Source organism: Streptococcus equinus ATCC 9812 (genome assembly GCF_000187265.1).
In the GTDB taxonomy this organism is placed as follows: domain Bacteria; phylum Bacillota; class Bacilli; order Lactobacillales; family Streptococcaceae; genus Streptococcus; species Streptococcus equinus.
Window position 1 is genome coordinate 1,261,369 of the sequence record NZ_GL698429.1, and the last position, 57,671, is coordinate 1,319,039.

General features: G+C 37.6%; 49 protein-coding genes, 1 tRNA gene and 2 pseudogenes (2 of these 52 only partly in view). 10 read left to right on the top strand and 42 right to left on the bottom strand.

Translation table 11 applies throughout. The features are described 5' to 3' along the window. The 4 genes from HMPREF0819_RS06020 to HMPREF0819_RS06035 form a co-directional block, all read right to left on the bottom strand. Positions 1–83: the beginning of an AAA family ATPase gene (locus tag HMPREF0819_RS06020; protein ID WP_004233427.1), read on the bottom strand. 1,036 nt of this gene lie to the left of the window's left edge; only the first 83 of its 1,119 coding nucleotides appear in the window; the start codon lies at positions 81–83; the stop codon falls past the left edge of the window. A gap of 77 nt (positions 84–160) precedes the next feature. Next, a complete protein-coding gene (locus HMPREF0819_RS06025) occupies positions 161–1,216 on the bottom strand; it encodes a hypothetical protein (RefSeq protein WP_004233429.1) in 1,056 nt (351 codons plus the stop codon). 8 nt (positions 1,217–1,224) lie between these two features. Beyond that, the gene (locus tag HMPREF0819_RS06030; RefSeq protein ID WP_044023432.1) at positions 1,225–2,910 is read right to left on the bottom strand and encodes a phage tail family protein; all 1,686 of its coding nucleotides are present in this window, start codon (positions 2,908–2,910) and stop codon (positions 1,225–1,227) included. 11 nt (positions 2,911–2,921) lie between these two features. Next, the gene (locus HMPREF0819_RS06035; RefSeq protein WP_004233434.1) at positions 2,922–3,815 is read right to left on the bottom strand and encodes a helix-turn-helix transcriptional regulator; all 894 of its coding nucleotides are present in this window, start codon (positions 3,813–3,815) and stop codon (positions 2,922–2,924) included. 279 nt (positions 3,816–4,094) lie between these two features. On the opposite strand from HMPREF0819_RS06035, the gene HMPREF0819_RS06040 reads away from it, so the two are divergent. The 4 genes from HMPREF0819_RS06040 to dusB all read left to right on the top strand — a co-directional run bounded on the left by HMPREF0819_RS06040 (position 4,095) and on the right by dusB (position 8,155). Next, entirely contained in the window at positions 4,095–4,913 is an 819-nt protein-coding gene (locus HMPREF0819_RS06040) for a hypothetical protein (RefSeq protein WP_004233436.1), read from the top strand. 18 nt (positions 4,914–4,931) lie between these two features. After that, positions 4,932–6,206 (top strand): toxic anion resistance protein, encoded by a 1,275-nt coding sequence (locus HMPREF0819_RS06045; RefSeq protein WP_004233438.1) that lies wholly within the window; start codon positions 4,932–4,934, stop codon positions 6,204–6,206. Positions 6,207–6,318: 112 nt separating this feature from the next. After that, positions 6,319–7,185, top strand: coding sequence for an Hsp33 family molecular chaperone HslO (hslO, locus tag HMPREF0819_RS06050; protein ID WP_004233440.1), 867 nt, complete (start codon positions 6,319–6,321; stop codon positions 7,183–7,185). Continuing rightward, on the top strand, positions 7,178–8,155 hold the full coding sequence (gene dusB, locus HMPREF0819_RS06055; RefSeq protein ID WP_004233442.1) for a tRNA dihydrouridine synthase DusB: 978 nt from the start codon (positions 7,178–7,180) through the stop codon (positions 8,153–8,155). Before hslO ends, dusB begins: the two co-directional genes overlap by 8 nt. An 83-nt stretch (positions 8,156–8,238) precedes the next feature. Here dusB and HMPREF0819_RS06060 read toward each other — a convergent pair whose 3' ends face one another. Together HMPREF0819_RS06060 and HMPREF0819_RS06065 are read right to left on the bottom strand one after the other, a co-directional pair. After that, positions 8,239–10,680 carry an ATP-dependent Clp protease ATP-binding subunit gene (locus HMPREF0819_RS06060; RefSeq protein ID WP_004233444.1) on the bottom strand — a complete coding sequence of 814 codons (2,442 nt, stop codon included), beginning with the start codon at positions 10,678–10,680 and terminating at the stop codon, positions 8,239–8,241. Next, complete coding sequence (locus HMPREF0819_RS06065; RefSeq protein WP_004233448.1) at positions 10,677–11,138, bottom strand: CtsR family transcriptional regulator; 462 nt, start codon at positions 11,136–11,138, stop codon at positions 10,677–10,679. The genes HMPREF0819_RS06060 and HMPREF0819_RS06065 overlap by 4 nt, the downstream gene beginning before the upstream one ends. Before the next feature lie 259 nt (positions 11,139–11,397). Between HMPREF0819_RS06065 and HMPREF0819_RS06070 the strand changes: the two genes are divergently transcribed. Continuing rightward, entirely contained in the window at positions 11,398–11,862 is a 465-nt protein-coding gene (locus tag HMPREF0819_RS06070; RefSeq protein WP_004233451.1) for a COG2426 family protein, read from the top strand. Positions 11,863–12,201: 339 nt separating this feature from the next. Here HMPREF0819_RS06070 and tsf read toward each other — a convergent pair whose 3' ends face one another. The 5 genes from tsf to HMPREF0819_RS06095 form a co-directional block, all read right to left on the bottom strand. Then, positions 12,202–13,239, bottom strand: coding sequence for a translation elongation factor Ts (gene tsf, locus HMPREF0819_RS06075; RefSeq protein WP_004233454.1), 1,038 nt, complete (start codon positions 13,237–13,239; stop codon positions 12,202–12,204). A 106-nt stretch (positions 13,240–13,345) separates the two neighbouring features. After that, positions 13,346–14,113, bottom strand: coding sequence for a 30S ribosomal protein S2 (rpsB, locus tag HMPREF0819_RS06080; RefSeq protein ID WP_044023382.1), 768 nt, complete (start codon positions 14,111–14,113; stop codon positions 13,346–13,348). A gap of 266 nt (positions 14,114–14,379) precedes the next feature. Next, positions 14,380–14,450 (bottom strand) — tRNA-Cys (locus HMPREF0819_RS06085). Positions 14,451–15,901: 1,451 nt separating this feature from the next. Further along, the gene (locus HMPREF0819_RS06090) at positions 15,902–16,747 is read right to left on the bottom strand and encodes a helix-turn-helix domain-containing protein (protein WP_004233460.1); all 846 of its coding nucleotides are present in this window, start codon (positions 16,745–16,747) and stop codon (positions 15,902–15,904) included. A gap of 260 nt (positions 16,748–17,007) precedes the next feature. After that, positions 17,008–18,903, bottom strand: coding sequence for a M13 family metallopeptidase (locus tag HMPREF0819_RS06095; protein WP_004233462.1), 1,896 nt, complete (start codon positions 18,901–18,903; stop codon positions 17,008–17,010). A gap of 135 nt (positions 18,904–19,038) precedes the next feature. On the opposite strand from HMPREF0819_RS06095, the gene HMPREF0819_RS06100 reads away from it, so the two are divergent. Then, positions 19,039–20,019, top strand: a complete 981-nt coding sequence (locus HMPREF0819_RS06100; protein ID WP_004233464.1) for a Gfo/Idh/MocA family protein — start codon at positions 19,039–19,041, stop codon at positions 20,017–20,019. Positions 20,020–20,682: 663 nt separating this feature from the next. Here HMPREF0819_RS06100 and treC read toward each other — a convergent pair. Together treC and treP are read right to left on the bottom strand one after the other, a co-directional pair. Further along, positions 20,683–22,314: an alpha,alpha-phosphotrehalase gene (treC, locus tag HMPREF0819_RS06105; RefSeq protein ID WP_044023383.1), complete on the bottom strand. Its 1,632-nt coding sequence runs from the start codon at positions 22,312–22,314 to the stop codon at positions 20,683–20,685. 14 nt (positions 22,315–22,328) lie between these two features. Further along, positions 22,329–24,302: a PTS system trehalose-specific EIIBC component gene (treP, locus tag HMPREF0819_RS06110; protein WP_004233471.1), complete on the bottom strand. Its 1,974-nt coding sequence runs from the start codon at positions 24,300–24,302 to the stop codon at positions 22,329–22,331. Positions 24,303–24,496: 194 nt separating this feature from the next. On the opposite strand from treP, the pseudogene treR reads away from it, so the two are divergent. After that, positions 24,497–25,209: pseudogene (gene treR, locus HMPREF0819_RS06115) on the top strand (trehalose operon repressor). A gap of 298 nt (positions 25,210–25,507) precedes the next feature. On the opposite strand, the gene HMPREF0819_RS06120 reads toward treR, so the two are convergent. The 5 genes and pseudogenes from HMPREF0819_RS06120 to lepB all read right to left on the bottom strand — a co-directional run bounded on the left by HMPREF0819_RS06120 (position 25,508) and on the right by lepB (position 29,065). Next, complete coding sequence (locus tag HMPREF0819_RS06120; protein ID WP_115264985.1) at positions 25,508–26,308, bottom strand: class C sortase; 801 nt, start codon at positions 26,306–26,308, stop codon at positions 25,508–25,510. A 146-nt stretch (positions 26,309–26,454) separates the two neighbouring features. Continuing rightward, positions 26,455–26,919: a prealbumin-like fold domain-containing protein gene (locus HMPREF0819_RS06125; RefSeq protein WP_052295703.1), complete on the bottom strand. Its 465-nt coding sequence runs from the start codon at positions 26,917–26,919 to the stop codon at positions 26,455–26,457. A gap of 48 nt (positions 26,920–26,967) precedes the next feature. Further along, complete coding sequence (locus HMPREF0819_RS06130) at positions 26,968–27,510, bottom strand: hypothetical protein (protein WP_004233483.1); 543 nt, start codon at positions 27,508–27,510, stop codon at positions 26,968–26,970. A 99-nt stretch (positions 27,511–27,609) separates the two neighbouring features. Beyond that, positions 27,610–28,116, bottom strand: a complete 507-nt coding sequence (locus HMPREF0819_RS09415) for a hypothetical protein (protein ID WP_004233485.1) — start codon at positions 28,114–28,116, stop codon at positions 27,610–27,612. Positions 28,117–28,550: 434 nt separating this feature from the next. Beyond that, positions 28,551–29,065: pseudogene (gene lepB, locus HMPREF0819_RS06140) on the bottom strand (signal peptidase I). Positions 29,066–29,789: 724 nt separating this feature from the next. On the opposite strand from lepB, the gene HMPREF0819_RS06150 reads away from it, so the two are divergent. Further along, positions 29,790–30,401 carry a TetR/AcrR family transcriptional regulator gene (locus tag HMPREF0819_RS06150; RefSeq protein WP_004233492.1) on the top strand — a complete coding sequence of 204 codons (612 nt, stop codon included), beginning with the start codon at positions 29,790–29,792 and terminating at the stop codon, positions 30,399–30,401. A 625-nt stretch (positions 30,402–31,026) separates the two neighbouring features. Here HMPREF0819_RS06150 and nrdG read toward each other — a convergent pair. The 19 genes from nrdG to argR form a co-directional block, all read right to left on the bottom strand. Further along, complete coding sequence (nrdG, locus tag HMPREF0819_RS06155; RefSeq protein WP_004233494.1) at positions 31,027–31,641, bottom strand: anaerobic ribonucleoside-triphosphate reductase activating protein; 615 nt, start codon at positions 31,639–31,641, stop codon at positions 31,027–31,029. Between the two features lie 16 nt (positions 31,642–31,657). Beyond that, a complete protein-coding gene (locus HMPREF0819_RS06160; RefSeq protein ID WP_004233497.1) occupies positions 31,658–32,161 on the bottom strand; it encodes a GNAT family N-acetyltransferase in 504 nt (167 codons plus the stop codon). Between the two features lie 11 nt (positions 32,162–32,172). After that, positions 32,173–32,319, bottom strand: coding sequence for a hypothetical protein (locus HMPREF0819_RS09080; RefSeq protein ID WP_004233499.1), 147 nt, complete (start codon positions 32,317–32,319; stop codon positions 32,173–32,175). 99 nt (positions 32,320–32,418) lie between these two features. Further along, positions 32,419–34,635, bottom strand: coding sequence for an anaerobic ribonucleoside-triphosphate reductase (nrdD, locus tag HMPREF0819_RS06165; RefSeq protein ID WP_004233500.1), 2,217 nt, complete (start codon positions 34,633–34,635; stop codon positions 32,419–32,421). A gap of 100 nt (positions 34,636–34,735) precedes the next feature. Further along, on the bottom strand, positions 34,736–36,313 hold the full coding sequence (locus tag HMPREF0819_RS06170; protein ID WP_004233501.1) for a glycosyltransferase family protein: 1,578 nt from the start codon (positions 36,311–36,313) through the stop codon (positions 34,736–34,738). A gap of 42 nt (positions 36,314–36,355) precedes the next feature. Beyond that, a complete protein-coding gene (locus tag HMPREF0819_RS09465; protein ID WP_255308687.1) occupies positions 36,356–36,484 on the bottom strand; it encodes a hypothetical protein in 129 nt (42 codons plus the stop codon). 98 nt (positions 36,485–36,582) lie between these two features. Continuing rightward, entirely contained in the window at positions 36,583–36,900 is a 318-nt protein-coding gene (locus tag HMPREF0819_RS06175) for a DUF1292 domain-containing protein (protein ID WP_004233505.1), read from the bottom strand. Positions 36,901–36,932: 32 nt separating this feature from the next. Beyond that, positions 36,933–37,352, bottom strand: coding sequence for a Holliday junction resolvase RuvX (gene ruvX / locus HMPREF0819_RS06180; RefSeq protein WP_004233508.1), 420 nt, complete (start codon positions 37,350–37,352; stop codon positions 36,933–36,935). Next, a complete protein-coding gene (locus tag HMPREF0819_RS06185) occupies positions 37,349–37,618 on the bottom strand; it encodes an IreB family regulatory phosphoprotein (RefSeq protein WP_004233510.1) in 270 nt (89 codons plus the stop codon). The genes ruvX and HMPREF0819_RS06185 overlap by 4 nt, the downstream gene beginning before the upstream one ends. Positions 37,619–37,846: 228 nt before the next feature. After that, positions 37,847–38,245 carry a transcriptional regulator Spx gene (gene spx, locus HMPREF0819_RS06190; RefSeq protein ID WP_004233512.1) on the bottom strand — a complete coding sequence of 133 codons (399 nt, stop codon included), beginning with the start codon at positions 38,243–38,245 and terminating at the stop codon, positions 37,847–37,849. A gap of 196 nt (positions 38,246–38,441) precedes the next feature. Further along, a complete protein-coding gene (recA, locus tag HMPREF0819_RS06195; RefSeq protein ID WP_004233517.1) occupies positions 38,442–39,596 on the bottom strand; it encodes a recombinase RecA in 1,155 nt (384 codons plus the stop codon). A 49-nt stretch (positions 39,597–39,645) separates the two neighbouring features. Next, complete coding sequence (locus tag HMPREF0819_RS06200) at positions 39,646–40,905, bottom strand: competence/damage-inducible protein A (RefSeq protein WP_004233518.1); 1,260 nt, start codon at positions 40,903–40,905, stop codon at positions 39,646–39,648. A gap of 113 nt (positions 40,906–41,018) precedes the next feature. After that, positions 41,019–42,221 (bottom strand): MFS transporter, encoded by a 1,203-nt coding sequence (locus HMPREF0819_RS06205; protein ID WP_004233532.1) that lies wholly within the window; start codon positions 42,219–42,221, stop codon positions 41,019–41,021. A gap of 122 nt (positions 42,222–42,343) precedes the next feature. Beyond that, positions 42,344–42,901: a DNA-3-methyladenine glycosylase I gene (locus HMPREF0819_RS06210; RefSeq protein WP_044023434.1), complete on the bottom strand. Its 558-nt coding sequence runs from the start codon at positions 42,899–42,901 to the stop codon at positions 42,344–42,346. 29 nt (positions 42,902–42,930) lie between these two features. After that, a complete protein-coding gene (gene ruvA, locus HMPREF0819_RS06215; protein WP_004233535.1) occupies positions 42,931–43,524 on the bottom strand; it encodes a Holliday junction branch migration protein RuvA in 594 nt (197 codons plus the stop codon). Further along, positions 43,525–45,468, bottom strand: coding sequence for a DNA mismatch repair endonuclease MutL (gene mutL / locus HMPREF0819_RS06220; protein WP_004233536.1), 1,944 nt, complete (start codon positions 45,466–45,468; stop codon positions 43,525–43,527). A gap of 113 nt (positions 45,469–45,581) precedes the next feature. After that, on the bottom strand, positions 45,582–48,152 hold the full coding sequence (gene mutS / locus HMPREF0819_RS06225; protein WP_004233538.1) for a DNA mismatch repair protein MutS: 2,571 nt from the start codon (positions 48,150–48,152) through the stop codon (positions 45,582–45,584). After that, on the bottom strand, positions 48,139–48,492 hold the full coding sequence (locus HMPREF0819_RS06230) for a YlbF family regulator (protein WP_004233540.1): 354 nt from the start codon (positions 48,490–48,492) through the stop codon (positions 48,139–48,141). Before HMPREF0819_RS06230 ends, mutS begins: the two co-directional genes overlap by 14 nt. Continuing rightward, positions 48,489–48,926 (bottom strand): arginine repressor, encoded by a 438-nt coding sequence (argR, locus tag HMPREF0819_RS06235; RefSeq protein WP_004233543.1) that lies wholly within the window; start codon positions 48,924–48,926, stop codon positions 48,489–48,491. Before argR ends, HMPREF0819_RS06230 begins: the two co-directional genes overlap by 4 nt. A 189-nt stretch (positions 48,927–49,115) precedes the next feature. On the opposite strand from argR, the gene argS reads away from it, so the two are divergent. Both argS and HMPREF0819_RS06245 read left to right on the top strand, forming a co-directional pair. After that, entirely contained in the window at positions 49,116–50,807 is a 1,692-nt protein-coding gene (argS, locus tag HMPREF0819_RS06240) for an arginine--tRNA ligase (protein WP_004233546.1), read from the top strand. 114 nt (positions 50,808–50,921) lie between these two features. Next, positions 50,922–51,215, top strand: coding sequence for a bacteriocin immunity protein (locus tag HMPREF0819_RS06245; RefSeq protein WP_004233548.1), 294 nt, complete (start codon positions 50,922–50,924; stop codon positions 51,213–51,215). Positions 51,216–51,243: 28 nt separating this feature from the next. Here HMPREF0819_RS06245 and HMPREF0819_RS06250 read toward each other — a convergent pair whose 3' ends face one another. The 5 genes from HMPREF0819_RS06250 to hisS all read right to left on the bottom strand — a co-directional run. Beyond that, the gene (locus HMPREF0819_RS06250; RefSeq protein WP_004233550.1) at positions 51,244–52,659 is read right to left on the bottom strand and encodes a prolyl oligopeptidase family serine peptidase; all 1,416 of its coding nucleotides are present in this window, start codon (positions 52,657–52,659) and stop codon (positions 51,244–51,246) included. 102 nt (positions 52,660–52,761) lie between these two features. After that, positions 52,762–53,628: a YitT family protein gene (locus tag HMPREF0819_RS06255; protein ID WP_004233552.1), complete on the bottom strand. Its 867-nt coding sequence runs from the start codon at positions 53,626–53,628 to the stop codon at positions 52,762–52,764. A gap of 40 nt (positions 53,629–53,668) precedes the next feature. Then, positions 53,669–54,607 carry a YitT family protein gene (locus tag HMPREF0819_RS06260; RefSeq protein WP_004233554.1) on the bottom strand — a complete coding sequence of 313 codons (939 nt, stop codon included), beginning with the start codon at positions 54,605–54,607 and terminating at the stop codon, positions 53,669–53,671. Next, positions 54,600–56,348: an aspartate--tRNA ligase gene (gene aspS / locus HMPREF0819_RS06265; RefSeq protein ID WP_004233556.1), complete on the bottom strand. Its 1,749-nt coding sequence runs from the start codon at positions 56,346–56,348 to the stop codon at positions 54,600–54,602. Before aspS ends, HMPREF0819_RS06260 begins: the two co-directional genes overlap by 8 nt. 155 nt (positions 56,349–56,503) lie before the next feature. Next, on the bottom strand, positions 56,504–57,671 hold the 3' portion of the coding sequence (gene hisS / locus HMPREF0819_RS06270) for a histidine--tRNA ligase (RefSeq protein WP_004233557.1). It continues 110 nt past the right edge of the window; 1,168 of the gene's 1,278 nt are visible here — the last part of the coding sequence; its start codon lies beyond the right edge, outside the window; the stop codon is at positions 56,504–56,506.

Sequence of the window (57,671 nt, forward strand, 5' to 3'; positions counted from 1 at the left end):
TCAAAAGCTTTGTCTTTTTGTAATTGAAGGTCTAATTTTTGACACTCATCAAGTAACTTTTGACGGTATTCACTTGATATCATTAAAACACCCCGCTAACTAGTAAAATTAACAATACAACCACAGCTACAAAATTCACACCTAGTCCGATTGATAGATACTAAATCTTTTTACCAGCTTCTTCTTGAAGACGCTTAGTTTCTGCAAGACTTTCAGTTTGCACTTGCGAAATTTGGTTGTATTCCTCTTGGAGTGCTGAAAATTGTCCAGCCATAGACTCTTGAGAAGTATGTAACTCACGAAGTGCTTTTTCTTGACTCGCTTTAAAGTCTTGATATTCATCATACAAGTTAGTGAGTTGCTGCGTTATAGTAGTCTGTCTTTCTTGAAGATGTAATATCTCATCAGCCATTAATTCTTGAGATGCATAGACTTCATCAAATGCATCTTCTTGACTCGCTTTAAAATCTTGATATTCATCATAGAACATATCAATATCTTTCAAATGTTGAAGTTCATCCAAGTCGTCCTTATGTTTTTTAAGAACTTCAATAACCATTTTTTGAGATTCTATAAGTTTTTGATTTTCTTCAAGACCTCGAACGGCTTTTTTATTTGCTTCTTTAGCCATTTCCATATTCACCAAAATACGTTGCAAGTAGTCCTGATCAAGTGAGTCAAATGCAGCAGCAACAAACCCAAAGAATTTATAAATTTCTATAAGTTGATTATTATTTTCTTTCAGAGAAGCTTGAATCTTTTTAGTAATCTTATTTACATCTTCGGCCTTAACTATTGCATCATGTATAAAAAATAAGCCCTCTTCTGTTTCAGCTAACATAGGAAGTTCTGATTTCTTTGATACACGCTTAGCTAACTCATCAATGTCTTTTTTAGACTTTTTAAAACGTTCGGTCCAACTAGTAAACTTACTATAATTATTCAAATTAAAGCTATTTGTCTTGTTTCTGATAACAGTTTGAGGAGTATAATCTTTTTCTTTAGCAGTTTGAGAGATATAATCTGTTGATGGTTCTGCGATAACAACATACTTTCCTTGCTCTTTTTTCCATTCCACTATGCCAGCTTTTTCCATTTGTTTAACTGTTTCACAAACTTCATTATAGTATTTGTTTGTTTCTTTTGTGATATCTGTAGGTGAAAAGCCTCTGTATCTGTAATAGTTAAGAATATATTCTTGAATTTCTTTTGACATCTTATCTCCTATTTCAATAAATCTTCTAAATCTGCTTGCATTTCCGCAATGTTATAGTCACTCTCAGGAACGGGCGTAAAGATTTCCTCTAATGCTTCTCGTGTTATTTTATTTGCTTCTCTATGTCGGTTATCAATCTTCTTCATAATCTTCTTACTCTCGACCTCTAGTCTTTTTTTACCAAGAGCAATTTGGATTTCTTGTTTACGAAGGATTTGGTTGTTTTTGTCTATAGCCTGAGATCTCAAATCACTTTTTTGTTTTTTAGCGATAAGTTTATTAATCATGTTTAATGCTATTGCACCAATTAAACCTGAAATAACTGCTCCAAAAAACATACCTAAAACATTAGCAAGACTACCTAGTAAAGGAATTTGAATTGTAAAAATCGGAATCGTCATCAACCCCTTTTCAATAGTCTCACTAAGCACCAATGCTCCAATTCCACTCATACCAGCAATGACAATTTTACCCGCTTCCATCAATCGTATTTCCAGTGATTTACTTTTATTCTCTGGACTCCTTAAATAATCAATAGCTCCTTTTAGTGATTGCCAACTCTGTTTTAGCATGGTCCACACCTTTGTTAGTGTACTAAAAACTGGTCCCACAATTGTACTTACAATGGTCATAACCGACGTTTTTCCTGCATTAATGACTTTAGCTTTCAACTCTCCAACAAACTTATGTATTGTTTCTTTTAAGGAATCTAGCAAAGTTTTTAATTTACGTTGTCCAGACTTAAACCATTTCACAAGGTGAACAATGACTTCCTTAACAAAATCAGCTAGTAATTGCATAACTACTTCACGAATTAAGGACTTTCCAGTAAGAAAAGCTTCTTCTTTTTGACTTTGACGTCCTTCTTGTTCTAAGCGTTCCTCTCCCTCTTTTTCTTTTTGCTTGATAAAATCATCCGACTCTTGTTTGGCCTTTTCATAGTGTTTTGTCTTATCCTTTTGAGCCATCTCCTCATCTAATTTATTACTTTTTCTGTTATTTCGTTCGGCCGTCGTGTAACCTTGTAAATTATGAGAATCATTGATAATATCCGCTAGTTGCTCATTATTATATGCCATTTGAAGACTTGAATTTCTGTAAAGCTTTTCTGAAGGATTCACATGTTCTCGTTGAGCGGCTAAAGGATTGTTCTTATTACCTATTTTGGTCTTAGTTGGGATTTTTCTTCCTGTATAGATATCTCTAACAGTCTCTATTCCATTCTTATATTGTTCTCCTGCCCTTTTTAATGTTTTATCCATTCCAGGATTAACATATTTAGCCCTAAATTCTTTATGAGGTTTATTCTTAAATCTATCATAATTCTTTTCTAGTTGTTCCCTACTATGATAGTTATGTTTTGCAATCTTCCCTTTTTCAAAATTTTCTACAGTCTGGATATGTGCACTATTACGTAAATCTAAGGTATTACCATGATTTTCTTTAATAAATTCCTCACCCACAGTAACAGCAAGTTGATTTTGAACCTGCTCCATTATGACATTTTGAACAACTTTTCCTAATTCTTCGGGGTTGTCAATTTTTTCTCTTTCGTCATTCAAAAGCTCCAAATCAGCAACCAAATCTCCAACTTCTTGATTCAACACTTCTTCCATCGCATCAAAGTCAAAATTTTCATAATCAAGACTATCTGCAACAAGTTCTTGTTTCAATTCTTTTTCATTGTCTTGCATAAGGTCCATATCTACTCCTCTTTTTCTAATATTCTTACCCTATCTCCTTGACTTCTTAGCCACATTTCAAGGCCTTTACCAAAGGCTTCTGCTCTGGCTATTACACCTTTCTCTGTTTCTTTTTCGATGCGGACTGTTGGGAGCCTGTCCAGTAAGGCTTCTAAAACACCTGTAAATTCGAAACGAATCGTTTGTAACTCTCCACTATACATGAATGGCGTCCTCTTTTTAAAACCTGCTTCATCATAACCCCTAGGGTCTATTGTAAAGGTTTCATTAGTGATTTTTATCGTTTCAATTCGGTCAACTCTAAATATAATTGGATACTCAATCGTTACATCCATTGGAAATGCCAATAGGTAAAAATAAAATTCCGAAAAGACAATTCCAACAGGCTTTACCTTATGTTGTTTAATCTTCTTATCTACTCGCTGATAATCAATCTCTATTATCTGTTGATTGGTAATTGTTTGTCTAAGTTTCCAAATATCATCAATAAGCGCTTTGCCATGTTGAAGTTCTAAATAATGAAATCTTTCATTACTAATTGCATCCTTAACACCTCTACGTTCTTCTCCTTGGCAGAGTATAAGTAATTTATCAACAATTTTGTTAAACTCTTCCTTATTAAAGGCACGACTTTCAATTAGAATTTTACAAATGGCAAAAATCTCTTGCTCTGTAAGATTTTTGGCACTTTTATCCAACCTGTAACAATTTTCCTTACGATCATAGATAATATCACCTAACCCTTTTTCCCGGTAATAATCCCTAAGTTTATTGATATCTCGTTGAAATGTCTTGGAATCAATACAAAATGTTTCCAAAAGATCAGCTTTTTCTAACGATTTGCCCTGATTGATACGATTATGAAGTTCTAATAACCTAAACGCTGACGCTGTCATAACCAACCCTTCTAAATTCACTCTCAATAATTTTTACTGTCACATTATACCATATATGCAGGGACAGTTTTTGGGGTTGTACTTTATCTTTTATCTATTTTTGTAAAAAAATTATTTTATACGCTATATATTACCAACTCCTAGCCCCAAAAATCCTAGCCAAACTCTTCCCTGAACTTTAACCCATAAAATCTTTGCCACAATTACAGTCTTCGCTTGTCATTCTTGACCGTTTTGCGGTAAAATAAAATCAATCTTAGATAGAAATGGATTGAATATATGTCTCGACCTAGAAATAATGGAGGGGGCCTCATTACCGCTATTATCGGGGTTATCCTTCTCATTGCTTTGCTTGAAAGCTTGTTAGAAATCATTATCCCACTTGCTATCGTTGGTGGTGTTGGATACGGTATTTATTATTTTGCGACCAAGCAATCACGTCTTGAAAAGGTTAATACTAAGCAACGTTTGCAAGATTTAAAAGATAACATTCGTATTGCTGACCGCCAAGTCAAACTTTTGGACAGTTATCTCGATGAAAAAAATTACACCCAATACGTTGTCAATGCGCGCCAGCTATTGCCACAAATACGTCACATCAAGTCTGAACTTAGTGATCTCAAAGCCAAAATGGATTTAAATATCTACAAGCGTGTTCTCAAAAAAGCTGAAACCGTTGAAAAAGATATCAAATGTCACCTAGACCGACTAGATGTCTCACCAGTAAATCCTGACATTTCTGAGGAAGAAGCTGATTTACTAAAACTCGCTCCAGAGTTGGCTCATCTTTACAATAACATTCAGCAAGACCATTTGACTATCTTGAAGAAGATTGAAAATGCTGATAACAAAGAGGAACTCACTGCTCTTCACGAGGCTGATATGGACCGCTTCCGCGATATTTTGGATGGCTATCTAAAAATCAAAAAAGCCCCGAAAAATTATTACAATGCTGATGAGCGTTTAGCAAAAGCGAAAGCCATAATGGAAAAATTTGATTTGGCTCTCGATGAAACGCTTCGAAAACTGAATGAAAGTGACTTGAAAGATTTCGATATCAGTCTTCGCATGATGGCTGACGACGATACAAACTTATAAGTTTAATGGGAGGGTATTATGGCTGATACTTTTAACTTTGACATTGATAAAATCGCAGACAATGCAATCACAAAAACAGACAAAACAACCGAAATCATCGTAGCAACTGACACTTCAGCAACTGGTCAAGTCTCTTTTTACGACAAATTGACCCCTGAACAACAATCAGCAATCACAGCCAAAGCTCCTACTTTAGTTGATAATTTTGTTGCTGACCAAAATGCTCTGCTTGATTTTGGAACATCTGCTGTTGAAGAAGTTAACACAACCGTCAACCGCATTTTGGCTGAGCAAAAGAAACTTGAAATTCCACAAGTTGATGACCTGCTCAAAAACACTAACCGCGAGTTAAACGGCTTTATCGCCAAATACAAAGACGCTAAGCCTGCTGAGCTCGAAAAGAAACCAAATTTCCTACAAAAGCTCTTTAAGCAAAGCAAAAATAGCCTGCAAGAATTCTATTTCGATTCACAAAATATCGAGCAAAAAATGGATGGTATGGCTGCCGCCGTTGTCAAACAAGAAGAAACCTTGGCTCGCAACATCGTCTCAGCAGAAATGCTAATTGAAGATAATAACAAATCTATTGAAAACTTGGTTGGCGTTATCGCCTTTATCGAAGCTTCTCAGACAGAAAGTGCCAACCGTGCGCAAGCTCTTCAAAATGAACTAGCAACACTTGATAGGGCAACGCCTGATTACCAAGTAAAATCTGACGAGCTAGCTCGCATGACCGAAGTCATCAATACGCTTGAACAACAGCATACTGAATACCTCAGTCGCCTTTACGTTGCTTGGACAACCACACCGCAAATGCGCAACATGGTCAAAGTCTCATCAGATATGCGCCAAAAACTTGGTATGCTCCGTCGCAACACCATTCCGACAATGAAATTGTCAATTGCACAGCTCGGTATTTTGCAACAATCCGTCAAATCGGGCGTGACTGCTGATGCCATTGTCAATGCTAATAACGCTGCGCTTCAAATGCTTGCTGAAACGAGCAAAGAAGCCATCCCTATGCTTGAACGCACTGCACAAAGCCCAACCGTTTCTATCCAATCTGTCACAGCTCTTGCTGAGAGCCTCGTCGAACAAAACAACGGCATTATCGCAGCTATCGACAACGGTCGAAAACAACGTGCTCAACTCGAAGCAGCCGTTGTAAAATCCGCAGAAACCATTAACGACTCTGTTAAAATTCGTGACCAAAAAATCGTCGAAGCTCTTCTTAACGAAGGCAAAGAAAGCCAAGAAGAAGTCGAGAAAACAACTGTCACAGAAGAAAAATAAACTAAAAAGCGAGGTTTCCCTCGCTTTTTCGCTTCTCATTTTTCACTGCATGATTACGCTTTACAGCTCACAATACTAGCCCATCAATTTTGCTTTGTGTTATAATATTCTTATGGATAAACTTATAAAATCAATTTCAAAATCTGGTTCTTTCCGTGCTTATGTGCTTGATAGCACTGAGACTGTTAGAACTGCTCAAGAAAAACACCAAACACTTTCTAGCTCTACAGTTGCTCTTGGTCGAACACTTATTGCCAACCAAATTTTAGCTGCTAACCAAAAAGGAGATAGCAAAGTAACTGTCAAAGTTATTGGTGATAGCTCACTTGGTCACATCATTTCTGTGGCTGATACAAAAGGACACGTTAAAGGTTACATTCAAAATACTGGCGTTGACGTTAAGAAAACAGCTACTGGCGAAGTTATTGTCGGTCCATTTATGGGAGCTGGTCAATTCGTTGTCATTACAGACTATGGCATCGGAAATCCTTACACTTCTTCAACTCCACTTGTCTCAGGTGAAATCGGTGAAGATTTAGCCTTTTATTTGACTGAATCTGAGCAAACACCTTCTGCCGTTGGACTTAACGTCCTTCTTGACGACGAAGACAAAGTCGAAGTTGCAGGAGGATTCATGTTGCAAGTTCTTCCAGGTGCTTCTGAAGAAGAAATCAATCGCTACGAAAAGCGTATCCAAGAAATGCCTGCTATTTCAAAACTTTTGGAATCTGACGACCACATCAAAGCTCTTTTAAATGCTATCTACGGCGAAGACGAATACAAAGTTCTCTCTGAAGAAGAAATCGGCTTTGACTGTGACTGTTCACGTGAACGTTTTGAGAATGCCCTTATCACACTTGGTAAAGACGAACTCACAGCCATGAAAGACGAAGACCACGGCGCTGAAATCACTTGCCAATTCTGTGGTAAAACTTACAACTTCACTGAAGAAGATTTGGAGGGGTTAATCAATGACTAAACTCAGCTCATCATTTATGATTGGTGATGTTGAAATCCCTCACCGTACGGTTCTAGCACCCATGGCAGGGGTGACAAACTCTGCTTTTCGTACTATTGCCAAAGAATTTGGAGCTGGCTTAGTCGTAATGGAGATGATTTCTGAAAAAGGTCTCCTTTACAATAACGAAAAAACTCTTCACATGCTTCATATTGATGAAACAGAACATCCAATGTCAATCCAACTTTTTGGTGGCGACGCAGATGGTCTAAAACGCGCAGCTGAATACATCCAAGAAAATACAAAAGCTGACATCGTTGACATCAATATGGGCTGTCCTGTCAATAAAGTTGTCAAAAACGAAGCAGGAGCAAAATGGCTCAAAGACCCTGATAAAATTTATCACATCATCGATGAAGTCACTTCTGTTCTTGATATTCCACTTACCGTAAAAATGCGTACAGGCTGGTCAGATAACTCTCTAGCCGTTGAAAATGCCCTTGCTGCTGAATCAGCTGGTGTCTCTGCCCTTGCTATGCATGGACGCACACGTGAACAAATGTACACAGGTAAATGTGACCTTGAAACACTTGCTCGCGTTTCAAAAGCCATCACTAAAATTCCATTTATCGGAAATGGTGACGTGCGCAGCGTTCACGATGCGAAATACATGATTGAAGAAGTCGGTGTTGATGCTGTTATGGTTGGACGCGCAGCCATGAACAATCCTTACATCTTCACTCAAATCAATCACTACTTTGAAACTGGTGAAGAATTGCCAGATCTTCCATTTGTCAAAAAATTGGACATCGCAGAAGATCACCTCAAACGCTTGATTGACCTCAAAGGTGAAAAAATCGCTGTCCGTGAATTCCGCGGCTTAGCCCCACACTACCTCCGTGGTACTGCTGGCGCTGCCAAAATCCGTGGAGCCGTCTCACGCGCAGAAACCATCGACGAAGTCAAAGAAATCTTTAATAGCTTGCGATGAGATAAAAAAATCCCTGATAACAAAAGTTATCGGGGAATTTTTGTACCTAAAAACCTACTGGTTGTTACCAGCAGGTTTCAATTTTATGCAATATCAAATTTGAGTTGACCTTTTGAAACACCAATTTTAAGAGTATTTCCGCTTGCCAAATTACCTGATAGGATAAGTTCAGATAGTTTATCTTCGACTTTATCTTGAATAGTACGGCGAAGTGGACGAGCACCCATTTCTGGGTCATATCCAGCTTCAGCAAGGTATTTAAGCGCTGATGGTTGGAATTTAAGTGTGATATCTTTTTCAGCCAAAGTTGCAATCAATGGTTTAACCATAATTTTAACGACATCGCGCATATTTTCTTGTGTTAAATGGTGGAAGACAACTTTTTCATCAATACGGTTGATAAACTCAGGACGATAAGCTTTCTTAAGTTCTTCCATGATACGTTTTTGCATAGCATCATAGTCATGAGCCATATCACGCGCACCAAATCCAACAGTTTTATCATCACGAAGAGCTGTCGCACCAAGGTTTGACGTCATGATAATAATAGTGTTTGAGAAGTCAACTTTACGACCACGACTGTCTGTCAACACACCATCATCCAAGACTTGAAGAAGCACATTGAAAATATCTGGGTGAGCTTTTTCAACCTCATCAAATAGAAGGACTGAATAAGGTTTGTTACGAACTTTTTCTGTAAGTTCTCCACCTTCTTCATAGCCAACATATCCTGGAGGCGCTCCGTTAAGACGACTCGCCGCAAATTTTTCCATGTACTCAGACATATCGAAACGAATAAGCGCAGATTCATCATCAAAAAGAAGTTCTGCCAAAGCTTTAGCAAGCTCTGTCTTACCAACCCCAGTTGGTCCTAAGAACATGAAAGAACCAATTGGACGTTTACCTGTGCGAATACCTGCCTGATTACGGCGAATCGCACGGCTGATAGCAGAAATCGCAGCATCTTGACCGATAACACGTTTGTGAAGTTCTTTTTCAAGCGTCAAATATTTCTTGCTATCGGCTTGTGTCATTTTCTCAACAGGAATACCTGACAGACGGCTAAGAGTTGCCATAATGTCATCTTCAGTGACAACTGCCGGCTTACGTGTCACAACCTTGCGAGATTTTTTAAGCAATTTCGTTGCTTTTTTGAAATCACCTTCTAAGATAGCTTTATCAATATCAGACAACGCTTCAGGAGCTTTTTTCTTAACAAGACCTTGAACTGTTGCACTCGTTTCATCAAGCAAATCAATAGCTGAGTCTGGAAGATTTTTGCTTGTCAAATAGCGGTGTGCAGCTTTAACAGCAGTCAGCACAGCTTCATCAGAAATGATAACATTGTGGAATGTTTCATAAGATTTCTTAAGTCCAAGAAGAATCTGATAAGCATCTTCAACACTTGGCTCTTCAATCGTAATTTTCGCAAAACGACGAGAAAGCGCAGCATCTTTTTCAATGTGTTTTTGGTATTCTTCTTGTGTTGTCGCACCAACCATGTGAAGTGTACCGCGCGCAAGAGCTGGTTTTAAGATATTAGCAGCATCCAAAGTACTATCAATACCTGAACCAGAACCCATGATAGTGTGGACTTCATCGATAAACAAAATAATATGACCATCAGCTTCAATGTCTGAGATGATTTGGTTCATGCGTTCTTCGAAATCACCACGGAAACGAGTCCCCGCAACAACACTCATCATATCGAGCTCTAAGACACGCATATCTTGGAGTTCATAAGGAATTTCACCATTGACAATACGTTGTGCCAAACCATAAGCAAGAGCCGTTTTTCCGACACCAGCTTCACCAACTAAGACAGGATTATTTTTAGTCTTACGGCTAAGTACTTGAACCATGCGAGAGACTTCTTTTTCACGTCCGATAACTGGCTCAAGTTTTCCTTGACGAGCTAATTCAGTTAAATCACGAGTGAAGTCTGATAATTCTCCCGCAGTTGACTGAGGCTTCATCATTTCTGAGAAAGCTCCGCCCATTGTAGCTTTTTTAGGCTTACGAAGATCATGGATAGCTTTGATTTTTTCTTTGGTAAATCCAGCATTACGTGACAATGATTTACGTAAATCAAGCAAGCGAACTGAGTCACCATCTTCTTTATTTTTGAATCCAGCAACTTCTAACAAACGTGTCGCAAACAAATCAAGATTCAAGAGCATGGCATAAAGCACGTGCTCAGTTCCGATTTCTGTACCGTCAGTTACTTTGCAAATAGACTCAGCAAACGCCAACACGTCTTTTAAAGCCTTTGATTGTTCTAAAAATTGAACATTTTTCACATCTGACAATGGTGCTTTACCAAGAGCCAAAACAGCTGCTGCTTCGTACTCTTCATAGGCAATCTTATTTTGATATTCAGCAAACGTCAAGCCAGCCACTGAATCATGAACAGCAACCATGGCTAAAAGCACATGCCAACTTTCTAAATATGGGCTTTCAAATCGCGCAGCCTGAAACTGGGCAATGCTGAAAACCTCCTGCATTTTCATTGAATATTCACTCATAAATGGAATCCTTTTCTATCTAATCGTTGTAAAATCTTTCGCAACATGCGCGCTCGAATCTCAGGCGCATCTTTTCCAAGAACTTCATCAGAAGCTGTTGCTAAAATCAGATTTCCCTCACGTTCACTGATAATTTTTTCATCAAAAAGCAATTGAATCAAATCTGTAAAAACTTGCTCACTGATGCACTCGCCAATACTTCCCATCAAATTATCAAACATTTGGTGTTGATCTGAAAAGCTCACTCGCGCAATGCGGATATAGCCTCCGCCACCTCGCTTGCTTTCGACTATATAGCCACGACTTTCTGTAAAACGTGTTTTTATCACATAATTAATTTGGCTAGGAACAACTTGAAAGGCATCTGCCAAGTTTGACCGTTTAATCTCAGCAATACCAGATTGAGCTAGTAGTTGCTTGATATACTCTTCAATACTATCAGATGTATTTTTTGCCATTAGCTTCCTCCTTTTCAAGATTAAAGACCATTTTTAGATGGACTCTCTTTGACTATAACTGACTAATATTATAACAAAAATATCATGTTTTATAAACGAAAATACACTAAATGACCGAATCTACTAGGCTTTCCCCAAAATTGCCACCATAACAAGAAAATTTTTGAAAATAATATTTTCTATTCCTACAAATTTTAGTTGTTTTTGCCCAAAAGATAAGATACAATTGTCTTTGTAACAAATGAAAGGTTTCAAGTAAATGAACTATATTATTACATTTTTGATTGCCATGGTGCCACTTGTTGAACTTCGTGGTGCTGTTCCATACGCCATTGCGACAGGAATTCCAATGTGGCAAGCACTGATTATTGGTGTTATTGCAAATATGATTCCCGTACCAATTATTTTCTTCTTTGCACGCCGTGTCTTGGAGTGGGGTGCTGATAAACCAGTCATTGGCGGTTTCTTTACTTGGTGCTTGAAAAAAGGACATAAAGGCGGTAAAAAACTCGAAGAAGCAGCCGGAGACAAAGGTGTTTTCATCGCCCTTCTTCTCTTTGTTGGTATTCCAATTCCTGGTACAGGAGCTTGGACAGGTACCCTTGCCGCTTCAATCCTCGACTGGGACTTCAGACGTAGTGTTACAGCTGTCATGCTTGGCGTCATCCTAGCAGGCTTAATCATGGGAACACTAACAGTTCTTGGTCTTGGTGCTTTATCTTAAGAATTTGAAAAAGAGTTTGGAAAAACTTCCAAACTCTTATAACGTCAATAAACTTACTTTAATTTAAAATAATACATAAGTAATATTTTCCTATGTTCAAATTCATAATTTTAACGAGCTTTGCTCGCAACAAAAAGATACTGACCGACGTGGTAAAAGTGGCTGAAACAAAAATAATTTCAGCCATCCGGAAGTTTTGAGACCTTAGGCTCAAAACTTAGGCATGGAATTCCGTAGGGAGTCGCTGCCGACGGCACCGCCTAAGGAAAGTATCAAAAAATTTTTAAAACAAAAAAAGAAGACCAACAAGTGATCTTCTTTTTATTTAGCAAACAATTCTTATTTGTTAAGAGCTGCTGCCATTGTAGCTGCAACTTCTGATTCGAAATCGTTAGCTGCTTTTTCGATACCTTCACCAACTTCAAAACGAGTAAAAGTAACAACTTTAGCGTTTACTGAATCAAGGTATTGTTCAACAGTTTTGCTGTCGTCCATGATGTAAACTTGTGCAAGAAGTGTGTATTGTTGGTCAACTTTAGTGTTGTCAAGCATGAAGCGAGACATTTTACCAGGGATGATTTTATCCCAGATTTTTTCTGGTTTACCTTCAGCTTTAAGTTCAGCTTTGATTTCTTCTTCAGCTTGAGCAATGATTTCGTCAGTCAATTGTGATTTAGAACCATATTTCAAGTGAGCAAGAGCTGGTTTGTTAACCATTGCACGTGATTCGTTATCAAGGTCGATTTTGTGGTTCATTTGAGCCAATTCATCGTGGATGAATTGTGGGTCAAGTTCTTCATATGAAAGAACTGTTGGTTTCATAGCTGCAACGTGCATTGAAACTTGTTTAGCAAGAGCTTCGTCGCCACCTTCAAGAACTGTGATAACACCGATACGTCCACCGTTGTGTTGGTAAGCACCGAAGTGTTGTTCATCAGTTTTTTCGATAAGTGCGAAACGACGGAATGAAATTTTTTCACCGATTGTTGCAGTTGCATTAACAAAAGCTGCTTCCAAAGTGTCGCCTGAAGCCAATGTTACTTTAAGAGCTTCTTCGTTGTTAGCTGGTTTTTGTTCAGCGATAGCTTTAGCTGTTTCTTTAACCAATTCAACGAATTGTGCGTTTTGAGCAACGAAGTCAGTTTCAGCGTTAACTTCAACAACTGCTGCAACGTTACCGTCAACGTAAGTACCAGTCAAACCTTCAGCAGCAACGCGGTCAGCTTTTTTAGCTGCTTTAGCCATACCTTTTTCACGAAGCAATTCAATTGCTTTTTCCATGTCACCGTCAGTTTCAACAAGTGCTTTTTTGGCGTCCATAACACCAGCACCTGATTTTTCACGCAATTCTTTTACTTGAGCTGCAGTAATTGCCATTTTTATGTCCTCCAGGTTTTTTGTTTACTAAATAATAAAAACGAGACAGAGCGGTTTGCTTTCTGCCCCGTTTAAAGCATATCTAAGACTGTTAAGCCTCGAAATATTATTCGTTGTCGCCTTCTACAACTTCAACGATTTCTTCGATTGAATCAGCTTTTGCTTCTGCTCCGAAGTCAGCATCTGCATCTTCACCTTGGCGTCCTTCGATAACAGCGTCAGCCAATTTAGAAGTGATCAATTTAACGGCGCGGATAGCGTCATCGTTAGCTGGGATAATAACATCGATATCATCTGGATCAGCGTTAGTATCAACCATAGCTACTACAGGGATACCAAGTTTTTTAGCTTCTTTAACAGCGATTTGTTCTTTGTGTGGGTCAACAATGTACATAACGTCTGGAATACGAGGCATATCTTCGATACCACCCAAGAATTTTTCGAGACGAGCACGTTGTTTGTTAAGAAGAGCAACTTCTTTCTTAGGAAGAACTTCAAAAGTTCCATCTTCTTCCATACGTTTGATTTCTTTCAAACGAGCGATACGTTTTTGGATAGTATCCCAGTTTGTAAGAGTTCCACCCAACCAACGGTGGTTGATGTAGTATTGACCTGCGCGTTCTGCTTCTTCTTTAACAGCGTCAGCAGCTTGTTTTTTAGTACCAACAAACAAGATTACAGCGTCGTTTGCAGCTGCATCACGAACGAATTCGTAAGCTGCGTCAGCCATTTTTACAGTTTGTTGAAGGTCGATAACGTGGATACCGTTACGTTCTGTGAAGATGTATTTAGCCATCTTAGGGTTCCAGCGACGAGTTTGGTGACCGAAGTGAACACCAGCTTCAAGAAGTTGTTTCATTGAAATTACTGCCATGAGTAGTTTCTCCTTTATAAAATGTTTTTTTCCTCTTCCAGACTTCATCTTGCAAGCCCACCCATAAAGAGCAACAGGTTCACAATACATCCAGAATGAGTATTTTGTTGTACAATACAACTACCATAGTTTATCACAAAATCAAGGCTTTGACAAGCCATATGCTGCTTGAAACAGTTTTTATTTTCGCCATTTGACAGCTCTTTTTATCAATCATTTTGAAAACGAAAAAAAGCCCGACAATGTCGAGCTTTTTTATGTCATGAAGGCGGTAGACGGATTTGAACCGACGATCAAGCTTTTGCAGAGCCGTGCCTTACCACTTGGCTATACCGCCATAACAGATAATATTTTACCTTAAATTCAAAAGCTCGTCAAGCCTTATTCGTGAAATTCTGCAAGACAATTCTGAAATCCTGTAAATAGTCCTTTTTTACACAAAAAAAGTCACCCAACTAGAGTGACTCTCTCTCATCATCAAAATTGGCAGCACTCATCAAAACATTTAACTCACTAATTGCAACGACAAAAGGGAACGTAAAATTTGTCTTATATGGAGATAAAAGTTTTGGCGCCTTTGCTAATAGCTTCAAAACAGCATCATATCGGCTTTACTGTGGATTGCTCCACGGACAGGTTGGAAAGCCATAAAAATGCAAGACTTATTTTTTTGCTAATGCCAATTAACTGGCTCTTTTAGCCGCAACGCTTCATTATTCAACACATCTTAAGCACCACTATCGCACGCCATCTGTTAAAAATGGTAAGGGGTTAAACAGATTTTTCTAAACAAGTTACCTTAAAAAAGGATGTAGTAGTTAAGATGGATTTGATGCCAAGAAATGTCTGACTTCCTGGAAAATACTATTAGCACCGCTATTTAATATAAAATGACAGATGGATGGTGGAAAGAAAAAAGAAATTTCAACAGTACACAAGTAACACTATGAAAGCATTCTTCGTACTCTAATCCGCAGGAGATTATACTGACGTTAAAACACTCTTATCCTTCACCTTGTGAAAGTAATAATACCTTATATCAATAACGTTGGTAAGGCTGCCAGAACTAGTATTAATCATGATAACCAACACTTCTGTAGCTATCACCAGAAAACATAAAGCACCACTTTCAAAATCAGACAGCTCAAATTAGTCTAATTTTCCCTAGAATCAACTCATGAATGGTAATGGAGAAGAAGCTAATGTAATCCTAGGACACACCAAAATGAGCAAAACAAATTTTGAATTCGCTAAAAAAATCCAGCCCTAAAGATAAAATCTCTAAAGTGATGATAATAAAACACGTTTCGGTATTCTTTTTCGAAAAATAATAACCAATAAGTAAACTATTCAAATAGGTTACACCAATATCTTACCACTCATGCGTAGAATTTTCTGAAAATTGTATATTTGCTTAATAAAAAAAGTTTATTTGCGGATTTGCAAATAAACCGATTTCGCACTTTTCGCTGTTAAAATGAAGACATACTTACTAAGGAGGATACTACTAATGCTTAAACTAACCCTTAAACAATTACTAAAAACTGTCGTTCTGATACTTCCATTTTTTGTATATTACCCATAAACATAACACTTGTTAAAACCAATCAAATCAACCAGAGTAGTGAAATTCATCTGCCCTAACTAATTTCATTACCATTAACAACTATGACTAATATATAAAATTTGGAGGATACTTATTATGTTCACATTGAAAAAAACTGCTAAAGAATTGACTAAACTTGCCCTAATCGCCCCAATTTTTGCTGTTGGATTACTACTATTTGCCTAACTACTTATTTTTAAAAATGCAATTAAAGTTGAATTACCAATTTCTTCAACACAACTTAAAAAGTGTTCTAAATCAGAAAAATCATCTGAGCCATTTTCAAGATGAGAAATAATCTTTTTCAAAAATTTCAAGCTAGTTATTGCGAACATGTCTTGATAAGTTAAAATCTTCTCTAAGCATTCAATAAAATAATTTGCTTGATAAATTTTTCGATAACTGACTAACAATATAATCAGATTCAAAAAAACGATTTCTGCATTTTTCTTATGGCTAGGAATAGATAAATATAACTTATCTTGATCAACAAACACCTTCCCCAAAAAGATTAAATCAGACTCAGATAAGATAGGCATTGTATTACCGAAAACAAATAGTTCATACTCTGTCCATTCTTCAATTTCATAAAGATATGAAGTTAAAAAACTTTTTTCTTCATCAGTAATCACATATGAAGGATCCAATGTGTAGATATACGTTTTAATGATTAATGCAGCTAAACGATTGTAAACATCAGAAACCTCATATTCTTTATCTGACTCTAGCAAATTACGAAGGCCTTCAATATCTTGCATATTGTATAACTTTGTAGCTTCATTCACCAAATGATATAATTTCGGCTCTTGATAGTTATTAATCGCGTGTCCGAATTCTGAGAAGGTCATGTGGATGCCTGAGATGGCGATTAGAAGTTTATCGGCAGCGAGCATTGATTGTCCGTTTTCGAAACGTGAAAGTTGTGACACAGAGAGGTTTTCTCGTGCGACATCTTTTAGTTTCAACCCACGCGCAATTCGTAGTTCGCGATAAAGTTCACCCAGTTGCATTGATTTTTCAAGTTTCATACAGTCTCCTTTTTTGACAAAATCCCAATAATCTTGGATTTATAGAAACTACGTTTTCTAAATTCTCCCAACAAGAAAGGTCATATCTGTTATCCTAAACAGCTTAGAAAATCATAGTTCTATATTTCTATTTTAAAAAACTAGTTATATTATCTAGGTATACTAACTAATGTTTGTTGTATCATATTTTTAAAAAAGAAATAGAAAAAAACAAGAACTTGCCTAATACAAGTTCTTGTTTGGCTTATTATCTTAAGTGATTACCAAATAATGACACGGTCTTCTGGTGCACGCCACATTGGGTCACCAGCTTTGATATCAAATTCTTCATGAAATTCATCAAAGTTTGTCAGTGTCACATTTGTACGAAGTTTACCTGGTGCGTGAACATCAATACTTGCTAGCATTTGCATGTACTCATCGCGAGCTTTCATACGCCAAATAGTTGCGAAATTGATGAAGAAGTCTCGAGCTGAAAAATCATCATCTTGCTTAGCAGCTTCAAGCGCACAAGCAACACCACCAAGGTCTGCGACATTTTCTGAAACGGTTAATTTACCATTTACTTTTGCCCCATACGAATCAAGGCCATCAAATTGGTCAACGATTTTATCAGTGCGTTTCGTAAATGCTTCGTAATCCGCATCAGTCCACCAGTTATTCAAGCTACCATTTTCATCAAATGATGCTCCATTAGTATCAAAGGCATGTGAAATTTCGTGAGCAATGACTGCTCCGATACCACCATAGTTAGCTGATGAACTTTGTTCCAAGCTATAAAATGGTGCTTGTAAAATAGCTGCTGGGAAAACAATTTGGTTTTGTTGTGGGTCGTAATAAGCATTGACCATGTGAGCTGGCATGTGCCATTCGCTACGGTCAACCGGCTGATTCCACTTGCTCCAGCTGTGTGCGATAGAAATTTTAGCAAGGTTTTGTGCATTTTCAACAAGTGATAAAGACTCATCGATAATCTTCTTCGCATAAGTTTCTGGCAATTTTTCCGGATAACCAATATGAGGAGTGATGACATTTAATTTCACAATAGCTTTATCACGAGTTTCTTGCGCCAACCAATCTGCAGAGGCTAAACGTTTCTTGTAAACGTCAATCATTGTTGCCACTTTGTGCTCAACATCAGCTTTTGCTTCTGGTGAGAATTTTTGACCAGCGTACCAAAGTCCAAGAGCTTGGCTGTAAGCACCAGATGCTAGATAGTAAGCAGCTTTCTTCTTGTCCATAGCTTGTGGTGTTCCAGAAAGAGCACGACTGTAAGTCCCTGCAAGAACACGAATCTCGTCTGTCAAATAGCTATTGTAACTTGTTGCTGCAGAAAGGATAAGGTCTGCTTTAAGCAATTCCCAATTCTTTTCAGAATAATATTCAGCAGCGAATTCTGTCCAAAAACGTTCTTCAGGAACGATAACTTTATCAGGAATTTCTCCCAAGATTTCTGTGAAAATTTCATCCAAAGGAAGTTCTGGTGCTAATTTTGTAAAATCAGCCCAATCATATGGGTGATAAAGTTTGACATACTCTGAAGATTCTTCGCGTGAAAGGACGTACTTAGCAAGTTTGGCATCGAGTTCGATTGTTTTATCCAATAAATCTTTGATTTCTTCTGCTGAAAAATCAAACTTCGCTAGCAATTCTTCTTGCATCTTGCGCCAAGTCGCTATTAATTCTGTACCTTTTTCGTGATCATCAGCGTAGTAAGTTGTATCTGGCAAGATTGTGCTAGGGGCTTCTGCCCACAACACATTAAGCTGAGCATTCATGAAATCTGGCGCTACACCAAATGGAAAAGCATTTGGTTTTCCAGTCATTTCAAATTCTGCAATACGCTTAGCAAAATCTGAAAATGACGCTAAAGCTTTATATTCTTTAATCAGCGGTAAAACAGGTGCCACACTGACAGCTTCGCGTTTTTCATAATCAGATGTCATGCGGTGAAATTTAACAAAGTTTTGTAGGATGCTATCTTCTGGAACATTTTTCCCAGCTAACCAATCATCGGTTGTATCCAACATCAAATCTTCGATTTCATCAGCCAAATCTGAAAAACCACCTGTACGTGGTTTATCATCAGGAATGACGGCTGTTTTTTCCCATTCGCCATTGACAGCATCATAAAAATCGTCTTGATATCGAGTCATAAAAAATCTCCTTTAATCTATTAGAACCATTTTATCAAAAAAACGTGAGAATAGCTGATATAAAGCGCATTTGTTAGAGATTAAATAACGGACTTTCTGACACTTTTTTGCTATACTTAGGGCAAGGAGGCGACTATGACTAAAAAACATTATAATTGGGCAACCCTAGGAACTGGTGTCATTGCTAATGAATTAGCGCAAGCACTTCAACAACAAGGGCGAAAACTCTATTCTGTTGCTAACCGTACTTATGATAAGGGGCTAGCTTTCGCTGAAAAATATGGCATTGACAAAGTTTATCAAACTATTGATGAGGTATTTGACGACCCTAACGTAGATATTATTTACATCTCAACGCCACACAATACACACATTAACTTTTTGCGCAAAGCCCTAGCAAACGGCAAACACGTTTTATGTGAAAAGTCAATTACGCTTAACGCTGACGAATTGGACGAAGCTATCAAGCTAGCTGAAGAAAATCACGTCATTTTAGCAGAAGCCATGACCATTTTCCATATGCCAATTTACCGCAAGCTTTCAGAAATCATTGCGACTGGAAAACTCGGTGAATTGAAGCTCATTCAAATGAATTTTGGTAGCTACAAAGAATACGATATGACAAACCGTTTCTTTAATCGTCAGTTAGCTGGCGGTGCACTTCTTGATATTGGTGTCTATGCTCTTTCTTTTGTCCGTTGGTTTATGACATCAACGCCGACTCAAATTGCTTCCCAAGTAAAACTAGCTCCGACAGGAGTCGATGAACAAGCTGGGATTTTGCTAACGAATAGCCAAGGCGAAATGGCAACTCTGACGTTAAGCCTTCACGCCAAACAACCAAAACGTGGAACAATCGCCTACGATAAAGGCTATATCGAACTTTACGAATACCCTCGTGGGCAAAAAGCGGTGATTACCTATACCGAGGACGGACATCAAGAAGTCATCGAAGCTGGAAGTACCGCACTCGCTCTTTCCTACGAAGTCGCTGACATGGAAAATGCCGTTTCTGGTCAAGAAAATGCCATGCACCTTGACTACACCAAAGACGTCATGGACATTATGACAAAACTCCGCAAAGACTGGAACCTCACTTACCCAGAAGAAGAATAAAACCCTTGACATCACAAGGTTTTTATTCGAAAATTCACCTTAAAAATGTTATATTTAAAGAAAAACGTTGAAATAGGTGGGATTTCTAATTGGTAAAAAAAGAAGTTTTAGGGGCTACCACATTATCTATCTTGGTGATAGTATTTATCTTGGCAAATAACTATTTACCGAGTGTGGCTAACATTTTAAATTTTGTGGTCTTTTGGCTTTGCGTGCTTGTTTTACTTTACAGCATTGTCTTTCTTATCCGCGCAACATTAAAATCACGAAGAAAAAAATGAGCAGGGAAATCTCCCTGCTCATATATTTTTACCCGCCAGATTCGTCTCAAAGTGCTATAGGGTAAATGGAAATACACCATATCATGTGATTGTGCTCTATACTTGTTTAATACTATTTATCATCCTTATGGTATCATCTTTTTGGGAAAATCGTTGTCTAACGGAGTGTCTAAACTGCTTCTTTGCACATCATGTCTTGCTATTCTTGGCATGATTATCACTAGGTAATCGGTATGAATGTGATCAATTTGCTCAAACAAACGACTTAACACGTATCAGAACGTTTGGTATTCCCATTAATCCACACAGCTGTCTTGGAAAAATCGGCTACGGTTTAGCCATTGTATTGATAATTACCATTCTGGTCATTATCCTACTTGCTTTATAAATTTTCTTGATAAATAGTAAGTGTTTGATAAGGTTTTAAAATGATTTTTTCAGAAAGGTTTGTTTCTAAATAATTGCTTAACAAAACTTGTCCTGACTGATAAGCTTCTGGCAAATCAAGCTCAACTTCTTTAGCAAAAAAGTTATTCAACACCAACAACTGTTTTCCGCCAAAATGACGTTCAAACGCATAAATATAAGGATTATCTTGATAAGCTGACTGATAACTTCCTTCCGCAATAATTGGCAAGTCTTTTCTCAGACGAATCAATTGTTGATAGAAAGTGAAGATTGGTCCGCTTTTTTCATTTTCAACATTAATGTCACGATACGTTTTACCAACTTTCAACCATGGTGTGCCTGTTGAAAATCCCGCATTCTCTGAAGCATCCCATTGCATTGGCGTACGGCTATTGTCACGTGATTTTGCTTGAATAATGGCAAATGCTTCCGCTTCTGTCTTGCCTGATGTCAGTAATTCTTGGTAAGCATTTAAACATTCAACATCAACATAATCAGCCATGCTGTCATAATCTGGATCGAGCATACCAATTTCTTCGCCCATGTAAATATATGGTGTACCACGAGACAAATGAATGGCTGCGGCTAACATGGTCGCTCCCTCATTACGGAAGTTTTTAACATCTATGAAACGATTAATCGCACGAGGTTGGTCATGATTATTCCAGAAAAGTGCTGACCAGCCACCACCCTCACTCATTTTTTCACCCCAAGTATGGAAAAGGTTTTTTAATTCTTCAAAATCAAATGATTTTAACGTCCATTTTTGACCATTTTCGTAGTCAACCTTAAGATGATGAAAATTGAAAACCATATCCAATTCATGACTGTCAGGGTTGCTATACTGGATACAATTTGGAATGTCTGTAAAGCTCATTTCACCAACCGTCATGCTATTGTCATCTTGACCAAATGTCGTTTGATTTAACATTTTCAAATAATCGTGCGCAATCGGACGGTCTGTGTATTCAGGTTTACCATCAAAAGCAGTATTATCTTTCAGCTCTTCATCTTTACCGATTAAATTAATCACATCAAAGCGAAATCCCTTGACACCTTTTTCACGCCAGAAATTAACCACCTTGAACAATTCCTCACGCACATGCGGATTGCGCCAATTCAAGTCAGCTTGTGTAATGTCAAACAAATGCAAATAATATTTGCCAGTATCACCAAATGGTGCCCAAGCATTGCCACCGAATTTTGAAACCCAATTCGTCGGCGTATCACGTAAAATGAAGAAATCTTGATAATATTTGTCCCCAGCTAAAGCTTTTTGAAACCATTCATGCTCTATTGAACAATGATTCAAAACCATATCAAGCATTAATTCAATGCCATGTTCCTTAGCTTTTTGACTTAATTCTTCAAAATCAGCCATTGTCCCAAATAAGGGATTGACCGCTGTGTAATCTGAAATATCGTACCCATTATCACGTTGAGGACTTGGATAGAAAGGGTTGAGCCAGATGACATCAACACCTAATTCTTCCAAATAGGGTAATTTTTCAATAATCCCACGCAAATCCCCTACGCCATTGCCTGTCGTATCTTTATAAGATTTTGGGTAAATCTGATAAACGACTTTTCTCTTATCAAATGCCAATTTTTGCTCCTTTATCACAATTTACTTGCTGTAAAAATCGCTTCCCCACGCGCAACATCACACGGCAATTCTCGCGTAACATCCGTCTGGAAATCATTTTGATTGGTCACAATAACAGGTGTCGCCACAGGATAGCCAGCCGCTTGAATAGCTGCCATGTCAAAACTAATCAAAGCATCACCAACCGACACTCTATCACCTTGCTTAACATGAGCTGTAAAGCCGTCTCCGTCAAGATTTACCGTGTCCATACCAATATGCATCAGCAATTCAAGACCTTCATCTGAAACCAAACCAATCGCATGTTTTGTTGGGAAAAGAACTGACACCACACCGTCAACTGGCGCAACCAATTCTCCTTCTGTCGGTTCAATCACAACACCTTGTCCCATAACACCTTGGGCAAAAACAGGGTCTGGTGCTTCACTCAAATTTTTAGCACGTCCTGCAAGCGGACTTTGGATAGAAATCACTGTTCCTGCAGACACTTCCGCATCCTTTTTAGCCTCAACAACTGCCTGAACTTGTGAATTTTCTTCTGACTTCACTTCATCTTCAGCTTTTGTCAAGAAACCAACACGACGGAAAATAAATGTCAAAACAAATGGAATAACAATTGCAATCACCATATCAATGGCAAATAAGCCCATATATTTTGCTTGAATCGAAAGAATACCTGGCAAACCACCGATACCAATCGCATTAGCCGTGATATTGAAACTTGTACAGAATAGCCCTGCAATACCTGAACCGATCATCCCTGCAACAAATGGGTAAACATACTTCAAGTTAACCCCGAAAAGTGCTGGCTCTGTAACACCAAGATAAGCTGAAATCGCTGCTGGCAATGAAATTTGAGCTTCACGTTCATCATGACGATTCATCACATAAAACGCCAAAACAGCAGAACCTTGAGCAATATTTGACAAAGCAATCATTGGCCAAAGCCCAGTACCACCAGCATCCGCAATCAATTGTGTATCAATCGCATTAGTCATGTGGTGTAAACCAGTAATAACAAGTGGCGCATAAAGTGCACCGAAGATAGCACCAAAGAGCCATTTCACAGGACCAGTCAATCCAGCAAGTACCACTGCTGAAATACCTTTACCAATTGTCCAACCAATTGGACCAAGCACCGTATGTGCCAAAATCAATGCTGGAATCAATGATAGAAACGGCACAAAAATCATTGAAATCACTTCTGGAATATGCTTACGCCAGAACCGTTCCAGATAAGCCAAAGACAACCCTGCCAAAAGCGCTGGGATAACTTGAGCTTGGTAACCAATTTTTTGAACTGTAAAGAAACCAAAATCCCAAGTCCAGTTTACCGCAATTTCAGCAGCTGATGTGCTGACAACATTATAAGCATTTAACAGTTGGTTTGGAGAAATCAAACAAATCCCCAGAACAATCCCCAGAATCTGGCTAGTTCCCATTTTACGTGTCACAGACCAAACGATTCCCACTGGTAAATAGTGGAAAATCGCTTCACCTGGCAACCACAAGAATGAGTTCACACCAGACCAGAATTGAGAAACCTCAACAATCGTCTTACCATTCAATGCTGACCATTCTACACCTTCAAGGATATTACGAAAACCTAAAATCAAACCACCAACGATAATCGCTGGAATGATAGGTGTAAAAATTTCCGCAAACATTGCAAGCGCACGTTGTAACCAATTTTGATTTTTCTGCGCAGCTGATTTAGCCGCTTCTTTTGATACCCCTTCGATACCAGAAACCGCTGTAAAATCATTATAAAAAATAGGGACATTATTTCCGATAATCGCTTGGAATTGCCCTGCATTTGTAAATGTTCCCTTAACCGCAGGGATGGCTTCCAAACGCTTAACATCCGCCTTACTCTCATCATTTAAAACAAAACGCATCCGCGTCGCACAATGCGTTACCGCCGCAATATTTTCTTTCCCGCCGATAGCTTCAAGCATTTCACGGGCATCTCTTTCAAATTTTCCCATATGTCTTCGGTAAAACCGACTCCTTCGTTAGTCTATAAATAGTTGCTAGCTTTATTTATAAGGTTATTGTAATCGTTTTCTATTTTTTCTGCAAGTTATTTGGCATAAAAAGTACATTTTTTCTTAATTTTTTTAAGTTGTATGGTAATTTAAAAACAACTTTAGAAAACTAAAGGAATTTTTCAACACAACTCATGAAAAAATACGAACAAATCTTTAAAGAACTTGAACACGATATCACCTCTGGCATTTACCAAGCAGGTGACTATCTCCCCACCGAAAACGAGCTAACCCAGACCTACCATATGAGCCGTGACACTATCCGCAAAGCGCTTAGTCTCCTTGCTGAAGCAGGGCTTATCCAAAAAATTCACGGTTCTGGATCTCAAGTCATCAAGCACAAGCAGATTGATTTTCCCGTTTCACAGCTCACAAGCTATAAAAGCTGGTCGACGCTCACCATATCAATTCCAAAACCAATGTCATTGCCATTGATAAACTTATCGTTGATGAAAAATTAGCTGCGCTGACAGGTTTCAAGAAAAATAACCTTGTCTGGCGAATCATTCGCCAACGTGTCGTTTACGGCACCGCTTCTGTCCTTGACATTGATTATTTAGACAAAAAAATCGTGCCAAATATGACACGAGAAATCGCCGAACAATCCATTTACGATTACCTTGAAAACCAACTCCCCCTCATCATCGCTTACGCTCAAAAAGAAATCACCATTGACCAGCTAACTGACCGTGACAAACTACTCCTTGACATCGGCACCAAACACCACGTTGTCTCTGTCAAATCAAAAGTTTACCTCGCCAACAAACACCAATTCCAATTCACCGAAAGCAGACACAAACTCGAAAAATTCCGCTTCGTTGACTTCGCAACCCGAAAACCACAGTAACATGTGACACCCATTTGCGGATAAAAAACGCAGTCTCTCCCACATCTCGAAAACTTTGAAATACCTTGGATTTTCTGCCAAATTGTCACCCCTACCACCCACACTAACTAAGGAAAAAACAATGATTGTTGCTGTTCAATTTCAGAAATACTTGCTAGCAAAGCAAGCACAAAAATGATGCCTACCGTCGCCCAAACAGTTTGAGCTAAAAATTGAAAGCAAGGAAATTAAAGCAAATAGCAAAAAAATTCTTCAACCAAAAAAGCAGCTGGACACGAAATGTCCAGCTGCTTTTGCATTAATGTCGTAATCTGCGGTAAACATTTACCACCAATAAAAGCACGATTAAAATAAATATTCCAAGGAATGGCGCAACCATCAATGGTTTCACCTGACTGGCTTCAGATGTCACACGCGCAGCATTTTCCTGATTAGCAATACGGTGACCACGAACCAAGAGACGGTGCGTATTGACACCATACGGCGTACAAGTCACCAAAGTCACATAATCTTGCTCTGGGTCAATCGCTAGCGCTGACACATCATCTGGCGTTACCGTCAAAATTTGGTCCACTTCGTAAGTCAAGGTCTCGTCCAAAACCTGAATCATGAACGTATCGCCCTCAACCAAGCGGTCAATATCCGTAAACAACTTCGCAGACGCTAAACCACGGTGACCTGAAATCACAGCGTGCGTCCCCTTACCACCAACTGGCAGAGACGTTCTAGGAATATGACCAACAGCCACCTGCAAAATACTATCTTCAGTACCGTGATAGATTGGTAAAGTCGTATTAACCTTTGGAATATCGACATATGCCATGATGCCAGTACCAGTGACATTCAGAATCTTATCGTAAACAGACTTCTCTGCCTTTGACAGATTCAAATCAGGCATCACACCTTTTGCCAAATATTGATTATAAGCCTTGGCTGCTGCCAACATGTCATCTTTCTTTTGCTGACCCATGTCTTGAACATTTTGGACATAGCCAGCTACCGCTTCTGATTGGTGAAATGAGTTCCAATAATCGCTAACTGTCGGATACAACAAAAGAGACAGCCCGATTATTAATATAAAGACGAGTACATTCGTCAAAAAATTATCTTTTGATTTTTTTCACATATTAAAGAGCTCTCCCGATAGTTGCAAGAATAAAGGGAGCAGAAAGTGAGCTCGTGCTCCTTGCCACTCCCTTTATCGGATGATTAATTAAACAAAGTTAATATTATTATAACAAATTCTTATTTAGCTGTATCCATACGTTTTTTTGTGATAAGAAGAACAGCCGCTACAAGAATAAGGATTGAACAGATAACGTAAAGGATTGGTGTACCCATACCACCAGTTGATGGAAGAAGTGCACCTTTACGGTTGACGATACCAGCTTTCAATGAACCGTCAGCTTTGTTAGCATCAAATTTTGCTACACCTGAAGTGGTATCACCTGAAAGTTTAGTCAATTGAGGGTCATCAGATTCTTTATCGTAGTCAGCGTCGATTGTGAATTCGATTGGTTTGATTGTGTTGTAACCATCTGGTGTCTTTGTTTCTTTAAGAACATATTTACCAGCGTCAAGGCCTTTGAAAGTGAATGTTGTTGCTTCATTAACAGTGACTGGTTTAGATTCTTTACCGTCTTTGTAAAGTGTGGAGTTAGCACCTTTCAATCCCAATTGTGACAATTTGTATTTGGTCATCAGAATCATAGGCTTTTCCATCTACAGAAACTGTAACGGTATTAGTCAAATTAGCCGTTACTTTTTCCCAACTTCTGGAATATTATTGTAAGTTGTTGTAACAGTTATCCAGAAGTCTTTATCACCTGCAATATTATTAACAAGTGTATCACTATTAGTAGACTTAAAGTCCAAAATGATTTTGTTACCTGAAATTTTACCAGACAAACTGTTATTTTTAGTTCCCCAGCTATCATCGCCACCAGTAATTTTACCACCTTTTAGCAATGCTGTAACTAAACCATTATACTTACCATATGTTAATCCTGTTAACGATACACCTTCTGGTAACATATCAGTGATAGTCATGCTTTTCGCATTTAGTGCACTTGCAAGGTTGACTTTGATTTTCCAAGTAACAATGCCATCTTCACTAGTTTTAGTCGTTGTTGCTGGGTTACCATCTTCATCCATTTTAAGAACTTTTGGAGAAAAGTCTACTGAGGCTGAAGAACCTTCTGAAGTAATTTCATTACTTACAATCTGCCTATTATCAAATTTAGCTGTAGAATCGTATTGGAAAGAAACCTCTTTTTGACTTGACGTAAAATCCTTAGTCAATTCAATTTGGAATTCTGAATAATGAATACTATCGTCTAAATTTTTATAATCAGTATATGGACCATAGTTAGGCTGACGCGCCTCTAAAGTGAACCTTTTTTACCAAATACTTTTACAAGATTTTGTCAAATACCCTGAAAAGTCAGCGTATGTTACTCCTGCTAGGGTATAGGTTGAAAATGTATTTGATTTTAAATCAATACTTTCAACAGCACCTTCACTGGTTTCCTTAATGTCTGTATCTGTCGATTCAGTCAAATATTGAACTTGATTGATATCTTTGTCCACGAAGTGGTACAACTTCCAACCAGCTTGTTTGTCATCGCTGGTAGATAGGTTATTCTTGAAATTCATTGAAACCTTCACATCTTTGCTTGGTTCAACTTCCTTGCCATCATCTGTAACAAATGAAATATCATAAGAATGAGCTTGTGATGACTCTTGCTTGCTTTCTCTAAGAAGTGTTGTCAATTTATTATCAATGGCACTTGTATCTTCAACAGGCTTTACTTTTAATTGAACCGGTTCCGAAAACGTATTGCCTTCGTAAGAGACATTTACGGTGATATCAGATGTCTCAGCATTCAAAGTACCTGCCTGTGACATGTCCTTTTTTCTTGACTTGACTCAGTCGATGTCGTTTGTGAGGAATTTTCAGTTTGATTAGTTTCTTGGGAACTTGCCGCCGTTGATTCAACTTGCGAAGAACTACCATCTTGCGATTGAAAACAGCTGAGCTATTTCCCGTACTAATCATTAGGGCTGGTAAGATCAGCAAATAAGTTGTACAAAAAAAATAACAACAGATAGCGCCAGAGCAATCTTTGCAATGATGCTATCTTGGACTCGCTTTTTTATTAAAATCGCTAGCTTTACCATAAAACTCCTTTTTACACATAATTTATTAACTGTCTAAGCAATTGCCACATACAAATTGTGACTAAATCTAAATTTTAGTTTCCCAACTAACCATTCAGAGTTTAATCAATTGCACCCATGCGATATAGTGGTCAAATTCTTAGCGTTAGTTTCCCAACTAACTACTCACTGTCTACCGGACCAGCGGTTTTATTACGTGAGTCGATTGAAACTTTTCGGTGATCTCCCATCACGCAATATTTCCCATCCGGCACCTGATACGGAAGTTTGATATTTGTCTCTCCGTAATCTTTCTCGCCTTTTTGTAGGTAAGACTCATTTAACTTTTTACCGTCAACATAGACATTTCCTTTTTTATCAACATTAACCCATTGACCTAATATCGCAATCACACGTTTTACAAGAACTTTATTATTGTAATAAAATGCAACGACATCATCCTGCTTTAAATTTTTTTACTGACAGAAACTACCATGTCTCCAGCTTTCAAAGTCGGAGTCATTGAATTTCCATAAATCTGTAAAACAGGAAGCCAAATTGTCGCAATCAGTACAGCCAACGCTGCCACTAGCGTAAAAACCGTGCTGCGAAGAGTGCGAACGTAACGTTCACGATATTTAATCTTTCCTAATTCTTTTGAAAGGTCATCAGCTTTCGGTAAATCAGTTAAATTGATTTTCTGTGACTTTTTTCAAATAATGGTTTCATTTTAAAAATCCCAGCATTCTACGCTTTATTATCTATATTATTTTTGGCATCTGCCATACGTTTTACATTATAAAAATACGTATCAGCTGCTGCCTGTGCTTCCTCAAAAACTTTACTAATCGCTAATGCTGCCTCAGCAATCTATCCCGCATCAATAACTTCTAGCTCGCGACGTTCAAGTTTTCCTTCAAGTTCTTTGACTTCACCTTGGAGTTCCTCAGTCTCTTTTGCCTGCTCAACAAGCAATTCAAAATGGTCTGAACGGCGAAGTTTTCTTAACTGTTTAGCATCAAGCCTCCTAATTCCTCCTTTCCAACATCGTTTTTCACATAAATATCACATAATTCTAAAAACATATTTATTCTTATTTTGGAAAAATAAATATTTTTTCATTTTACTAATTTATTCATCTAGACGTTTTGGTGTTTATTATAATACTTTTTCCCAATTTGAAAAGCAATTTCCCTAAGTGATATATTTTTTAAAATGTGTTTTCTGTTTCTAATTTTTTTAATATTCTTTCTAAATTCATGTTAAAAAATCTAACAATAACAATTTTATGAAGTAAAACGTTAACAATATCGTATGATTGATGTATCTTAATTTTTAGCTTCATGTTACAATGTTAAAGTGATTAGGTGTAATTTTTTGTCTTTTCAGAATTATTACATCGTTCAAGTTGAGAATTGTTTATGGCAAATTTATCAAAAAAACAACACCAAGTCTCAGAAACAAAACACCGTTTATCAAAAGCACTTTATCTACTGATTACTGAACGACATTATGACGAAATCACTATCTATCACATTCTTGATAAAGCTGATATTTCACGACGAACATTTTATCGTTACTTTAACAGCAAAGATGATTTAATGGATTTCTGTCTAGAAAACTTTATCGATGGATACCATCATCAGCGTGATAATTTTATCTTAGCAGAAAGTGCCGAAGATGTATTCTTAGTCACTTTGAATTTTATGTATTCAAATCGATTATTCATCGCATCGCTTGTCAGAAGTGGACATTTTTCACTGCTATCAGAAAAATTAAATAAAAATTCCGCAAAAATCTACAAGAAAATCAACCTACCATGGTGCATCGATGATTCTGTAGAAAGTAACATCGACTATATCTCAAAAGGGTTGTACGGCGCTTATCTTAACATTTTACAATTTTGGTTAACTAAAGATAAACCCGAAAAACCTGAATTTATTGCTAAAAACTTATCTCTTCTTTTTAATTCTATTCCTGGTTACTTCAATGCTCCTTCAAAAGAACATACCACGTTAAGAAATGAAAAGTAAGAGATATTTTTTTATAATGTTTTCCTCGTTTTTTACATCTTGACAGAATTTTTGCAAGATATTGACAGAAAAAACGTTAACATTGACAGAATTATCGCTTACATTATGTCAGAAGTTGACACAAGAATGATTTAGTTGACAGTTCTTGACACTTTTTTAAGCAAAAAGTTATCCACAGACTATCAAACAAACAATCAAAGATTAACCGTTCAGTTAAGTATAATTGCTTTTGATAACCTCGATTTCATACCTGTGCTCCCGAATAAACAGATCTCAGTCGATCTTGAAATAGATGAAAGCCAGTAACATTTTAATGTTATTGGCTTTTTGCATGAATTTTTCAAATCATTCCTGAATTTTTTATAAAAAAAGCTAAAATAGCTTGAAAATTCTTCTTTTTTTACACAATTTATTAACAGTTATTCACAACTTGTGGATAAATATGGTTATATATTGGGGATAACTTGTGTATAAACTACCAACAAATCCTTTAATATCAATGGTTTTAGTCTATTAACAATTTTGATAAACAACCTGTGTATAACTTCTTCTTTTTGACATTTTCTCAACAAAAAGAAGCCGATTATTCCCATCAGCTTCCCATTTTCACAACTAATAAGTCATTTTAGATTAAATCATCGCGACTAACTTGTTCAAAGTTTTGATTGCCATCGTTTAGTTTATCCCAAATGACAACTTTTCCAGCTTTTAGTGACTTTTGAACATCAATAATACGTTGATTTTCTGAACCACGGAACTGTAACATCAAGTTTTTCTTGGTAATATCAAAACGTCCATCAACCAGGATATCAATCAAACTCAACATTTCAAGTTTATCTGGTGTTTCCTGCATCATTTCTTCCCAAGTATAGCCAGTCCATGACCAAATATCCTTTTCAGGAAGTTCTCGGCGGACACGTTTTACCAGCGGTAAAAGAATTCCAGTATTCAAAAATGGTTCTCCTCCGAGAAGCGTAAGACCTTGAACATAAGGTTGAGACAAATCTTCCATGATTTGTTCTTCAAGCTCTTTTGTATAAGGCATTCCTGCTTTAAATGACCAAGTCGCAGCATTATAGCAGCCTTTGCAATGGAACATACAGCCTGACACGTATAGAGAATTACGAACACCTTCTCCATCAACAAAGTTGAAGGCTTTGTAATCCATGATTCTACCCTGACTCAAATTTTCTGAAGTCCATTCACCAGGTTTAGGAGTATTCCAATTTTTTTCTTCCATACTAGTCTTCTTTCTATTAATTTTCTAAAGATATCCAGTAACGTTCTACAGAATCTTGAACATCTTCCAACACACCACCGTTAGCTAATATAACTTTGCGGCTACCTGGATTATCATCATGACAAGTCACCAAAGCTTTTTTAATATTTTTCTTCTTAGCTTCTAGCAACCCCAAGTGCAACTGTTCTTTAGCATATCCTTTGCGGCGTTCTAATGGACGAATAGAATATCCGATGTGCCCACCTTGTTTTAAAAGATTGTCATTAAGACGTAAGCGCAAATGCAAAAATCCCAAAGCCCTGCCATCATCAGAAAACGAGACAAATTGGACCGCTGGAACAAAAGTATCTGGAATATTAATTCCCATTTCACTCAAACGATTATCCTCAAGCCATTTTTCATAAGCAAAGTTATCCACAGACCAGAAACCACCATCGTGGGCCGACTGGCTCGCTTCAAATTCTTTCATCATTTCAATAACGGCTTCTTTATCCGATAATTCAGGCCTTCGTAATTGCATAAGCTCACCTCTTATTTACTTTTCTTTTTAGCTTTTTCTAAAAATTGTGCTTTCAACTGGTTAACACGCCCTTTTTTATCAGCTTTCACATTTGAATTTTTCTCGTGAAAACGTTCGACTTGCTGCATACCCTTATAATCTAATTGGTATTTTCCCACGTTATTGCTCCTTTCATCTTAATTATTTATCAATATAACAAAGAAGCTGGGACAACTGTCTCCAGCTTCAATTATTTTATGAAACTGTCTAACAAGAATCTATGCTTTGTGCATGTAAGGATCACCAGGATTTTTAATTGTTGAGCCGTTCATGTGTTTCACACGAGCAGAAATTTCTTTGTGACGACCATTAACCATTGGACGGGCTTGTGGGTTTCCAAGATAGCCACAAGTACGTTTAACAACATCTACTGTTTTAGGGTCACTGTTACCACAGTTTGGACAAACGAAACCACGTTCAGTTGGTGTAAAGTCACCTTCAAATCCACAGTTATAGCAACGGTCGATTGGCGTATTTGTTCCAAGGTAACCAACACGGCTGTAAGCATAATCCCAAACAGCTTCTAGGGCTTTTGGATTTTGTTGAAGAACTGGGTATTCGCAGTAGTGAATAAATCCACCTGTCGCACCAGCTTCTGGATAAACTTTTTCAAAGTCTAATTTTTCAAATGGTGTTGGGTTTTTACGCACATCATAGTGGAATGAGTTTGTGTAGTATTCTTTATCTGTAATATCTTTGACAATACCAAATTTCTTAGTATCAAGACGGCAGAAGCGGTCTGTCAAACTTTCAGATGGTGTTGAATAGATTGAGAAGTGGTAATCATATTCATCTGACCATTCTACACAGTACTCTTTCATCTTGCGGATGATATCCACTGTAAATTCTTTAGCTTCAGCATTTGTTTCCCAGTTTGGTCCGAAGAAAACTGTTCCGACTTCGTAAAGTCCGATGTAACCAAGAGAAACTGTTGCACGACGGTGACGGAAAAGTTCATCAACGTTGTCGTATTTGCCAAGACGTTTTCCAAACGCACCGTATTGATAAAGAATTGGTGCATTTGCTGGAGTTGCTTCTTTAACACGTTCAACACGGTAAACAAGAGCATCTTTAGCAATTCCCATGCGTTCGTTGAAGATTTCCCAGAATTTGTCCATATCACCGTTTGATTCCATAGCAATACGAGGAAGGTTAACAGTGACAACCCCAAGGTTCATACGACCTGAGTTAACTTCAACGCCATTTTCATCTTTCCAACCTTGAAGGAATGAACGGCATCCCATAGGTGCTTTGAATGAACCAGTCAATTCAACGATTTTATCGTATGAAAGAACGTCTGGGTACATACGTTTTGTAGCACATTCCAAAGCTAATTGTTTGATATCGTAGTTTGGGGTACCTTCTTCAAGGTTAAGACCACTCTTCAATGTGAAGATTAATTTAGGGAAGATAGCTGTACGGTGTTCGCTACCAAGACCTTTGATACGAATAGTAAGAATAGCTTTTTGAATTTCACGTTCAAACCAGTTTGTACCAAGACCAAAACCTAGAGAAGTAAATGGTGTTTGACCATTTGATGTAAACAAAGTATTGATTTCATATTCAAGACTTTGCATAGCATCGTAGATATCTTTTTTCGTTTTTGTACGTGCGTAATCTTCGCGACGATCTTCAGCAACCCATTCTTGGGCATCTTTCATATGTTTTTTGTAGTTAAGTTCAGCATATGGTGCCAAAAATTCATCGATACGGTCTGCTGTACATCCACCATATTGGCTTGAAGCAACGTTAGCAATGATTTGAGAAATTTGAGCTGTCGCTGTTTGAATAGATTTTGGACTTTCAACTTCAGCATTACCAATCTTAAAGCCATTTCCCAACATTCCTTTAAAGTCAATCAAACAGCAGTTTGTCATTGGAGTGTATGGGCTGTAATCAAGATCGTGGAAGTGAATATCACCTTTTTGGTGCGCATTGGCAACGTGAGCTGGCAACATTTTAAGCCCGATTGACTTACCAACGATACCTGCAGTCAAGTCACGTTGTGTGTTGAAGACTTCGCTATCTTTGTTTGCGTTTTCATTTACGACCGTTTGATCTTTGTTCAACAGTTTATCAATAGAAAAGTTGATATCTGTCGCCTGAGAGCGCGCAAAATCGCGTTTTGTACGATAATTGATATATTCTTGAGCAATTGCATATTCATTAGCTTCTAAAAGTTCATGCTCAACGATATTTTGAATCTCATAAATTTTAACGTTATCTTTGAAGCGGTCAAAAATTTCAGCAACGATATTATCTGAAATACTTTCCAATTTTGCTTCGATAACTGGAGACATTTTTGTCACATTATTGCTAGCTTTTAGCAAAGCATTATAAATCTTATCTGCATCAAAGTTTACAGAACGTCCATCACGTTTGATAACTTTTACAGTAGGCTGAGTAGCAATTTTTTCTTTTTCTAATGTAATCATATGAACACTCCTTCTTACTCGTCTATTATAACACGGGACAAAAAAAAATCAATATCTTGTGGTCACTTTTTTTGACGACCACAAGATATTGCGTTTTTCTTTATTTTTTATGATAGACGGTAAATCCTGTAATACCGACGATTTGGACCTTTTCGTAATTAGAAGAAAAATTATTTTTTAGTGATTCAGAAATTTTTTGGTCCTTGTTAACTACAATATATGACCCTAGATTTTGTAGCAGTTCATCTTCTAAAACTTTTTTATTAGCAGATTTAGCAGTATTAACTACTGGAGAAGTAAATTGTGAACTACTTGGTAGTTGACTATCGATACCAATCTTAGATGAATCATCCCAAACGTAAATAGTATCATCTTTAGACACTTCTTTTTCAAGATATTTTGCAATAGTTGTGCGTTCACTATTAGCATTAACTGACAAGCAAGCATGTAAAACAGGCTGCCCAACACCAACTACTAATACCAAAATTGGCAAATAGAGATGACGTTTAAGATAAAAGCCAAAACTTCCAACATTGTCTGAAGCCTTTCTACGACGATGTGACGTTTTTGTCAGACTACGTTGATATTGCTCACCTAATGCCATAGCTGTTAACAATACGCCAAAAGGCATAGCTGCTAATAGATTGTAAAATTGATAACTTTGCGTTAACAAATCAATAACAAAGAAGCAGATAAATACTAAAAGGATAAGCCATTTGGCTACTTTATCATGAGAGTTTCTAACAATTTTACCAAATGACACTGCACCAAACACTAGCCCAGAACCCAAAGCAACAACGATTTGGAACAACAATGTCAAAATCAAATTACCATCACTTGTCGCAAAACTAGTAAATTGATAAACAATAGCTTGGTTAAGGTACGGCAACAATACCTGTGAGTTCAAAATAAAGTAACCAGCAGTGTAAAATACCAAAATAGTACCAAAAATGATACACAATAATTGGTAGAAACCACGCGCAAAGTGACCTTTTCTCAAGTTATACACAATGATTGTCAAGAATGAAAGTATCCAGAACACCAATGTACGAGGTTCTAAAAGCATGGCTGCTGCGCCAGCAAATCCATACAAGATGAAAGCTTCATCCTTGATAATATCAGCAAAATACTTAGTCAAGAACCACAATGAAACCATAACAAAAGGCATGGCAAACTGGATAGGATATAAACCACCAAAACCAAGCGCAACACTTAACAAGTAAAATACTCCAGTAAATGGAACAGCAAGACGGTGACTGTCAGTAAAGTAGTTAACCAACTTGTAGAAATAGATTCCTGACAAATAAAATGCCACAATTTGGATAGGAACTAACCACAAAGTTGACCCAAGAATGTAAGCTAATGCAATGACAGCATAATAAAGGAAGCCACCTGTCGCAAACATATCAGTAAATGGAAGGTATCCTTTAGAAAACATTAATCCAATATAAAGATTTTGTGACTGTAGGCTATTTGCCATATCAGTAAATAAGGGTACTGCTACTGATAAGCAACTCACCACAACACTCAATAGTAAAATATACAATTTATGAGGTTGAGGAACTTTTGTTCGTTTAGAAGGCTCTAAATGACTTCTAACTTCACCGACTTTATGAGATGTACGACTGTACGATGATAACGCACTCTGATCTACATTTACTTGTTCTGATGTATTCACTTATTCTCTCCTTGAATTGTCATACATTAAGTATAACAAAAACTAATCATTAGTCAATTTGTTGAGGATAGCACAATAAGCTAAAAGTTCCCTAAAACCGTGGCGTGTCTTGTTTTGATAGCGTTTTAAGAAATCCTTTTCTTCTTGGCTGAGAACATCCGCTTTTTTCATCAAATTTTCCTCCTTCATTTACCTATTCGTAAAATAAAAAAGAGTCATTTTTGACAAAAAAATAAAGGCTAGGAAATACTCCTAACCTTTATAGCAAATTAGTCTTCGTCTAAGAAGCTATTGAAAACTTCTTCAATCATATTCCATTCAGCATCTGAATCTTCAGGAATTGGTTGAAGATCACCTTCAGTACCATCTTCATTTTCAGTGAATGAGTAAGCTTGAATTTCGATTTGACCTTGTTCATCTTCTTCAGCACCTGCTGGTACCAAAAGAACATAGTTTTTACCGAATTCTTCGCGACCATCGATTGTCAAAAGAATTTCAAAAAGTGTTTCATTACCTTGTTCATCTACAAGTGTAATAACTTCATGCTCGTGATCATGGTTATGATCGTGGTTATGGTTATGTGCCATAATAGTCTCCTTTAAATGAATTAATGATTAGATTAAAACATTCTATCTAAATAATTTTGCAAAATAAGCTGTGCTGCTAACTTATCGATAACTTTTTTTCGTTTACCACGACTAACATCAGCTTGCTCTACTAACATACGTTCTGCTTGAACAGTTGTTAAACGTTCATCTTGATAGTCAACTGGAATGTTGAAAAGTTCTTTGATTTGGTCGCCATAAGCTTTACTTGCTTCAACACGAGGACCTTCGGTATTATTCATATTTTTTGGTAAACCGACAACGAACTTATCAACGTTATACTGCTTAACTAACTCTCCAAGTCTTTCAAAACCAAATTCGCCAGCTTCTTCGTCAATTTGGATAATTTCTACACCTTGCGCTGTAAAACCAAGGGGGTCACTAATCGCAACACCAACAGTCTTTGAGCCGACATCTAGTCCCATAATTCTCATTTCAAATTAATTCCATTTCCTTTGAGATAATAGCGGACAAGCTCTTCAACAATTTCATCACGTTCGTATTTACGAATTTGATTTCTGGCATCATTGTAACGAGGCACATAAGCAGGGTCACCACTTAGGACATAACCTACAATCTGATTGATTGGATTATAGCCTTTTTCATCAAGGGAGCGATAAACCGTTGTTAAAGTTTCACTAATTTCTTTCTTGTTGCTATCGTCTAAATTAAAGCGTACAGTTTCGTCAGTAAATCCCATACTTACACCTTCTTTCTAAATAGCTGTCACCAATTATTATAGCTTATTCACAAAGATTTCACAAGAATCTGACTTTATTTAACCAAAGTTTATTTCACAATAGCAATAGTTATGAAAAAAAAGTCATAAAACTTGACACAGATACAATGTAACCTTTTTCAAAATTTGACAAATTTACTATTTTTTAGAACAAAAAAAGCCCCTAAAAAGAGACTTTTCTACTATATATTATAATGCTGCACGAAGACGAGCTTCTGCATTTTCCACATTACGAATTGAGCGTGGCAAGAAAGCACGAATATCGTCCTCTTTGTAACCCACTTGAAGACGTTTGTCATCAATCAAAATTGGGCTTTTCAAAATACGTGGATTAGCTTGAATGAGATCGATAACCTCACTTAAACTTAATTCCTCAATATCGCAGTCAAGTGCTTTTGCGTAACGGTTTTTAGATGAAACAATACTTTCAATACCGTTTTCTGTTTTTGTTAATATCGCTAAGATTTCTTCTCGTGATAGTGGTTCTTTTCCTAAATTCTGTTCTTTATAAGGGAGCTGATGAGCGTTGAGCCATGTTTTGGCTTTTTTACAGCTTGTACAACTTGAAATTGTGTAAATTTTAATCATGTGCACTCTCACTTTCTATCCCATGATAGTTGTATTATAGCACACACACATTGAGGAGCACATGGGACCTAAGACCTATTTTTCTAAAAAGTCAATTAAAAAGATTTATTTTTTTCTTGAAAATGTACTCATTTTTATCAAAAATTTATTAAAAGAGCCTGAAACGTATCGTTTCAAGCTTTAAAGCAATTCAAAATTATTCTTCAATTTCAATCGCATCATCTAGGTCAAGAACAACTTCATCTGCTTTTTCAGAAGTTGCAGCTGATTCGTCAGCAGCATTTGCTGCTTTTTCATCTTCAGTTTCTTCAACAAGTCCATAATGAACACGAACTTTGTGATCAATTTCGTCAAAGACATCTGGGTGATCTGCCAAATATTTCTTAGCATTTTCAGAACCTTGACCAATTTTCTCTCCATTGTAAGAGAACCATGCACCAGCTTTGTTGATAATATCCAAATCACTAGCGATTTTAATCAACTCACCTGTACGCGAAATTCCTTCACCGTACATGATTTCCACTTCAGCAGTTTTAAACGGTGGGGCAACTTTGTTTTTAACAACTTTGATTTTAGTTTCTTTACCAATGTTGCTATCTTTTTGGTCGCCAGTACCTTTAATTTGTGTATTTCCACGAACATCAAGACGAACTGATGAATAGAATTTAAGAGCACGTCCACCAGGTGTTGTTTCTGGGTTACCAAACATGACACCAACTTTTTCACGCAATTGGTTGATGAAGATAGCGATTGTTTTTGTTTTGTTGATAGATGCTGAGAGTTTACGCATAGCTTGACTCATCATACGAGCTTGCAAACCAACGTGGTTATCACCAATGTCACCATCAATTTCTGCACGAGGTACAAGAGCGGCAACAGAGTCGACAACAACAAGGTCAACAGCACCAGAATCAATCAATTTACCTGCAATTTCAAGACCTTGTTCACCTGAATCAGGTTGTGACAAAAGAAGTTCATCGATATTAACACCAAGAGCTGCTGCATAAGCTGGATCAAGAGCATGTTCGGCATCGATAAAGGCTGCAATACCACCTTCTTTTTGTGCCTGTGCTACAGCATGAAGAGCTACTGTTGTTTTACCAGAACTTTCAGGACCATAGATTTCAATGATACGTCCTTTAGGGTATCCACCGGCACCTAGGGCAATATCAAGCGCCAGACTACCAGTACTCATGACTTGAACTTTTTGTTCAGCACGCTCACCAAGACGCATGACCGCTCCTTTACCAAAATCTTTTTCGATTAATTTCAAAGCATCATCAAGTGCTTTTTTACGCTCATCACCGAATTTCTTCGTGATAGCTTCTGTTTTCTTTGTCTTTTTAGCCAAATTTTTCCCTTTCTGTTTGTTCGAGATACTAGCCCTATTATATCAGAATTTAGTCTTGTAATAAAGCTTGACGTACTAAGTTAAAAGCATACAAACATGCAATATGACGCACATCTGAACGGCTTCGTCCACCTATAATAACACGGATAGACTGAACTTTTTCTTTTGTAGCAATACCTATGAAAACTGTTCCCGCTGGATGACCTTCTAGACCATCTGGACCAGCAACTCCTGTTAAGCCAATTCCAAAATCAGCATCTGTCAGCAATCGTGACTGCTCAGCCATTTTTTCAGCTGTAAAATGACTCACAACCCCATGTTCTTGTAAATCTTTTAAAGGGATTTGAAGCATTTTTGCCTTTTCTTCAATGCTATAAGTCACAAAACCACCATTAAAAACTGCTGAAGAGCCTGGAAAATCAGCAATACTTGATTGAAACAGACCAGCTGTCAAACTTTCTGCAGCCGTAATAGTTTTATGTTTTTGCTTAAGTAAATCAAAAACAACACACGCCATACTATTATCATCACCGTATCCATAAAGCAAATTTTCAAGCGGAATACTATTTAAAGTCTTCTTAACCAGAATCTTATGCTCAAGCTCATCCAACTTAGCCTTAGCTGTTTCAAGGTCATCAGCCTTCGTTGACAATCTAAGTGTCACTTCACCTGTTTTGGCATATGGAGCGATTGTTGGGTCTGTTTGATTTTCAATCAAATCTGACAAAACAGCTACCAACTGACTTTCCCCGATACCAAAGAAACGTAAGACACGTGAATACAATTGCTTGTGGTCACTAGATAGCAATGGCACTAAATAGTCCCAAACCATAGGCTTCAATTCACTTGGTGGTCCAGGAAGAACGACATAAGTAACACCATCAACTTCCAGAACACCACCTACAGCAAGTCCCGTACTATTTTGAAGAGGTGTTGACCCTTCAATCAATTGAGCCTGACGTTCATTATTAGCTGTTCTTGTAAATTGCGGACGTGTCGCAAAGAATTCATCCAAACGTTTACTTGCCTGTTCATCAAAAACCAAGTTACGTCCTAAATATTTTGCCAAAGTTTGTTTTGTCAAATCATCTTCGGTTGGTCCTAAACCACCGCAAAGAACAACTAAATCACTGCGCTTACTTGCCAAATCAATGATAGACAGCAGACGTTCTTCATTGTCCCCAACTGCCGTTTGGAAAAAGACATCAATCCCTAACTTAGCAAATTCCTCTGATAGAAATTGTGCATTCGTATTTATGATTTGTCCTGTTAAAATCTCTGTTCCAACAGCAATGATTTCAGCTTTCATAATTGCCACCTACTTATCTATTCGTAATTTAATTTTATTCTACCAAAAAAAGCTGAAAATTAACGTTTTTTTGTAATAAGCTTCGCGTAAACAAGTGTAAAAACGTTGTAAACTTACTTTACACCGATGTCAACAACGGCTTTTTTCATAATTATCACAGACAAAACCGCAAGCAAAATCAAAGATAGCATAAAGTTGATTGCCATGACTGCTGAAACAGACATTTGCTTCACCATAAAACTTAATATGCATAGTAGTAAAACACTTCCTATACGACTTACTGTTGACTTAAATGAAATCAAAGAAGAAATATTCTCAACAGAAACCATTTTGTTAAATTGATAATTTAAAATAAATTCAATCACATAAAAGACAAAAACAAATATGAAATAAGCTGTCAAGAAAATCTCAATCTTCCCTAAAAAGAATGTCAACGGTAGAAAAACAATCAACGGACTGAACTTAAGCACACCAGCATACTTTTTAACACCATCAATGTTGATAGAATATGAAAAAAGCGTGATGATTTGAAAAGCAATGTAAAGGAATGGAAAATACTGACTATCAATCCCCTTGCTTAAGAAAAATGATTGCCAAAGCTGAAAATGTGTCTGAAAGAAAATCTGAGTCAGGAAATCAAAAATCAGAATTAAACTCAAACGTGGCTGCTTGCGAAGTTCTTTAAAACTATCAGTAATTTGCTTTTTCAAAACCATTACATGACTATCTTGTAGTGACTCTGACTTTGTTGTCTCTTTAAAAAAGAAAAAACTGATAAGGGTTGAAGCTACAAGAAAAACTGTCCCTAAGACATAAATATTAATCCCAATAAAGTGATAAAGAATCCCACCTAGACTACTTCCTAGTAAGATTCCAACGATCTCTAGACGGTTACTCAAGGCCAGAAATTTTCGAAGTTCTGCTTCACGGTACGCTAATTTAAGCTGATTAATAATGTAAGCATCAAGCGTTCCACTATCTAAAGCTGCGGCAATCCCGTAACAAAACCAAGCCGCAAAAATCAAGTAAAACTGATTGCTAAATAGCACAATCAAAAACATGATGATTAAAAATAACTTTGACAGGCTGTAAAGATTTTTTCTGGAATAATTATCTGCTAATAGTCCACTTGGAAATTCAAATAAGACGATAGCAATACTATAAGCTGACTGAATGATTAGAATTTGTGATAAGCTTAAACCTTTGGCCAATAAAATTACTGTCAAAATAGAATGCGGCAGCGAATAAGCCACACTAACCAGAAAATTTGATAGTAAAAAAACTAATGTGTTCCTTTTTATGCTTAAACTTTCCATATCTCCCACCAACCTTTCACAGAATTTTCTTTACAGAATACCGTATTTCACTAGTAGTGTCAAGATGTTTTACAGATAATTGACAAGAGTGTCAAAAAAAGCCACCTGACACTATCAGATGACTAAATTGATTTAAAATCACAATCTATTTCATGGTCATTTACCAAACCTGCTGCCTGAAGAAAAGAATAAACACAAACAGGACCTACAAATTTAAAGCCACGTTTTTTTAACTCCTTAGAAAGATTTTCAGATAAAGGCGTGCTAGCTGGAAAATTCGCGTAATCCTCCACCTCATTTATGATAGGAGCGTAACCAACCCAACGCCAAAGATACTCATCAAAAGAGCCAAATTCTTTCTGAATCTTGATAAAAGCTTTAGCATTTGTACGTGTCGCAAAAATCTTACGACGATTTCGAACAATTTCAGGATTTTGAAGAAGCATTTCAAGTTCTTCATCAGTCATTTGCGCCACTTTTGTCACATCGTAGTCATAAAAAGATTGTTTAAATGCTGCGCGCTTATTAAGAATAGTCTCCCAAGAAAGTCCCGCTTGATAAGTTTCAAGACATAAAAGCTCAAAAAGTGCTTGATCATCATGCAGTGGCTTTCCCCACTCAGTATCATGATAAACAACATACAAAGGATTATTTTCCCTTACCCAACTACAACGTTTCATGTGAAACATCTCCTGTAATTCCTTAATAACTAGCCCTTCATCAACATCTTAAGGCTTGATTTGATGTATTGTTCTGCGGTTTCATTTGTACCTTCAAAGAACTTACGAATTTTCTTAAGTTCTGCTGCCTTATAGCCAAGTGCCAAAAGAGCTTCCATGGCCTCTTCAAGCTGTTCGTTTGCCACTGCTTTTGCCTGAGAAGCTAAGCCATTTTCCATAGAAACATCAGCAAACTTACCAGCTAAATCAAGCACCACTTGTTGAGCTGTTTTTTTACCGATTTTTGGAAATTTCATCAGATAACGAATATCACTATTGTCAATAGCAGTTACGAGACCTTCATTATCATCCACTGCGATAATCGCTAACGCTGTTGTCGGACCAATTCCAGAAACTGAAATAAGGTTAAGAAAGACTGCTTTTTCATCTTCTGTATGAAAGCCAAACAAAAGCTGTGCATCTTCTCGAACAACTTGATGAAGGTAGATTTGAACATCTTGATTCATCAAGTCAGAAAAACTATATGGATTAGCAACGTTGATAATGTAGCCTAATCCTCCAGCTTCAACGACAATATATTTTGCAGTAATTTTAGTTAATTTTCCTTTGATATAATCGTACATTTAGTATTTTCCTAACTCTCTTAAACTTGTATGATTTTCTTGAATACGACGGAACATCTTTTCCATGTCTGATTTGGTAAAATTGACCAGGACAGGACGACCGTGTGGACAGTTATACGGATTCTTACATTGTGATAATTGCACTAAAAGTTGACGTGCTGAATAATCATCAAGAGTGTGATTAGCTTTAATTGAACGTTTACATGACATCATAATCGCTAACTCTGCACGGTATTTTTTGACAGATACTTCATTCGTCAAAAGCAACATATCACACATTTCATAAACAGCCGATTCGATCTCCTCTTCTTTCATCCAAATAGGATGTTCACGAAGAATAAATGTATTGTTCCCATATGGTTCTAGATTGATGCCAACTTGATTTAAAAGCTCCATTTTTTCTTGAAGCTTGATAAAATCTGCTCCAGAAAACTCAAACAAATATGGCATGAGCAATTGTTGGAGTGAAGCATCGACGTCACCAATTTTGTCACGATAATATTCATATTTAACACGTTCCTGCGCCGCATGTTGGTCAATGATATAAAGTCCACCGTTTCCTTGCGCAAAAAGATATGTCCCATGCATCTGACCAAAATAATCAAGTTCAGGGAAAGTTGATGATTCTTCACCATCAAGATTTTCGAGCAACTTATTAATTTTAGATTTATTTTTGAAATCAAGGTCATCATGCTCGCCATCTGCAAGGTTTCCCTGAGTAGAACGCTGTGCGTATTTGACTGAAGACTGTTTGTCAACTTCCTTGACAGGTGTGTCAACCTCATTATACAGCTGAACTGGCTGCTCTTCAACAGTATCTGATTTCACAAAGAAATCATGACGCTCTTTGTCATAATAAAGATTTGATTGTTTTAGGGGAAGACTCGTTTGCTCTGGTTTAGGCATGCCACGAGTGCTTGACTCAGCTAGATTTTCAAGAGCATCTGGAATCAAATCCTGAGCACGTAAACTCTCTGCAATAGCTGAGCTGATGAGAGTCATCAGTTCTTTTTCTTTTGAAATACGAACTTCTTGCTTTGTTGGATGAACATTGACATCAGCAAGATAAGGGTCAATCTGGATATCAATGACAGCAATCGGGAAACGACCAACCATCAATTTTGAACCATAGCCGTCCAAGATGGCACGATTCAGTAAGAAATTTTTGATGTAACGTCCGTTAATCAAAATCGTAATATAATTACGATTCGCACGCGTCAATTCAGGTAAACTAATGTAACCTGATACTTCAAAATCAAGATCTGCATTTGAAATCTCAATCATCTTCTTAGCTGTGTTTAAGCCATAAATCCCAGCAATCGCTTGGCGCAAATCTCCAGTACCTGATGTCGTTGTCATCTGACGTCCATCATTAATCAAAGTGAAGGCAATTTCAGGATGTGCCAAACTCAAACGATTGACCACATCAACAATATGTGCCAACTCTGACTGTAGACTCTTCATATACTTAAGACGAGCTGGTGTGTTGTAAAACAGATTTTCAACTGTAATTTTTGTTCCAACGGGCGTTGAGATTGGCTCTTGTTTTTCAATTTCGCCACCCTTAGCAATCAAAAGCGTCCCATAATTTTCATCAGCCGTTGCTGTTTTCACCGTAAAATGACTGATTGAAGCGATGGAAGGAATGGCTTCGCCACGGAAACCAAGCGTTCTGATTCGAAACAGGTCGGCTTGACTTTTAATTTTACTAGTCGCGTGACGGTGCAAACTAAGAGCAACATCCTCTTGAGCAATTCCCTCACCGTTATCAGTAACTTGGATTTTTTTCAAACCAGACTCTTCGATTTCAATAGTAATCTGACTGCTTCCAGCATCAATCGAATTTTCTACTAATTCCTTGACCACGCTAGCCGGGCGTTCAATAACCTCACCAGCAGCAATTTGGTTGGCTAGAACCTCTGGTAACTCGATAATTTTACTCATAATTTATCTGATAGAAGCGCTCAAAGGCTGCCTATCTTCCTTTCATTAACGATTGTTTACCTCTAATTATAACACAAAGTAAAAAGGCAATCCTTTTTTGATTGCCTCCTTATTTATAACATATTTTTCAATTCATAGATGACATTCATAGCCTGCATAGGTGTCAAGTTCATCAAATCAACTTTCTTAAGTGCTTCAATCACTTCTTGATTAGAAGAATCTTCTGCAAAAAGACTTAATTGCTCCGCTACAGGTTCTGAAACTTCTGACTCAGTTGCTAAGGGTTCACTGTCAACTTCTGGTGTCAAATGATGCTGCGCAGCACCTGATTCAAGATTAGTTAAAATGCTGTCTGCACGCTGCAATAAGTCTTCTGGTAGGCCTGCAATTTTTGCAACGTGAATACCATAGGATTTATCAGCTGGTCCTTCTGCAATCTTGTGAAGGAAAGTCACATCACCATTACGTTCAAGGGTTGCAACATGGACGTTGACAAGGTGTGTCAACGTCGTTGACAGAGCTGTCAATTCATGATAGTGCGTTGCAAACATCGTTTTAGCCCCAATATGGTCATGAATATACTCAATAATAGATTGTGCCAAAGCCATACCATCATAGGTAGCCGTACCACGTCCCAATTCATCAAAGAGAATCAAAGACTGATCACTAGCACGTTTAATAGCTTGGTTAGCTTCCATCATTTCTACCATGAAGGTTGACTGACCTGAAATCAAGTCATCTGCTGCACCAATACGTGTGAAAATAGCATCGAAGACTGGTAGGCTGACACTTTCAGCAGCGACATAAGACCCCATTTGTGCCATGATAACAGTCAATGCTAGCTGACGCATATAAGTTGACTTACCACTCATATTAGGACCAGTAATCAACTGAATATTAGTATTTCTACCAAATGTAATCGTATTTGGAATATATTCCTGAGTGCCCATGACTTTTTCAACAACGGCATGGCGACCTTTTTCAATCTTAATCTCATGGCTATCGTTGAAAGTTGGACGTACATAATGATTGTTTTCAGCAACCACAGCTAAACTTTGCAAAACATCGACTGTTGAAATGGCTTTTGCTAAGTCTTGCAAACGAGAAATATAACGTTCAACCTGCGCACGAACACGCTTGAAAATATCGTATTCTAGGCTTGCTGATTGTTCACGCGCTTCTAACATTTCACCTTCAATTTTAGCCAGTTCTGCCGTACCAAAACGTTCTGAATTCTTCAAAGTTGCTTTACGGAAGAAATAATCTGGCACTAAAGAAAGGTTAGAATTTGTGACATGGAAATAATAGCCATCTTTTTTATTGTAATCAATTTTTAGATTTGTAATACCACTTGCGGCACGTTCTTTGGCTTCAATCTCAGCAATCCAGCTTGTGCCTTCACGCATGACTTTGCGGTATTTATCCAAAGTCTCATCAAAACCAGTTCTAATGATACTACCTTCTGTGATAACAGCTTGAGCATCTGGGGCAATAGCAGAGCTAATCAATGATTCCAACTCAGGAAGAGTGTCAATGCTGTTGACAAGTTTGTCAAGGTATGGACTTTCAAAGGATTCCAAAATAGCCTTGATAGTAGGCACTTGCCCCAAAGTATGACCGAGTTGAAGAAGGTCTTTTGGATTAGCTTTACCAAATGACACACGACTCGCCAAGCGTTCAATATCATAAACACCCTTAAGACTATCCGTCAAATCACTACGCTCAAAGAAATTGTCTAAGAAAACTTGAATGATATTTTGACGTTCTTCGATTTGTTCTCGATTAACCAAAGGACGGTCAATCCAATTACGCAAAAGACGCATACCCATAGCAGTCTTTGTCTCATCAAGTAACCAATAAAGACTACCGTGTTTCTTGCTTGTACGTGCATTTTCTAACAAATCAAGACTTGATTTTGTCGTATAAGACATTTGAAGATAATCTTTGATTTCATAGTGAACCAATTTTTGCAAATGGCTGAGCTCACGTTTTTGAGTGGTATGGACGTACTGTAGTAATTTCTCAGCAGCTGAAATCTCCAAAGATGCCAAATTAGAATCAATCAAGTGCACATCTTCAAAACGCTCTTGTTCAAACGATAAAAGCAAGTTGAGTTGTTTAACAAGACTGTGTTTTTCTTCTTCTGAAAGTTCGTAGCCAACAACAATCTCACGTGCTTTAAGGTTTAGGATTTCACTTTTAAGACTGGCAAAATCTGACAGACTTGTCGCATAAAACTCACCTGTCGACACATCCATGTAGGCTAAACCAAAAGTCTTGCCATCAGAATCAATAGCCACCAAGAAATTATTGGCATTGTCAGGTTTTGTCGAATCAACTGCCGTACCTGGCGTAATGACTTGAACAACTTCACGTTTTACAACACCGACTGCTTTCTTGGGATCTTCCATTTGTTCTGCAATCGCAACTTTGTAGCCCATTTCAACAAGGACATCAATATATTGCTGAGCTGAGTGATATGGTACCCCTGCCATTGGAATAGGATTTTCAGCGTTTTTATTTCGACTAGTCAAACTAATCTCTAAAATCTGTGCAGCCTTAACTGCATCATCGTAAAATAATTCGTAAAAATCTCCCATGCGGAAAAGTAAAAAAGCATCTGGATAGTCTTTTTTAACATCCAAATACTGTTGCATGCCTGGAGAAATTTTATCTTTTGTCATCACTTAACTCCTCGTTAATTTTCATTTCCAAGCTGTTTGTAATATATTGAATCAGATCACTCGCATCTTGCATTTTATCACGATAATCTTTAACAATTGGAAGTTCTGATAATTCCTCTTGCAGCTGGTCAGCCTGCATACCAGCAGTTTTCTCAGCAACTGTTTTATCAATCTTTTGAAATAAAACAGCTTCTTGCTGGTATGCCTTCATCTCTTTGACCAAACTGTCTAGTTCTGGAAATTCTTTAATCTTTTTTTCTGCCTTTTGAAATTCGACTACGCTATCATGCTTTTGGATAGTTTCAACCAAATGTTCAACGGCTTGATTATAGTCAATCATAGCCCTGTTGCTAAATCACGCTCAAATGCTTGAGCAGTTTCTTCATCCTTGCAAATAACCAATAGCGTATCAGCACCTGCTACGGTTCCAAGGATTTCTGAAATATCGCTACTGTCAATCAAGTTTGCCAAAACATCAGCTTCCCCAAGATTAGTATGAAGCACAAGCATGAAACCAGCACGAGCCACTTTCAAAATATATGAGCGAATGTTAGCTCCAAAAGTTGTCTCTGACGTTTCAGACAAACTGTAATAAAGTTTTCCAGAAGCATCACGCAATTTTAAGAGCCCAATCTCACGAAGGTCACGTGATAGGGTTGCTTGTGTGACGTTAATACCTTCTTCTTGCAAATGTCGCTTGATTTCTTCTTGGGTTCCAATATGCCCAGATTGAATCAATCGTTTGATTCGATTTTGACGTTCTATTTTATTCATCTAAGTTTCCCTTTGTGTATATTTATCCTTAAAATTATACCAAAAAAATAAAATATTTTCACCCTTTCACAGCCCATCTTTCCTTTAATAGCTTAATTTTTCTTACTTCAAACGTTTTCTTGACAGGAACCTCGTTTATTTCTTATTTTTATGTTAAAATAATATGACTAACTAATTTAGGAGAAAATCATGGATACTAAACGTACAATTGCAGAACGCATTCAAACTATTGTTCCAGAATTAGACCAAGAACAAATTGTTAATCTGCTTGAAATCCCAAAAAATTCTGATATGGGTGACCTTGCTTTCCCTGCATTCTCATTGGCTCGAATCCTCCGTAAAGCACCACAAATGATTGCAGCTGATATTGCTGAAAAATTGGATAAAACAGGTTTTGAAAAAATTGAAGCTGTTGGTCCATACATCAACTTCTTCCTTGATAAAAAAAGCATCTCTGCTGATGTTCTAGGAAAAGTTATCGCAAACGGAAGCGACTATGCTAGCCAAGATTTAGGACAAGGTCGCAATGTTGCTATCGATATGTCTAGCCCAAACATCGCTAAACCATTCTCAATTGGACACCTTCGTTCAACTGTTATCGGTGATAGCTTGGCTAATATTTTTGAAAAAATCGGTTATAAAGCTGTTAAAATCAATCACCTTGGTGACTGGGGTAAACAGTTCGGTATGTTGATTGTTGCCTACAAAAAATGGGGTGACGAAGAAGCTGTTAAAGCTCATCCAATCGACGAACTCTTGAAACTTTACGTTCGTATCAACGCTGAAGCTGAAACTAAACCAGAACTTGATGAAGAAGCTCGCGAATGGTTCCGTAAATTGGAAGCAGGCGACGAAGAAGCTATCTCACTATGGCAATGGTTCCGTGACGAAAGTCTTGTAGAATTCAACCGCCTTTACAATGAACTTGGTGTTTCATTTGATAGCTTTAACGGTGAAGCTTTCTACAATGACAAAATGGATGAAGTTGTCGATATCTTGACTGAAAAAGGTCTTCTTGAAGAATCTCAAGGTGCTCAAGTTGTTAACCTTGAAAAATATGGTATCGAACACCCAGCACTTATCAAAAAATCTGACGGTGCAACACTTTACATCACACGTGACTTGGCTGCCGCTCTTTACCGCAAACGTACTTATGACTTTGCCAAAGCCATCTACGTCGTTGGTAACGAACAATCAGCTCACTTCAAACAATTAAAAGCCGTTCTTAACGAAATGGACTTCAAATGGAATGAAGATATTACTCACGTGCCATTTGGTCTTGTTACAAAAGAAGGTAAAAAACTATCAACTCGTAAAGGTAATGTTATCCTTCTTGAACCAACAATCGCTGAAGCTGTTAAACGCGCTGAAGACCAAATCAACGCTAAAAATCCTAACCTTGCTAACAAAGAAGCTGTCGCTCACGCCGTTGGTGTTGGAGCAATCAAATTCTACGATTTGAAAACAGACCGCTTGAATGGTTATGACTTTGACCTTGATGCTATGGTATCATTTGAAGGTGAAACTGGACCTTATGTTCAATACACTCACGCTCGTATCCAATCAATCCTTCGCAAAGCTGAGTTTACACCATCTGTAAATGACGTTTACAGCCTTAACGATGCTGAAAGCTGGGAAATTATCAAACTTATCCAAGACTTCCCACGTATTATCAAACGTGCAGCTGACAATTTTGAGCCATCAATCATTGCAAAATTCGCTATCAGCCTTGCACAAAGCTTCAACAAATATTACGCACACACACGTATCCTTGACGAAAATCCGGAACGTGACAGCCGTCTAGCTCTCAGCTACGCAACTGCTACTGTTCTTAAAGAAGCACTTCGTCTTCTTGGCGTTGAAACACCAAACGAAATGTAATCATTTCTGACAATATATAAAAAAGAGAGTTGGAATCTGTCGACTCTCTTTTTTCTTGACCTTTTTGAGCTAAAATAATAAACTATTGCCATAATCATAAAGGAGATTTTTATTATGACAATGGAAAATCATCTCATGGAATTGCTCAGTAAAGCTTATGCTAGCTTACCTGATAGCGAACCTCTAAAAACAGACATCTTTGCACTTGCTAAAGATTTGGAAAAAAACGAACACGATCAACTAGCACGTACCAAATTAGCTCATGCCATTTCTATGTATGTGCTAACGCATAAACTCAAGACATCACCTGAAATTACAGCACTTTACAAAGAAATTGCTGATAGCCCTGAAAAATATAAAGGTTATGCCGCTACTGCTATTATGTTAGGCAGCCTCTTTCATCCATAGTCAAAAAGACTGTTTTAACGGTCTTTTTTTATGCTTTCTTCTGGTCATTTAACCAATCAAAGATATTGTGATAGGTTTGCCCTGAGACTTTAGTTGTGCTTGTGCCGCCTTTTCCTTTATTACTTGGAGAAAAGCCTGATAAGTCTTTCGCACTTTTGATAGCAGAGACATCCTGCACCCCTGACACTTGGTCTTTAAAGAAATAAATCCAAGACAAATGCCCAATGTAAGAGACACCTTGCATGTCTGTTCCCTCGACACTTTCAAAGTAAGAAAACCACTTGTTCTCAGCTCCACTATCAATCAAAGCCTTATAAATAGGCAGTGCGTAATCCTTTGGATTAACAATTGTGTCATTTGCTGCGTGAATGAACCAAATTGGAGTATCCTTGAGAGCAGCAAGCTTATCCTTATCAAAATAAACCTTATCTGTCTTAACAAATGTAGGTGTATCACTAAAAGCTATTACATAGGTGCCATCGCTATTACGCTCATATTGATAATAAGAATAAGCGGCAGCTTGTGGAACAAGGGCAGCAAAGTACCCAGGGTTACGAATCGCCAAATTCAAGGTCAAGTAACCACCATTTGAACAACCTGCTAGATAAATTCGTTTCTTATCAATAGCGGGAGTATTCGCAACATAAGTCTTAATCGTATCCATCAAAACCTCAGTATAGCATGAATCACCAGCGCCAGCACCATTTGTCCCATCACCTTCATCCATCCAATAAGTTGGAGTCTGAATAGCTAAAACATAAGCGCCTGTTTGCTTACCAGCTGTAAAATGGGATTGAATAGCGGGCTTAGCTAGAGCTACCACCTCATTTCCTAACAAGGTAATATCAGTATCTGTTCCTCCTTCTCCTTGACCGTGAAGCCAAATCAATAAAGGAAAACTTTCTTCTTGTGCTTTGGGCTCATACGATACATATTGAAGGGTGAAGTTTTCTTTTTGTTTTGTTAGAGGATTAAGATAAGTGCCAGAATAAAAACCTCGCTTACTAAAAACCTCTGTATCAGGTAAAAGACGGTTATTGATAATATCATAACTACCAGATAATTCAACTAAATCACCGTCAACCCTCACTCCTAAAGCTTTTAGAGTAACTGGATAATCTTCTACCCAAGTATTATGCAGAGTTTCTAGATTATAATAAAAAGGGCAGGCTATGGTAGCATTTTTCTGATTATCAAAGGTCACAGGCATTTGAATAACTAAATAATCACTATTACCAGTAACTTCTTGTCCTTTATTATCTGCTAAATATACTCGACTAATCTGGCGTTCTTTACCTGCAGTTGTTACTGTAAGCTTATCAGATACAACTTCTGATACTTTATGTGTTAGGTGCACAAGTAGTCTTGGGACGCCAGGCCCACATTCATAACCTTTAATAATCATTGAAACTTTAGCAATTGCCACATCTATTCTTTTTTCCATATCAAATCACTTCCTAAACCTTGAAATCATTTTCCTATAGTTTATGAATTTTTGTTTCTAATGTCAATTAAAAAAACGGGTGCAATACACCACGTCTTTTTATCATTTATCATAATTTTTTCGTCTAATTTTAAAATCGGATGACACTACTTCATCTACATCAATAATAGAGATAAAAGCATCAGGATCTAAACCAGCCATAATTGCTTTGACATCACGAACTTCACTCGGATTCAAAACAACATATAAGATATTCTTTTCATTTCCTGAGTAAGCACCTTGTCCGTTTAGGTAAGTCACACCACGATTAATTTCATTAAGAATTGCCGCTGCTGCTTCCTCTGATTTTTGCGTAATGATAATCATACCACGTACAGTGTACCCACCATTTTGCACGATTGTCAACACTTGACTATAAACAAAACTTGCTACCAAAGTATAAAGCATGTGTTGCAAGTCAATGTACACAAGAGAAGCTAAAAGAACAAGCGCATCGACAAAGAGAAGGGTTTGACCCAATTTAAAGCCAAATTTTTCTTCAATCACTCGACCAATGATATCTGTACCACCTGTCGTTGCCCCATATCTGAAAACAAGTCCACTGCCGGCACCAGCAAATAAACCAGCAACAACCGCAACCAACATCATATCATTTTGGAGAACAATCTTCACTGGTATCTGTTGCCAGAACCAAATAAAGAATGACAATAGAACTGTTCCATAAATAGTCAGAGCCAGCGATTTTTTACCCAAAATACGTGCCCCTAAAATAAACAAAGGAATATTTAAAATAAGGGAAGTGTAAGCAGGGTCGACACCATAAAGAGCATGGATAATCAAAGTCACCCCAGCAACACCACCTTCAGCAAGAGCGTTTGCCATATTAAATTTAACAAAGCCAAACGTATAAATCGCTACACCTAGAGCAATCAATAGTAAACTTCGAATTTGTCTAAGTTTTTGAGCCATGTTTACACCCCTTCATTATAGAAAAGCTAACCTCAAAAGACTAATCATCAGCAAAACGTCCAATAATATGAACATTTTCAGCAACCGAAACGAAAGCCTTTGGATCTGTTTTCCTCATTAAATATCTGAAATCATTGTACTCTTCTCGAGTAATAATAGCTAATAGAACTGCTTTCTTTTCGTGATTATAAGTTCCCTCAGCATCGTTTATCTGTGTCACACCACGATGAAGTTTGGTATGAATCATAGCGATAACTTTCTCAGGACAACTTGTCACAATCATTGCTTGCATTTTCTTTTGTTTGGTGAAAATAGCATTTGTCACTCGGCTAGAGACGAAAATCGTCACCATTGAGTAAAGGGCATACTGCCAACCGAATAAAATTCCGGCAAATACCATAATAACACCGTTTACCATGAGAGAAATGCTTCCAACATCACGACCTGTTTTCTTGCGAATGGTCAGACTGACGATATCAGTACCACCACTAGAAATACGAGATTTCAAACTAAATCCAACCCCAGTACCCATAACCAAACCACCAAAAATAGCATTGACAAGTGGATCAGTTGTTAGCGTAATTTCTGGAACAATTTGGATGAAGAATGAACTCATGGAAACTGTAATCAGGGTAAAAACGGTAAATTTATGGCCAATTTTATACCAAGCCAAGATTAATAGCGGCAAGTTAATGGCATAAAAAACGATAGAAATCGGCAATCTAAAGCCAATCAAACGCTCGCTAATCGCTGACAAAACCTGTGCCAAACCTGTTGCACCACTTGAATAGACGTGACCTGGTTGGAAGAAGAAATTCACCGCGATAGCAGAAAGCAAGCCATAAAAAAGAGAAGCGGAAATTTTTTCCGCGTACTTCTCTCTTGAAATGCTTTGCATTGTCTTTAACAGACCATATCTTTCTGCCCAACGGCTAACAATAAACTTTGTTTTCTTTTTCAAAGATGTTTTCTTAATCATTGTTTCCGATTGCTAAAGCCAATTCATCTAATTGTTTATCTGAAACAAGACTTGGTGCTTGTGTCATTGGGTCAGTTGCTTTGTTATTTTTAGGGAAAGCAATAACTTCACGAATGTTATCTTCACCAGCAAGAAGCATAACGAAGCGGTCAAGACCGATAGCAAGTCCACCGTGTGGTGGGAAACCATAGTTCATAGCTTCTAGCAAGAAACCAAATTGGTCATTTGCTTCTTCAGCTGTAAAGCCAAGAGCTTTGAACATACGTTCTTGCAATTCACGTTGGTTAATACGAAGACTACCACCACCAAGTTCATAACCATTAAGAACGATATCGTATGCAACGGCACGAACTTTAGCAAGGTCACCTTCTAATTCGTGAGCTGATTCTTCAGTTGGCAATGTAAATGGGTGGTGAGCTGACATGTAACGTCCTTCTTCTTCAGACCATTCAAACATTGGCCAATCAACAACCCAAAGGAAGTTGAATTTAGAGTTGTCAACCATATCAAGTTCTTTAGCGATACGAGTACGAAGGGCACCAAGTGTATTGTTAGCAACTTCAAATGTATCAGCTACAAAGAGAACCAAATCGTTATCTTCAAGTTGTAAACTTGCTGTCAACTCATCTTCAATAGTTGTCAAGAATTTAGCAACAGGTCCGTTTAGAGAACCATCTGTGAATTTAACCCAAGCAAGACCTTTAGCACCGAATTGTTTTGCGAATTCAGTTAATTTATCAATGTTTTTACGTGAGTATTTATCAGCGTTACCTTTAACAACAATTGCTTTTACGACTGGAGCTTGTGAGAAGACTTTGAAGTCAACATCCTTGACAAGCTCTGTCAAGTCTTGTAAAAGCATTTCAAAACGTGTATCAGGTTTATCTGAACCGTAATTGTTCATCGCATCGTCATAAGACATACGTGGGAAGGGCAATGTAACGTCGATTCCTTTAGTATCTTTCATGACTTTTGCAATCATTCCTTCAGTGATATCTTGGATATCTTTATCTGACAAGAATGATGTTTCCATATCGACCTGTGTAAATTCAGGTTGACGGTCACCACGCAAGTCTTCGTCACGGAAACATTTAACAATTTGATAGTAGCGGTCAAAACCAGCATTCATCAACAATTGTTTTGTGATTTGTGGACTTTGTGGCAAAGCATAGAAATGACCTTGGTTAACACGACTTGGTACCAAGTAGTCACGTGCACCTTCTGGAGTTGATTTTGTCAACATTGGTGTTTCAACATCGATAAATTCAAGACCATCCAAGTAGTTACGGATTGAGTGAGTAACTTTTGCACGCAATTTAAAGTTGTTAAGCATTTTTGGACGACGAAGATCCAAGTAACGGTAACGAAGACGGTTATCATCACTGACTTCAACATCATCTTTGATTTCAAATGGTGTTGTTTTAGCTGTATTCAAGATTGTCAAAGCAGTTACTTTCAACTCAACTTCACCAGTTGGCAAGTTTTTGTTTGCTTGTTCACGTTGTGCAACTTCACCAGTAACTTCGATAACGAATTCGTTACGAAGTTTTTCTGCTGTCGCCATAACATCACTTGAAACTTTTTCTGGATTAATGACTAGTTGCATAATTCCTTCACGGTCACGAAGATCGATGAAGATAAGTCCACCTAGGTCACGACGACGTCCGACCCAACCTTTTAAGGTAATTTCTTGACCAATGTGTTCGCTGCGAACACGACCAGCATACATTGTACGTTTCATTTGATACGATTCTCCGTTTAAAATTTATTCATTCTTATCTATTATAGCAAAAAGCAAAGAAAAACCCCACCCATGTGGCGGAGTTTTTCGAATTCTTTTCTCATTAAGCCTTTTCATTAGCATGGCATCCATAACGCCTTGAATTTTAGCTATTCTTAGCTTAGTTTTGCCAAGATTTCACCGAAGTTTGACTCGATTTCAGCAAAGCTTGCTGAAACCTCTTCACGAGTTTTGTTATTTTTCACAGTTACTTGACCAGCTTCAATTTCACTTTCACCTAATGTGATAATTGTTTTGGCGTTGAAAGCATCAGCTGATTTGAATTGAGCTTTGATTTTACGTCCAAGGTAATCGCGTTCAGCTGAGAAACCTTGGTTACGGATTGCTTGAACAAGCCCAAGAGCTTTAATGTTAGCACCTTGACCCAAAACAGCAATGTATGTGTCCATTTCTTTTTCAACTGGCAACTCGATACCTTGTTTTTCCAAGATAAGAAGTAAACGTTCAATACCAAGTCCAAAACCAAATCCTGGTGTTTCTGGTCCATCAAAGTATTCAACAAGGCTGTCGTAGCGACCACCAGCACAAATTGTCAAATCTGATTTATCAACTGTTGTGATGAATTCAAAGATTGTGTGGTTATAGTAATCAAGTCCACGAACCATGTTTGTATCGATAACATATGGAATGTTAAGCGTATCAAGCATTTCACGCACAGCATCAAAATGAGCTTGACTTTCTTCATCGAGGTAATCAAGAATTGAAGGTGCATTTTCAACAGCTACTTTATCTTCTTTTTCTTTTGAGTCAAGAACACGAAGTGGGTTTTCATCCAAACGACGTTGGCTATCTGCTGACAATTTGTCACGCATTGGTGTCAAATAATCAATCAAAGCTTGACGGTAAGCCGCGCGGCTAGCAGCACTTCCTAGAGTGTTCAAGTGAAGTGTCACATCTTTGATTCCCAATGTTTGGAACAATTGGTAAGCCATAGCGATTGTTTCAACGTCTGTCGCTGGATTTGCTGAACCAAAGCACTCAACACCAACTTGGTGGAATTCACGTAAACGACCAGCTTGTGGACGTTCGTAACGGAACATTGAGCCAATGTAGTACATTTTAACTGGTTTTTGAACTTCTGGTGCAAATAATTTATTTTCCACAAAAGAACGAACCACTGGCGCTGTTCCTTCTGGACGCAAAGTGATATGACGATCACCTTTATCATGGAAATCATACATTTCTTTTGTTACGATATCAGTTGTGTCACCGACAGAACGGCTGATAACTTCGTAATGTTCGAACATTGGTGTACGAATTTCG

Coding starts and splice junctions, on each gene's coding strand:
- HMPREF0819_RS06025 (WP_004233429.1), bottom strand. CDS start 1,216: ATGTCAAAAGAAATTCAAGAATATATTCTTAACTATTACAGATACAGA.
- HMPREF0819_RS06030 (WP_044023432.1), bottom strand. CDS start 2,910: ATGCAAGACAATGAAAAAGAATTGAAACAAGAACTTGTTGCAGATAGT.
- HMPREF0819_RS06035 (WP_004233434.1), bottom strand. CDS start 3,815: ATGACAGCGTCAGCGTTTAGGTTATTAGAACTTCATAATCGTATCAAT.
- HMPREF0819_RS06040 (WP_004233436.1), top strand. CDS start 4,095: ATGTCTCGACCTAGAAATAATGGAGGGGGCCTCATTACCGCTATTATC.
- HMPREF0819_RS06045 (WP_004233438.1), top strand. CDS start 4,932: ATGGCTGATACTTTTAACTTTGACATTGATAAAATCGCAGACAATGCA.
- hslO (WP_004233440.1), top strand. CDS start 6,319: ATGGATAAACTTATAAAATCAATTTCAAAATCTGGTTCTTTCCGTGCT.
- dusB (WP_004233442.1), top strand. CDS start 7,178: ATGACTAAACTCAGCTCATCATTTATGATTGGTGATGTTGAAATCCCT.
- HMPREF0819_RS06060 (WP_004233444.1), bottom strand. CDS start 10,680: ATGAGTGAATATTCAATGAAAATGCAGGAGGTTTTCAGCATTGCCCAG.
- HMPREF0819_RS06065 (WP_004233448.1), bottom strand. CDS start 11,138: ATGGCAAAAAATACATCTGATAGTATTGAAGAGTATATCAAGCAACTA.
- HMPREF0819_RS06070 (WP_004233451.1), top strand. CDS start 11,398: ATGAACTATATTATTACATTTTTGATTGCCATGGTGCCACTTGTTGAA.
- tsf (WP_004233454.1), bottom strand. CDS start 13,239: ATGGCAATTACTGCAGCTCAAGTAAAAGAATTGCGTGAAAAATCAGGT.
- rpsB (WP_044023382.1), bottom strand. CDS start 14,113: ATGGCAGTAATTTCAATGAAACAACTTCTTGAAGCTGGTGTTCACTTC.
- HMPREF0819_RS06090 (WP_004233460.1), bottom strand. CDS start 16,747: ATGAAACTTGAAAAATCAATGCAACTGGGTGAACTTTATCGCGAACTA.
- HMPREF0819_RS06095 (WP_004233462.1), bottom strand. CDS start 18,903: ATGACTCGATATCAAGACGATTTTTATGATGCTGTCAATGGCGAATGG.
- HMPREF0819_RS06100 (WP_004233464.1), top strand. CDS start 19,039: ATGACTAAAAAACATTATAATTGGGCAACCCTAGGAACTGGTGTCATT.
- treP (WP_004233471.1), bottom strand. CDS start 24,302: ATGGGAAAATTTGAAAGAGATGCCCGTGAAATGCTTGAAGCTATCGGC.
- HMPREF0819_RS06125 (WP_052295703.1), bottom strand. CDS start 26,919: ATGATTCTGATGACCAAATACAAATTGTCACAATTGGGATTGAAAGGT.
- HMPREF0819_RS09415 (WP_004233485.1), bottom strand. CDS start 28,116: ATGTCACAGGCAGGTACTTTGAATGCTGAGACATCTGATATCACCGTA.
- HMPREF0819_RS06150 (WP_004233492.1), top strand. CDS start 29,790: ATGGCAAATTTATCAAAAAAACAACACCAAGTCTCAGAAACAAAACAC.
- nrdG (WP_004233494.1), bottom strand. CDS start 31,641: ATGGAAGAAAAAAATTGGAATACTCCTAAACCTGGTGAATGGACTTCA.
- HMPREF0819_RS06160 (WP_004233497.1), bottom strand. CDS start 32,161: ATGCAATTACGAAGGCCTGAATTATCGGATAAAGAAGCCGTTATTGAA.
- nrdD (WP_004233500.1), bottom strand. CDS start 34,635: ATGATTACATTAGAAAAAGAAAAAATTGCTACTCAGCCTACTGTAAAA.
- HMPREF0819_RS09465 (WP_255308687.1), bottom strand. CDS start 36,484: ATGAAAAAAGCGGATGTTCTCAGCCAAGAAGAAAAGGATTTCTTAAAA.
- HMPREF0819_RS06175 (WP_004233505.1), bottom strand. CDS start 36,900: ATGGCACATAACCATAACCACGATCATAACCATGATCACGAGCATGAA.
- ruvX (WP_004233508.1), bottom strand. CDS start 37,352: ATGAGAATTATGGGACTAGATGTCGGCTCAAAGACTGTTGGTGTTGCG.
- HMPREF0819_RS06185 (WP_004233510.1), bottom strand. CDS start 37,618: ATGGGATTTACTGACGAAACTGTACGCTTTAATTTAGACGATAGCAAC.
- spx (WP_004233512.1), bottom strand. CDS start 38,245: ATGATTAAAATTTACACAATTTCAAGTTGTACAAGCTGTAAAAAAGCC.
- HMPREF0819_RS06200 (WP_004233518.1), bottom strand. CDS start 40,905: ATGAAAGCTGAAATCATTGCTGTTGGAACAGAGATTTTAACAGGACAA.
- HMPREF0819_RS06205 (WP_004233532.1), bottom strand. CDS start 42,221: ATGGAAAGTTTAAGCATAAAAAGGAACACATTAGTTTTTTTACTATCA.
- HMPREF0819_RS06210 (WP_044023434.1), bottom strand. CDS start 42,901: ATGAAACGTTGTAGTTGGGTAAGGGAAAATAATCCTTTGTATGTTGTT.
- ruvA (WP_004233535.1), bottom strand. CDS start 43,524: ATGTACGATTATATCAAAGGAAAATTAACTAAAATTACTGCAAAATAT.
- mutL (WP_004233536.1), bottom strand. CDS start 45,468: ATGAGTAAAATTATCGAGTTACCAGAGGTTCTAGCCAACCAAATTGCT.
- mutS (WP_004233538.1), bottom strand. CDS start 48,152: ATGACAAAAGATAAAATTTCTCCAGGCATGCAACAGTATTTGGATGTT.
- HMPREF0819_RS06230 (WP_004233540.1), bottom strand. CDS start 48,492: ATGATTGACTATAATCAAGCCGTTGAACATTTGGTTGAAACTATCCAA.
- argR (WP_004233543.1), bottom strand. CDS start 48,926: ATGAATAAAATAGAACGTCAAAATCGAATCAAACGATTGATTCAATCT.
- argS (WP_004233546.1), top strand. CDS start 49,116: ATGGATACTAAACGTACAATTGCAGAACGCATTCAAACTATTGTTCCA.
- HMPREF0819_RS06245 (WP_004233548.1), top strand. CDS start 50,922: ATGACAATGGAAAATCATCTCATGGAATTGCTCAGTAAAGCTTATGCT.
- HMPREF0819_RS06250 (WP_004233550.1), bottom strand. CDS start 52,659: ATGGAAAAAAGAATAGATGTGGCAATTGCTAAAGTTTCAATGATTATT.
- HMPREF0819_RS06255 (WP_004233552.1), bottom strand. CDS start 53,628: ATGGCTCAAAAACTTAGACAAATTCGAAGTTTACTATTGATTGCTCTA.
- HMPREF0819_RS06260 (WP_004233554.1), bottom strand. CDS start 54,607: ATGATTAAGAAAACATCTTTGAAAAAGAAAACAAAGTTTATTGTTAGC.
- aspS (WP_004233556.1), bottom strand. CDS start 56,348: ATGAAACGTACAATGTATGCTGGTCGTGTTCGCAGCGAACACATTGGT.